This window comes from Micrococcus sp. KRD012, from assembly GCF_017168555.1.
Taxonomy (GTDB): Bacteria; Actinomycetota; Actinomycetes; order Actinomycetales; family Micrococcaceae; genus Micrococcus; species Micrococcus luteus.
The window spans coordinates 57248-113563 of the sequence record NZ_JABFBB010000007.1; the positions used below are offsets into that span (position 1 = coordinate 57248).

A 56316-nucleotide genomic window follows, 5' to 3' on the forward strand; every position below is an offset into this window, starting at 1 on the left:
CACCCGCACGCGCGAGATCCACCTCGCCTCCCGCCCCCACGGCGCCCCGACGCCGGAGAACTTCCGTCTCACGGAGGTCGAGCTCCCCGAGCTCGCCGAGGGCCAGGTCCTCGTGCGCAACACCGTGATGTCCGTGGACCCGTACATGCGCGGCCGCATGAACGACGTCGAGTCCTACGTGCCTCCGTTCCAACTCGACGCCCCCCTCGACGGCGGCGCGGTGGGCACCGTGATCGCCTCGCGCCACGCGGACGTGCCGGAGGGCACGTCCGTGCTCCACGGCCGCGGCTGGCGCGAGCACGCCGTCCTCGACGGCGACACCGTCCAGGTCGTGGACACCTCCCAGTTCTCGGACAGCACCTACCTGGGCGTGCTGGGCATGACGGGTCTGACCGCCTACACCGGCCTCGTGCACGTGGCCGAGATGCAGGAGGGCGACGCCGTCTTCATCTCGGGCGCCGCGGGGGCCGTCGGCTCGGTCGCCGGCCAGATCGCCCGCCTGCTGGGCGCCTCGCGCGTGGTCGGCTCGGCGGGCACGCCCGAGAAGGTGGCGCGGGTGAAGGAGCTGGGCTTCGACGCCGCGTTCGACTACCACGACGGCTCGCCCACCGATCTGCTGGCCGAGGCGGCGCCGGAGGGCATCGACGTCTACTTCGACAACGTGGGCGGCGACCACCTCGAGGCCGCCATCGCCGCGATGCGGGTCGACGGCCGCGTGGCGATGTGCGGCGCGATCGCCCAGTACAACTCGACGGAGCCGCCGGCCGCCCCGCGCAACCTCGCCCTGGCGATCGGCAAGTGCCTGACCCTGCGCGGCTTCGTCCTGCAGAAGTACGCAGCGCAGGTCCGCCCCGAGTTCCTGGAGCGCGTGGGCCCGTGGGTCGCCGCCGGGAAGATCCAGTGGGACGAGACCGTCCGGGAGGGGCTGGAGAACGCACCCCAGGCGTTCATCGACCTGCTCGAGGGTGCCAACACGGGGAAGATGCTCGTCCGGCTGTGACGGGCGACGGCGCACTCGGGGGCGGCATGGACACCTTCCGGCATCAGGGCCTGACCTTCGACGTCCGCGACGGCGGGCCGGCCGAGGGGGAGGTGGTCCTGCTGCTGCACGGCTTCCCGCAGGACGCCACGTCCTGGAGGCATGTCGAACCGCTGCTGCACGCCGCGGGGCTGCGCACGCTCGCCCCGGATCAGCGCGGCTACTCCCCGGGGGCCGCTCCGCGGGCGACGGCGGCCTATCGCCTCCCGGCGCTCGTGGGGGACGCCGTCGCGCTGGCGGACGCGGCGGGGGCGCGGCGCGTCCACGTCGTCGGCCATGACTGGGGTGGCGCCGTCGCCTGGGCGCTGGCCACCGCCCACCCCGAGCGCGTCGCGTCCCTGACGGTCCTGTCCACGCCGCACCCGGCCGCCCTGGCCCGCGCCCTGCGCGGCCCGGACCAGCTGCGCCGCAGCTGGTACATCGCCGCCTTCCAGGCGCCGGCCCTCCCCGAACGAATCCTCGCCCGACGGCTGGGCTCCCTGCTGCAACGGGGGCAGGTCCCCGGGGCGGAGCACTACGCCCGCCGGTTCTCCACCCCGCAGAGCCTGCGCGGCCCGGTGAACTGGTATCGGGCGAACCCGGATCTGGTGACCACCACGAGCAGCGCGCCCGTGACGGTCCCCACCACGTATGTGTGGGGCACCCGGGACGCGGCCCTGGGGCCGCGGGCCGCCGAGCTCACGGCCGGGCAGGTGGCGGGGGAGTACCGGTTCGTGAAGCTCGACGCGGACCACTGGCTGCCCGAGCGCGAGGCGGACGCCGTCGCCCGGGCGATCCTGGACCGGGTGCGCTGACCCGCGCTCCGCGCGGGCCGCTCCCGCCGTTTCAGCGCGGCCCGGCGGCCTCGGTGATCCGGTTCAGCAGGTCCATGAGGACCTGGCGCTCGGTGGTGTCGAGGGGGATCCGGGTGAGGGCGTCCACCGGGACCGTCCGGGCGGACGCCCGCAGCGCTCGTCCCTCGTCCGTCAGCCGGACCAGCACGCGTCGCTCGTCGTGGACGTCGCGCTCCCGCGTGACGAGCCCCATGCCGGCCAGGCGCCGCACCAGGGGTGTGATCGTCCCGTTGTCCATGCCGAGCCGGTCCCGCAGCGCGCCGACCCCCAGCGCGCCGGCGGCGTCCGACGTCGACGCCTCCGTCTCGGCCGAGGCGTCACCCTCCGCCTGCCACAGGGTGAGCATCACGAGGTACTGCGGGTAGGTGACGCCGAGGCGGGAGAGCAGGGGGCCGTAGCCGCGCGTGACGGCGCGCGCCGCCCGGTGCAGGGCGAAGCAGAGCTGGTCCTCGAGGGCGAGGCTGGGGGTCGGCGCGGCATCCATGGGAGCGATTCTAGTGGTCGCTGGGGAGCGACTTGGTTGCGCGCGACCTAACCGGGTGGGAGGCTGGAGCCGACTCGTCCCGCACGGGGCGGGCGGATGAAAGGACCTCTCATGGAGACCATCTACACCGCCGAGGCGCTCAGCACCGGCGCCGGCCGCGACGGCCATGTCCGCACCACCGACGGGCGGGTCGACCTCGACCTCGCCGTGCCCACCGAGATGGGCGGCTCCGGCCAGGGCACCAACCCCGAACAGCTGTTCGCCGCCGGCTACGCCGCGTGCTTCCACTCGGCCCTGCAGATGGTCGCCCGTGCCTCCCGTGCCGACATCACCGACTCCTCCGTCGGCGCGCGCGTGGGCATCGGCCGCCAGGGTGAGGGCTTCGGCCTGGAGGTCACCCTCGAGGTCGTGCTCCCCAATGTCCCCGCGGATCAGGCCCGCGCCCTCATGGAGCAGGCGCATCAGGTGTGCCCCTATTCGAACGCCACCCGGGGCAACATCGACGTCGTCCTCGAGCTCGGGGAGGCGTGATGACGAAGCACCGGCAGCCCGTCCCCCTCTCCCAGACCGCCGCCCGCCTCGGCCTCGGCGGGTTCATGACCGCCGCGGGGCTGTCCCACCTCACCGTGGCACGCCGTGAGTTCCGTGCCCAGGTGCCCTCGTGGGTCCCGCTCCCGGCGGACCTCGTGGTGCTCGGATCCGGCGTGGCCGAGATCGGCCTCGGGGCCGCTCTGCTGGCGCTCCCCGGGCAGCGCCGCCTGACCGGCACCGCCCTGGCGGCCTTCTACACCGCGATCTACCCCGGGAACATCGGGCAGTACGCCGAGCGCAAGGACGGCTTCGGGCTGGACACCGATGGCCGCCGCCTGGCGCGGCTGTTCGGCCAGCCCGCCCTCATCGCGGCCGCTTTGTGGGCCGCGGGAATCCCCGAGCGGGAGCAGGGCGGGCGCCGCTGACGCCGTCGCCGGTCCTGCGGTCCTGGGCCGGCTCCGGGCACGTGCCCGGAGCCGGCGTGACCTCACCCCGCCGCGAGGCGCGGCCCGTTCCGCAGGTGTCCGGCCCGGCGGGCCGTCAGCCGTGACGCATCGTCCCGGTCTCGAGGAAGCGCTGGTGCCAGGACAGGGCCTCGCCCAACAGGTGCGGGGTGTGCAGGCCGTCCGACTCGCGCATCGCGCGGTCGAAGTAGTCCCGCAGCTGCTCCCTGTAGTCCGGGTGCGCGCACGTGTCGATGATCGTGCGGGCGCGCTGCTTGGGGGAGAGGCCGCGCAGGTCGGCCAGCCCCTGCTCGGTGACCACCACGTGCACGTCGTGCTCGGTGTGGTCCACGTGCGAGACCATCGGCACGATGCAGGAGATGTCCCCGCCCTTGGCCGTGGAGGGGGTGAGGAAGAACGAGGTGAACGCGTTGCGGGCGAAGTCGCCGGAGCCGCCGAGACCGTTCATCATCTTCGTGCCCATCAGGTGCGTGGAGTTCACGTTGCCGTACAGGTCGGCCTCGAGCATGCCGTTCATGGCGAGGATGCCGAGGCGGCGCACGAGCTCGGGGTGGTTGGAGATCTCCTGGGTGCGCAGGATCAGCTTGTCCCGATACTTCGCGGCGTTGTCGTTGAACCGTTCGGCGGCCTCGGTGGACAGGGAGAACGCGGTCGCGGACGCGGTCGCCAGGGTGCCGGAGTCCAGGGCGTCGAGCATGCCGTCCTGCACCACCTCGGTGAACGCGGACAGGCCCGTGAACCGGGACTTCACCAGCTCGGACATCACCGCGTTCGCGATGTTGCCCACGCCCGACTGCAGCGGCAGCAGTCGCTCGTCGTACCGGCCCTGGGCCACCTCGTGCTCGAAGAACTCCACGAGGTGCTGGGCGATCGCGATCGAGTCCGCGTCGGCGGGCTTGAAGGCAGAGTTGCGGTCCGGGGCGTGGGTCTCGACGACGGCCACCACCTTGGCCGGATCGCACCGCAGGTACGTCTCACCGATGCGGTCCGCGGGGTGGGTGAGCATGATCGGCGTGCGGTGCGGGGGCAGCGCGGTGCCGTAGTAGACGTCATGCAGACCCTCGAGGTCCTCGCTCTGCCACGAGTTGACCTCGAGGATCACCTGATCCGCCAGGTCGATCCAGGACTTGTTGTTGCCCACGGAGGAGCTGGGGACGAGACGGCCGTCCTCGCGGATCCCGGACACCTCGATCACCGCGGTGGTCATGGGCCCGTAGAAGCCGTTCCACACGGTCTGCGCCAGGTGGGACAGGTGTGTGTCGATGTACTCGATCGCGCCCGCGTTGATCTTGGCGCGCATCGTCGGGTCCGACTGGAACGGGGTGCGCAGCGCGACGGCGTCCGCCTCGGCCAGCGCACCGTCCATCTCCGCGGAGGTGGACGCCCCCGTGTGGAGGTTGATGCGGAACTCCTCGCCGCGCGCGTGCAGCTCCTTGGCCCGCTCGGCCAGCGCCATCGGCACGGCCTTCGGGTAGCCGGACCCCGTGAACCCGCTCATGCCCACGGTGGTGCCGTGCTGGATGAACGCCGCCGCCTCCGCGGCGGACATCACCTTCGACCGGAGGCCGGGGTGGTGGATGCGGGACGACATGGGTGAGGCCTCCGTGCGGGTGAGACGAGTCGAGCGAGAGCGCTGTGACGTGGAACAGCGATCAGCGTACCCGCGTCACGGGTGGCCGTGGGGATGATCACGCCGGAGGTCGCCGAGCCCGACCTGCGTGATCGACGACGGCGAACAGGGCTCGGCACTCCGGGGCGGCGCGCCTAGGCTCGGCGTCATGCGAGCACTCGTCCTCCAGTCCTACGGCGGCCGTGAGGCCATGGCCCTCACCGACGTCCCCGCCCCCACGGTCGGCGCCGGCGAGGTGCTGATCCGCACCCGCGCGGTCGGCCTCAACCCCGTCGACGCGATGCATCGCGAAGGCGACTTCAAGGCCATCGCCCCCGACGACTTCCCCACGGTCGCCGGCAACGAGCTCAGCGGCATCGTCGAGACCGTGGGCGCCGGGGTGACCGCGTTCGCCCCGGGTGACGCGGTGATCACCCGCGTGGACCCCTCCGGCCACGGGGCGTTCGCCGAGCTGGCCGCGGTGCGCGCGGACTGGGTGGCCGCCGCGCCCGCCCGCATGCCCCTGACGGACGCGGCCGGCCTGCCGCTCGCCGGCCTGACCGCCCAGCAGGCACTCGGCCCGGAGCACCTGGACCTGCAGCCCGGGGAGCGGTTGCTGATCACCGGGGCCGCCGGCGGCGTCGGGCTGATCGCCACGCGCTTGGCACACCTGCGCGGCGCGCACGTGACCGTGACCGCCTCCGCGGCGGGTGAGCCGTACGTCCGCGAGGCCGGCGCCGACGCGGTGATCGACTATCGCGCCCGCACCGTCGCAGAGGGGGGCGAACGCTTCGACAAGGTGTTCGACCTCATCGGCGGTGATCAGATGGCCGAGCTGCTCGGCTCGATCGAGCCCGGCGGCCGGCTGGTGACCATCGCGGGCCCGCCGAGCCCCGGCAGCCTTCGTGAGACCGCGCGCCCGTCGCGTCGGCCGCTGGCCGCCGTCGTCTCCCGGGTGGCCAGTGCGAAGGTGCGCCGGGCCGCGAAGAAGGCCGGGGTGACCTACGAGTTCTTCCTCATGCATCCGGACGGGGCGGGCCTGGCCGAGCTCGTTCGGCTCGTGGACGCCGGCGAGCTGGCCGTGACCGTGGACAGCCGCTACCCCCTGGCCGACTGGGAGCAGGCGTTCGAGCGTCTCGAATCCCACCATGCCAAGGGCAAGGTGCTGCTCGAGTTCTGACCGGCGGGCGCGTCGGCGCCGGCCTGCCCGGGCCGGCACCGCCTCGTATCCTGGCCTCGTGCACCCGTCTGTGAGCGAGCCCCTCACCCGACTGCCGGACGGCACCGTCAAGCAGCGCAACCCCTTCACCGGTACCGAGGTCTGGACCGTGCCCGGCCGCGGCCACCGCCCGCTCGGCCTCGTCCGGCCCGCCCCGCAGCCGCTCGACCCCGCCCAGCACGGCCGGCACTGCGCCTTCTGCGAGCACCGGATGCTGGAGACGCCGCCGGAGAAGTCACGCATCGTCTCCATGAGGGCCGACGACGGCGCCCCGGCCTGGCAGATCCTGCGGCACCCGGCCGCGGAGCGGCTCGAGGAGACGACCCCGGCCTTTCGCCGGGTCCCCAACCTCTTCGAGATCCTCAGCTACGACTACTGGCGTCTCAACCACGGCTATGAACTTCCCCCGGACGCGCGCCGCCGCCGTGACGAATACCTGGCCACCGAGGCCGGCCGCGCCCACGTGCGCGCCGTCGTCGCCGCGAAGCTGCGCGCCTCCGGCCGCTCCACCGAGGAGGCTGCAGCGATGTCCGAGGCGGAGCTGATCGCGGCGTCGGCCGCATTCTTCGGCGGCACGCACGACGTGGTGATCGCCCGGCGGCACTTCGTCGACGACGCCGTGGACGACCACCAGCTCGCCTCCTCGGGCACCCTCACCCCGGACGAGCACCACGCCTTCCTGGCCCTCACCGCCGACGCGATGCGGGACCTCTACGCGACCACGCCCGCCGTGCGGTACGTCTCCGTGTTCCAGAACTGGCTCAAGCCCGCCGGTGCCTCCTTCGACCACCTGCACAAGCAGCTCGTGGCCATCGACGAGGTCGGCGCGCAGAACGCCGCCGTCCTGGACCGGCTGCGCGAGGACCCGCAGGTGTTCAACCACGCCGCGCTGGACGTGGCTGTGGCGCACGACCTCGTGATCGCCGCCAACGAGCACGCCGTGATGTTCGCCGGCTTCGGCCACCGGTACCCGACGGTCGAGGTCTACTCCACGAGCCCGGTGGGGCAGCCGTGGCGGCAGTCCGCGGCCGAGCTGCGCGCCGTCTCCGACCTGCTGCATGCCGCCCACGCGGCCACCGGCCCGGACGTCCCCTCCAACGAGGAGTGGCACACCCGCCCGCCCGGCGTCGCGGACCCGATGCCGTGGCGTGTGATGCTCAAGTGGCGCGTCTCCACGCTCGCCGGCTTCGAGGGCGCCACCAAGATCAACGTCAACACCCTCAGCCCGTGGGACGTGCGGGACCGGGTGCTGGCGAGGCTGCGGGAGCTGCGGGCGGCGGGCGCGCTCGCGGACGGGATGCGGATCGGGGCCGACGCGCGGGTCCGGCCGGGCATGCTCCGGTACGCGGACTGAGCGGCGGGGCCCGTCCCTCCGCGCGGTCGGTAGCGTGGGCGTCATGGCCCTCCACCTGCAGCGCTACCGCGAGATCGCCCACGTCATGGCCCGCAACGGCCTCATGGCCACGGCCGTGCAGGCCGGGCTCTCCCGGTGGCTGCCCCTCGAGGAGGGGGAGCCGCACCTGGGCATCGACGCCGAGGCCCGCCCCGAGCTGTTCGTGCGCACGTTCGAGGAGCTGGGCGTCACCTTCGTGAAGCTCGGGCAGCTGATCTCGGCGCGCCCGGACGTGTTCCCCGAGGCCTACTGCGCGGCGTTCGCCCGCCTCACGGACAGCACGTCGGCGGTGCCCTTCGAGGCCGTCGCCCGGACGGTCGAGGAGGACCTCGGCGCCGACGTCGACACCCTGTTCGCCTGGTTCGACCGGGCGCCCCTGGCCACCGCCTCCATCGGCCAGGCCCACCGCGCGCGCCTGCACGACGGGCGCGCCGTCGTCGTGAAGGTCCGCAAGCCCGGCGTGGTGGAGCAGGTCCAGGCGGACCTGGAGATCCTGCGGACGCTGGCGGCCACGTGGTCGCGGGCCTCACGGACCGTCGCCGACCTGGACGTGCCGGCCATGGTGGACGAGTTCGACCGCTCGCTGCGCGCCGAGCTCGACTACGTGGTGGAGGCGCGGGCCTGCGAGGAGATCGCCGCCGGCTTCCGGGACACCCCGGGCGTGCGGTTCCCGTGGATCGAGTGGGACCTGACCACCTCGCGCGTGCTGACCATGCAGGAGCTCTCCGGGCTGCGCGTGGACGACCTGGCCGGACTCGACGCCGCCGGCATCGACCGGGAGGAGCTGGCGTACCGGGCCGCCGACGTGCTGCTGGCCATGGTGTTCGAGCACGGCGTGTTCCACGCGGACCCGCACGCGGGCAACCTGTTCATCGAGCCGGACGGGACCGTCGGGTTCATCGACTTCGGCTCCGTCGGGCGGATCTCCCCGTCCCTCCGGCGCCGGTTCGCGGGCCTGGCCATGGCGCTGGCCCGGCAGGACACCGACGGACTGGTGCGGGCCCTGCTGGACATCGCCCCGCCGCGCGGCCCGGTGGACCGCCGTCGGCTCCGGCTGGAGGTGGCCCGGATCATCGGCCGCCTCGAGGGGCGCGAGCTCGAGGACATCCGCGTGGCGCAGCTGGTCTCGGAGATCTTCGCCCTGGTGCGGCGCCACCGGCTGTCCCTGCCGCCCGAGCTCGTGCAGCTGCTGCGGATGCTGATCATCGTGGACGGCATCGGCCGCCGCCTGCACCCCGGCTTCGACTACACCCGCGTGCTCGACCCCTTCGCCCTGCGCCTCGTGGGGGAGCACCTCGACCCTCGGCGGGTGGCGGGTCGGATCGGCCGGGCCACGATCGCGGCGGCCGAGCTCGGCATCGACCTGCCGGAGTACGCCCGCAAGGTGATGGAACGCATCGACGACGGCGGGATCGACGTCACCGTCCGCGCGAGCGAGCTCGAGCCGCTCGTGACGCGTCTCGAGCGGACGGGCGACCGGGTGGTGGCCGCCATGGTGGTGGCCGCGATGATCACCGGCGGCACGAACGTGCTCGTGGCGTACAAGGACCGGCTGGGCCGCTTCGCCGGGCCGGTGGTGGCCGCCGGCGGCGCCGCCCTGACCGGGGGCAGCGCCTATCTGGCCTGGATCAGCCGCCCCCGGCGTCGCCCCCGCTGAGGGCCGCGGGCGGGTTCGGTCGTCGGGATCATGCCCGCACCAGACCGGCCGCGGCGCAGGCCGTCTCGAAGTCGTCGAGGCCGAACGCCTGGATCGGGCTGACGACGCCGGCCTCGCGGGCCCGGCCTGCGGCGAGCTGCCGGGCGCCCCAGGCCATGAGGTCTCCGGTCAACGTGTAGGCGTTGGGGCCGCGCAGGTGCACGTCCGCCACGACGCGGCCGGCTGCGTCGCGCGCGATCGCCCCGACCCGGGAGCCCGTGCGGGCCCGGTCTGCCGCGTCGGGGCCACCCGGGTCGCCGGCCAGGGGCCGCAGCAGGGCCTGCACGCCGCGGGCGACGCCGGGGAGCCACCCCACCGCACCGAGGGCGGCGGCGCCGATCTGCGTGGGCCGGGCCGGGAACCAGCCGTTGAAGACCTCGACCTCATCCAGGCCGGGCTGCATCCGCGGCAGGAACAGGGACTCCGTGCCGCCGAACAGCACGCCACGGCGGTCCTGCCCGTCGACCCGGAAGACGGCCGATCGACTGGCCAGGCCCGTCGTCGCCAGTCGCCCGCCACGCCACGTGATGGCTCGCCCGGTGAGGGCGTCCACCATCGTCTGGCGCGTCCCGTGGCTGAGGTCGACGCGGGGGTCCAGCTCGCCGTCGGCGAAGTAGCCGATCTGCAGGGACCGTGCCCGTCCATCGGCCTCCGCCAGCGCGAGCCCGCCCGCGAGCATGCCCGGCGCGTAGTCGAAGCCGAGGGCGGGCAGCAGGGTGGCGCCCGAGCGTCGGGCGGTGGCGTCCAGGTCCGCCTTGAGGTCCTTCACGAAGCCGACCTCACCGGTCGAGTCCACGTAGTGCGCGCCCCGTTCCGCGGCGGCGCGGGCGACCGGCCGGCCGTAGCGTTCGAAGGGGCCGACCGTGGAGACCAGCACATCGCCCTCCGTGACCAGGGCCCTCAGCGAGGCGGGGTCCCCGGCGTCGGCGACGGCGACCTCCAGCCCGTCGTGCCGCTTCGCCGCGTGCTGGAGCGAGTCCCGGTTCCGGCCCGCCAGCACGGGCCGTGCACCCTGGGCCAGGAGGGCGTCCACGACGAGGGATCCGGCGTAGCCCGTCGCGCCGAGCACGATGATGCGGGGGGCGTCGGGGCGGTCGAGGTGCAGGGGAGAATCCGTCATGGGCCCCACGCTAGGCCGCGCACGCGGAGACCTCACGGGCTCGGCGGCGCCGATCCGCGTGGACCCCATCTCGCGCTCCTGGACCGGCGGAACCGGACACGGCGAGCCTGGTCCGGGACCCGCCTGCAGGAGCAGACTCGGAGGATGACCCGCACTCCGCCCGCCGTCGCCCCGCCCGCTCATTCCGCCTCGCCCGCCGACGAGTCCGGCGGCGAGAGCCTGCTGACCGTCCTGATCGCGCTCGGCGTGAACGCGGTGATCGCCGTCGTGAAGTCGATCGTGGGCGCGGTCACCGGCTCAGCCGCGATGGTGGCCGAGGCCGCACACTCCTGGGCCGACGCCGGCAATGAGGTCTTCCTGCTGCTGGCGGAGCGTCGGGCCGGCCGAGCCTCCGACGCGCGGCACCCGCTGGGCTACGGGCGGGCGGCCTACGTGTGGTCGATGGTCGCGGCCTTCGGCCTGTTCGCGGTGGGCTCGGCGGTCTCGGTCTGGCACGGGATCACGGCCTGGTCCGCCCCCGAGGAGGAGGCGGAGTACACGATCGCGTACATCGTGCTCGCCGTCGCGTTCGTGCTCGAGTGCGTCTCCTTCCTGAACGCGCATCGGCGCGTCCGCCGCGACGCGGAGCGGCGGCACATCAGCGATGCCATGTTCCTGCGCCAGACCTCGGACCCCACCCTGCGCGCCGTGTGGGTGGAGGACGCCTCGGCCCTGATCGGCCTGGTCATCGCGGCGGCCGCCCTCGCCCTGCACCAGCTCACCGGGGACCCCCGGTGGGACGCCGCCGGCTCGATCCTCGTGGGCGTGCTGCTCGGGGTCGTCGCGATCTTCCTGCTCTCGCGGAACATGGCGTTCCTCGTCGGCGAGGTCGCCGACCCGGTGGTCCGGACCCGGGTGCTGCGCTGGCTGCTGGAGCGGCCCGAGGTGCTCTCCGTGAGCTACCTGCACCTCGAGTACGTCGGTCCGGAGAAGCTCTTCGTCGTCGGGGCCGTGGACCTGGCCGGGGACGAGCGGGAGAGCGAGGCCGCGGTCCTGCTCCAGCGCGTGGAGGACGCCCTCCTCGAGCACCCGCGCGTGGCCGCCGTCGTGCTCTCCCTGTCCAACCCCGCCCACGCGCCCCTGGACCCGGAATCGCAGAACGCCCGCGCCTGAGCCCGCGCGGCCGGCATCGTACAGTGGCCTCTCGTGACCCAGACCACCCCGCCCGCTCCGTCCCTCGACCGCCTCCGGGAGGCGGCCCCGTACCTGTCCCGGTGGCTGGCCACCCAGGTGGAGACGCGGCACGTGCCCGGCGCCCAGGTGGCCGTGCGGCTCGGCGACGAGCTGGTGCTCTCCGCCGCGTTCGGGGTGGCCGACGAGGCCACCGGGGCGGAGCTGACCACCGGCCACCTGTTCCGCGTGGCCAGCCATTCCAAGACCTTCACGGCCGTCGCCGTGCTGCGCCTGGTCGCCGCCGGTCGTCTGCGCCTGGACGACACCGTGGCCGAACGACTGCCCGACTGTGCCGACACCCCGCTGGCCCGGGTCACCGTCCGCGAGCTGCTCTCGCACACCTCCGGCGCCATCCGCGACGGGGTGGACGCGGACCACTGGCAGCTCGACGGCCCCTTCCCGGACGCCGACGCCCTGCGCGCGATCGTCCGGGACCACGGCGCCACCTACGCCCCGCAGGAGCGCTTCAAGTATTCGAACATCGGGTACGGCCTGCTCGGGGCGATCATCGAGGCAGTCACGGGCCGCGGCTACGCCGAGCACGTCACGGAGGACATCCTCGTCCCGCTCGGCCTCACCGACACCCGCCCCGAGATCGACGACGACGCGGCGGGCCGGGCCGTCGTCGGCCACACCCGGGCCCACGGCCGTGGGCGTCGGGTGACCGTGGCACCGACCGCCACCGGCGCGCTGGCCGCGGCCACCGGCTTCGTCTCCACGGCGGAGGAGCTCAGCCGCTTCTTCTCCGCTCTCGCCCTGGACCGGCGCGAGCTGCTGGACGAGCACGCGCTGCGCCTGATGCACCGGGCCGAGGCCTCCTTCCCGCGGGGGGCCGGGACCGGCACCTACGGGCTCGGCCTGATCGGGATCAGCGTGGGCGGACGACGGCTCGTGGGCCACTCCGGCGGCTTCCCCGGGCAGATCACCCGGACCCTGATGGACCCGGCGACCGGTCTGACCGTCAGCGTGCTCACCAACGCCGTGGACGGTCCGGCGGACGCGCTCGCGGTGGGCCTCGTCGAGCTCATCGACCTGCTCGCCCAGGACGCCGCCGACGGGCAGGCGCTGCCCGCCGGTGTCACGACCGACGACCTCGACCGGCTGACCGGCCGCTACGTCTCCCTGTGGGGCGAGACGGACGTGGTTCGCGCCGGTGAGCGCCTCGTGCTGATCGACCCCGGCACGCCCGGCCCCCGCGACAGGATGCACGAGCTTCGAGCGCTGGACGCCACCACGTTCCTGCCCGAGGACGAGGACGGCTTCGGCGCGTCGGGGGAGCGCATCCCGTTCGACCTCGGCGACGACGGCCGGGTGGTGAGGATGCGCGTGTCCGGGGTGAGCAGCTGGCCCGAAGAGGACTACCTCGCCCGGCGTGGCGACGCGTGGGGTCACCGCTCGGCCGCCGGCCGTGGGGTGACCGGGCGGGACTGAGCCGCCGCCTGCGGGCGGGCGGCCTCAGTCGAGACCGGGGCGGCGGCGCGTGCGCTTCACCTCGGAGCGACGGTGTTTGGCCTCCAGGCGGCGCCGCCGAGAGCCGCGCGTCGGCTTGGTAGCCCGCCGCGGCGTCGGCGGGGCCAGGGCCTCGCGCAGCAGCGCCGCGAGCCGCTCGCGGGCGGCCACCCGGTTGCGCCGCTGGGCCCGGTGCTCCGCCACGCTGACGGTGAGCACCGTGCCGGCCAGCCGGGGCGCCAGCCGTGCGAGGACGCGGGCGCGCTGGACGTCGTCGAGGGCGGAGGTGGCCGCCAGGTCCAGACTGAGCTGGACCCGCGAGTCCGCCGTGTTCACGCCTTGACCGCCCGGGCCGGAGGCGTGGGAGAAGCGCTCGACGAGTTCGCCCGCGGGGATGACCAGCCCGCGGGGTGCGCCGGGGCCGGGGGTGACGCGCACGTCGCCGGGGCGGGGCTCAGCCACGGGGCGCCGCCGTCCGTGGTCCGCGCAGGTCCGCGAGTGCGACGAGGAGCGCGAGCGCCATGCACCCCGCCACCAGGGTGAAGGCGGCCATGAACGCCCCGTCCCAGTCGGCACCGGAGGCGACGCCCAGGAACACCCCCACGATCACGGCGGTGCCGACGGCCGTGCCGACGCGCTGGCCGGTCTGCAGGACGCCGCCGGCCGTGCCGGAGTGCCGCGGCGGGACCTCGGCCAGGCTGAGGGTCTGGTTGGGGGAGACCACCAGCCCCTGCCCGGCACCCAAGATGGCGAGGGTGAGCAGCAGCCACCATGGACTCAGGCCGAACTCCCGGTTGGCCCACGCCACCCCGATGGAGCCCACGACGGCGAGCAGCGCCAGCGCGATGCCGAGGACGACGATCTTCCGGCCCGTGCGCAGCACCACGCGACCGGCCACGGTGGACATCACGCTCGACATGACCGCCGAGGGAAGGCCGATGAGTGCGGCGTGCAGCGCCGGGTAGCCCAGCCCGTTCTGCATGAACATGGCGATCACCACGAACATGCTGGTCGAGCCGGTGAAGTAGATGGCGATCAGCAGGGCGCCGCACGCGAAGCTGCGGGTCTGGAACAGGCGCAGGTCCACCATCGGGGCGCGGCCCCGTCGGGCGTAGCGGGCCTCCCAGCGTGTCCAGAGGGCGGCCAGGCCGATGCCGACGGGCACGAGCACGAACCGCCACGGCCCGAGCTCACGGTCCAGGAACGGGAGCATGACGGCCACGAGGGCGCCGGCCAGCAGGACGACGCCGACCGGGTCCAGGTCCGGGCGCCGCGCCCGCTCGGGGGCGGTGCGCGGCAGCCACTGGCGGGCCACGACGAGGGCGCCGAGGGCGATCGGCACGTTCACCAGGAAGGTCGCGCGCCAGCCGAGGTCGCCGCCGAGCCACGCGATGAGCCCGCCGCTGAGCAGCGGCCCCACCGCCACGGACACCCCGACGACGGCGCCGAGCGCCCCGAACGCCCGGGCGCGGGAGGCGCCGGAGAACTCGCCCTGGATGAAGCCGGTGACCTGCGGATTGAGCAGGCCCGCGCCCACGCCCATGACCAGGCGCGCGAGCACGAGCAGGACGCCCGTGGGCGCCAGGCCGGACAGGAGCGCACCGAGCGCGAACACGCCGAGGCCCACCATGAACAGCCGGCGTCGTCCGAAGAGGTCACCCGCCCGGCCCGCCGGCACGAGCACCATGCCGAACACGAGGGTGTAGCCGGAGATGGCCCACTGCAGCTCCGCGTCACTGGCGTCCAGGCCCCGCTGCAGGGCGGGCAGGGCCACGTTGATGCTGGACACGGCCAGCAGGGACATGAAGATCGGGATGAGGAGCACCGCGAGGATGCGCTGCTGGTGCGGGGTGAAGACCGAGGACGCGGCGTCGTCGGACGGACGCGGGGCGACGGGCATGCGGTCTCCTTCTCGGGGGTGTCTCGGGCGCTCTCCAGGATCGGCCCTCGTCCCGCATCGTGCCAGGTCCCAGGGTCCTCGGCCCGGTGCGGCGCACGGAGGCCATGACCGCGGTCGACGCGCTGCCGCCCCTCACTTCGCGTCCGCGTATGACCCCACGCTGGAGACGGTGAGCGGGAAGTCCACGGGGGCGGGACCGAACAGCAGGCGGCCGGCGGCGCTCGCGGACTCCGCCACGACCGTCCGCACGGCCTCGGCCTCCGCGGCCGGGCCGTGCAGGACGACCTCGTCGTGGACGAAGAACACGAGTTCCGTGCGCATGCCGGCCGACCGCAGTCGACGGCGGATCTCGCCCATCCAGCACAGCGCCCACTCGGCCGCGGTGCCCTGCACCACGAAGTTCCGGGTGAAGCGGCCCTGGGAGCGCCGCCGTCGCCGGGCCGCGGACTCGGCGGCCTGGGTGCCGACGTCGGACACGGACTCCTGCCACTTCCGCCCCGGTGCGGGGGACCAGCGGCCCAGCCACGTGGACACCTGGCCGCCGCCCTCGCCGACGGTGGCCGCCCGCTCGAGCAGGCCGATCGCTCGGGGGTAGAGCCGGCGCAGGTGCGGCATGAGCGCCGCGGAGTCGCCCGTCGTCGAGCCGTACATCGCACCCAGCAGGGCGATCTTCGCGCGCCCGCGGTCGGCCAGCGCGGTGCCGGCCGCCCGGCCCTGCTCCGCCACCTCCCGGTACAGGTCGGGCGTGGTCCCGGCACGGGCCAGCGCCTCGTCGGCGGCCATCGCGGCGAGGATGCGCGGCTCCACCTGGGAGGCGTCGGCCACGGTCAGCGTCCACTCCTGGTCTGCGCGGACGGCGTCGCGCACCCCGGCCGGGACCTGCATGGCCCCGCCGCCGTGGGCGGCCCACCGCCCGGTCACCACGCCGCCGACCAGGTAGGCGGCGTGGAACCGGCCGTCGTCGCCGATCCACTGGTCCAGCCAGTGCCAGCCGTTGGCCGTCCACAGCCGGGCCAGGGCCTTGTACTCCAGCAGCGGCGCGAGCAGCGCGGCCCGCGCCTCGCGTTCCGCGCCGCCGGCGTCGATCCAGTGCTTCAGGTCCCACTGCCGCGTGGACTCCACGGCCACGCCCGCCGTCTGTAGCGCCCGCAGCAGGCTCGGCTGCGAGTCGGGGCTCAGCCCGGGGGAGCCCAGGACGTCGGCGATGCGTTCGGCCAGGGTCTGCAGGCGGGCGGGACGCTCGCCCGGTGCAGGCCGGGGGCCGAGCTGCTCGGCGAGGAGCGCCTCGTGCACGCCCCGGTCCCACGGCAGACCCGCCGCCCGGATCTCCGCGGCCACGAGTGCGCCCTGCGACTCCGCCGCCGCGAGCAGCCGCAGCCGGTGCGGGTGGGCCGAGCCCTCGACGGCCGCCCGCTGCGCGGCCAGCTCCGCCGCGAGCACGGTGACGTCCGGAGCGGGGCCGGCCTCGTCCGGCAGGTCGAAGAAGGACTCCTGACCGGCGGGCACCCGCGCCGGGCGCTCGGGCTCCGTCGGGTCGGCGACCTCGAGCTGCGCCACGGGCGTGTAACGCACCCCGCTGCCCGGCGCCGTCGCCGCGTGCCGCAGCATCCGCTGGACGAGGGCCAGGTCCCAGCACCGATCCACCCGCACCCCCGCCGCCAGCCAGGCGGCGTACTCCGTCCCGACGTCGGCGAGCACCCAGCGGACCGTGCTCGGGTCCACGCCCAGGCGGGCGGGCAGACCGGCCACGAGCCCGGCCACGGACCCGGCGGCGCAGGATCCCAGGGGAGAGGCGTCGTCCCCGTCCACGGCCCACCAGGCGCCGGGGCTGCCGACGGAGGCGGGGGCGGGGCCCAGGACGACGAACATGGCCCTCATTCTGCCCCGCCGCCTCCTCTGCGCGGGGCGAGGGGCTGTGCGACTTGCACGCTCGCTGAGCGGAGAACACACTGTGCGGACGCACCGGCGCGCAGCGGGGCCGTCGGGCGCGACCCAGAGAGGACCCACCATGACAGCGACCCGGTCCGGCGGCGCCGCGACGTCGCGCCTCAACGCCAAGGTGGTCGGCATCTCGGTCGCCGCCGCGCTCGGCGGCTTCCTGTTCGGCTTCGACACCTCCGTCATCAACGGCGCCGTGGACGCGCTCGCCGGGGAGTTCGGCCTCGGCGCCGGTCTCACGGGCTTCGCCGTCTCCTCGGCGCTGATCGGCTGCGCACTCGGCGCCTGGTTCGCCGGGCCGATCGCCAACCGCCGCGGCCGCGTGCCCGTGATGGTGATCGCCGCGATCCTGTTCCTGGTCTCCGCCATCGGCTCGGGCCTGGCGTTCGGCGTGGTCGACCTGATCGTCTGGCGCATGGTCGGCGGCCTGGGCGTGGGCGCCGCGTCCGTGATCGCCCCGGCGTACATCGCGGAGGTCAGCCCGGCCCATGTGCGCGGTCGCCTCGGCTCGCTCCAACAGCTGGCGATCGTCCTGGGCATCTTCGTCGCGCTCCTCACGGACGCGCTCTTCGCGACGATGGCCGGGGGAGCGGCGCAGCCGTTCTGGCTCGGCGTCGACGCCTGGCGCTGGATGTTCCTGGCCGAGGCCGTCCCGGCGGTGCTGTACGGCCTGTTCGCCCTGAAGCTGCCGGAGTCCCCGCGCTACCTGGTCGCCCGCGGCCGCACGGACGAGGCGGCCGAGGTCCTGCACGAGTTCACCGGCGTGGACCGGGTGAACCTGATGATCGAGGACATCCGGCGCTCGCTGGACTCGGAGCGCCGCGAGTCGCTGGCGGACCTGCGTGGACCGGCGGCGGGCCTGCAGCCGATCGTGTGGATCGGCATCCTGCTCTCCGTCTTCCAGCAGGCCGTGGGCATCAACGTGATCTTCTACTACTCCACCACCCTGTGGCGCTCGGTGGGCTTCGGGGAGTCGGACGCCCTCACGGTCACCGTGATCACCTCGGTCACGAACATCGCCGTCACCCTCATCGCGATCGCCCTGGTGGACCGCGTCGGCCGTCGCCCCATGCTGATCGCCGGCTCCGCCGGCATGACGGTCAGCCTCGGCCTGATGGCACTGGCCTTCTCCTTCGCGGAGACCGGCGGCGCCGAGTCCGTGTCCCTGCCGCAGCCGTGGTCCACCGTGGCGCTGGTGGCCGCGAACGCCTTCGTGGTGTTCTTCGGCGCCACCTGGGGTCCGCTGGTCTGGGTGCTGCTGGGCGAGATGTTCCCGAACCGCATCCGCGCCGGCGCGCTCGCCGTGGCCGCCGCCGCGCAGTGGGCGGCGAACTTCACCGTCTCCACCACGTTCCCGTGGTTGGCGGACATCGGCCTGACCCTCGCCTACGGCCTGTACGCGATCATGGCGGCGCTGTCCCTGGCCTTCGTGGCGGCCTTCGTCCCCGAGACCAAGGGCAAGACGCTCGAGGAGATGAGCGACGTCGTCGTGCGCTCCCCGGGGCAGCGGCGCGCGGTGCGCGCCGAGGCGGAGCGGGACCTGCGCGGCTGACACCGCCCGTCCCGACGACGGCCCCCTCCCTGAGCTGCGGACAGGGAGGGGCCGTGGTGTGTGCGGGGCGGGTCAGCCGGCGTCGGCGCCGGTGGCGACCTCCTCGTCGTCGCGGCGCTCCAGGCCCTCGTCCGCGGAGTCCTCGATGAGACGGTCTCCGGCGATCTTGTCGACGATCATCGCGATGGCGGCGTCGCCGGTCACGTTGGTGGCGGTGCCGAAGGAGTCGATGGCGATGTACGTGGCGACCATGAGCGCGACCTGCGGCTCGGTGAAGCCGAGCATCGAGGACAGCAGGCCCGAGGCCGCCACGATCGCGCCGCCGGGCACGCCGGGCGCCGCGACCATGGTGACGCCCAGCATGAAGATGAAGCCCACGAACACCGGGATGTCGATCGCCTGGCCCGAGAGGAACAGCACTGCGATGGAGAACGAGACGATCTTCACCGTGGAGCCGGCCAGGTGGATCGTCGCGCACAGCGGCACGACGAACGAGGCGATCGGCCGGCGCACGCCGAGCCGCAGGGTCTGGCGCAGGGTCACCGGGATGGTCGCCGCCGAGGACGAGGTGCCCAGGGCCGTCGCGTAGGCCGGCAGCATCGTCTTCAGGGCCGTGAACGGGTTGCGGCCCGCGATCGCGCCCGCGACGACGTACTGGACGAGCAGCAGCACCACGGTGAGGCCGAAGACCAGCAGGATCACACCGAGGAACGTGGTGATGACCTTGAAGACCTCACCGGCGGCGGTCATGTTCAGGAACACGCCGAAGATGTAGACGGGCAGCAGCGGCACGATCAGGCCCATGACGACCCGCTCGATGATGGATCGCAGCTGGTCGAAGCCCTCGTGCAGGGCGCCGCGCGGCAGCGTCGTCAGGCCGATGCCGAGCACGAACGCGAGCAGCAGGGCCGTCATCACGCCGAAGGGCGGGTCCATCTGCACCTCGAACAGCGGGCCGAGCAGCGCGTCCTCGGGGTTGGCCATCGCCTCGAAGGACCCGGGCGTGAGGATCAGCGGGAAGACGAGCAGGCAGACCAGCAGGGCGCCGAAGCCGCCGAACAGGGTGGAGCCGTAGGCGATGCCGCCGGTCAGGGCCAGCAGCTTCCCCGCGCCCCGGCCGATGTCGCCGATCGCGGGGGCGACGAGCGCCAGGATCAGCACCGGGACGATGAAGCCCAGGAAGTTCGAGAACAGCCCGTTGAAGGTGGCGAAGGCCTGCACGAGCCAGGTCGGCGCGACCAGGCCGACGAGGACGCCGGCCACGATCGCGAGGAGGATGCGGGGCAGCAGGCCGACGCGGCGGCGGGGCGCGGCGACGGCGCCCCCGGAGTCGGGGCCGGACGCGTCGAGGGCGTCGGAGTGGGAGCGAGACATGGCCGACACGCTAGCGCAGGCCGTCCTGCCCGTCGCCTGGTCGTCGGGCCGTCCGCGGCGGTGCCGGTGACCCCCGTCGTGGTGCAGAACACAGGGAGTGCCACCGTCTCGGGTAGCGTGCAAGAGCACGCCCGCCCCACCCGGACCGAAGGAGACGACGATGACGGTCCTGCCCCGCCCCGCAGACGCCCGGGCCGCCCAGGGGCGCGCTGCCGGCGTGGAGGCCGCATGAGCGAGTTCCTCGCCTCACGCTGGCCGGACATCCTCTTCCGGGCCTGGCAGCACGGGTGGCTCGTGCTGCAGGCGCTGGCCATCGCCACCGTGCTCGCCATCGCGCTGGCCGTGATCGCCACGCGGATCAAGGCCCTGACCCCGATCGCGAACGCCTTCACGGCCGTCGGGCTGACCCTGCCCTCCTTCGCGCTCATCGGCGTCCTGATCCCCCTGGTGGGCATCGGGACCGTCCCCGCCGTCGTGGTGGTGGTCTTCTACGCCCTGCTGCCCATCCTCCGCAACGCGCTCGTGGGTCTGCGCGGCGTGGACCCGGAGGTGCTGGAGGCCGCCCGGGGGATGGGCATGGGGCCCGTGGCGCTGTTCACCCGGGTGCGTCTCCCGCTGGCCTGGCCCGTGATCCTCACCGGCATCCGGGTCGCGGGCCAGCTCGGCATGGGCGTCGCCGCGGTCGCGGCCTACGTCCTGGGGCCCGGACTGGGCTCGTACATCTTCACGGGGCTGGTCTCCCTGGGCGGCGCCAACGCGTTGAACTACGCCCTCGTGGGCACCCTCGGCATCGTCGTCGTCGCCCTCGTCCTGGACGGGCTGCTCGTGCTGCTCGGCCGGCTCACCATCTCGAAGGGACTGCGCGCATGAGCACCGACCGTGACGCCGGGGCCGAGATCCGTCTCGAGTCCCTGACGAAGCTCTATCCGGGGCAGGACCGTCCCGCCGTGGACGCCCTGGACCTCATCATCCCCGCGGGGGAGACCGTGGTGTTCGTCGGCCCGTCCGGCTGTGGCAAGACCACCTCGCTGAAGATGATCAACCGCCTCATCGAGCCCACCTCCGGGCGGATCCTGATCGGTGGGGAGGACATCACACGCCGTGACCCCACCCGGCTGCGCCGTCAGATCGGCTACGTCGTGCAGGGCGGCGGCATGATGCCCCACCTGTCCGTCGCCGAGAACGTCGGCCTGGTGCCGCGCCTGCTCAAGTGGGACCGCCGGCGCATCGCCGACCGTGTGGACGAGCTGCTCGACCTCGTCGGCCTGGACCCGGCGATCTATCGAGACCGTTTCCCGCGCGAGCTGTCCGGCGGACAGCAGCAGCGCGTCGGCGTGGCCCGGGGCCTCGCGGCGGATCCTCCCGTGCTGCTCATGGACGAGCCCTTCGGCGCCGTGGACCCCCTCACCCGCCAGCGCCTGCAGCAGGAGATGCTCGACATCCAGGCCAGGGTGGGCAAGACCATCGTGATGGTCACCCACGACGTGGATGAGGCCGTGCTCCTGGGCGACCGGATCCTGGTGCTCGAACCCGGCGCGCACGTGGCCCAGTACGCCACCCCCGAAGAGGTCCTGGCGCGGCCGGCCACCGAGTTCGTGGCCGACTTCGTGGGGTCGGGGGCGGGGCTCAAGCGGCTGGGGCTGCGGTCGGTCGACTCGCTGCCGCTGCGCCCGATCGCACAGCACCCGACGGGCACGCTGCCGGGCGGGCCCGTGCTCGACGCGGCCACCCCGATCAGCGAGGCCCTCGCCGTGCTGGTCACGGCCCCGGCGGAGGAGATCGCCGTGGTCCGTGGTGGCACGGTCATCGGTCTGCTCGACTATGCGACACTGCGCGCGCACGCCCGCGCCGGCGACGAGCAGGCTCGGCCATGATCGCCCGGCTGCGTGCGGCCTCCGCCGAGGACCGCCTGCTCCTGATCGGCCTGCCGCTGCTGGTGGCCGCCCTGCTGATCGGGTGGACCGTCTGGGTGCGCGGAGCCGCCCTCGACGACGTCGAGGCCCGGCTGCTGACCTGGCCCACCGTCCTGCGCCTCACCGCCGAGCACCTGGCCCTCGTCGGCGTGTCCACCGTTCTGGTCGTGGCGACGGCCATCCCGCTCGGCGTGCTGCTGAGCCGCCCCGCCGCCCGGCGGTTCACCCCCGTCGCCATGGGGCTGGCCAACGCCGGCCAGGCCGCTCCCGTGATCGGTGTGATCGTCCTGCTCGCCATGGCGTGGGGGTTCGGCTTCCGGGTCGCCGTCCTGGCCCTGTCCCTCTACGCGTTCCTGCCCGTGCTGGCCAACACGCTGGCCGGGCTGCGGGGCGTCGACCCCACCGTCGTCGAGGCGGCCCGCGGCATGGGCATGTCGCCGCTGCAGACCCTGTTCCGGGTGGAGCTGCCCTTGGCCCTGCCCGTGATCATGGCGGGTCTGCGGACCGCCCTGGTGCTGCTGGTGGGCACCGGGGCGTTCGCGACGTTCATCGACGCCGGCGGCCTCGGCCTGCTCATCCAGACCGGGATCGTCCTGTTCCGCTTCCCGCTGCTCGTCTCGGGGGCGATCCTCGTGGCCGCCCTCGCCCTGATGATCGAGTGGATCGGCCGCCTCGTCGAGACGCTGGCCACGCCGAGGGGGCTCGCATGACCACCCCGCGCGCGACCCTCCCGTCCCGCCGCCGCGGCCGGACCCCCGCTCGTGCCGCGCTCGCCGCGCTCGGCCTGGCGGCCTCCCTGGTCCTGTCCGGGTGCGGGCTGAGCACCGCCGGCGGCTACCTGCCCTCGGGCACGCCCGCCGGCGACGTCGCCGGGATCGACCTCGAGGGCGCCCACGTGGCGGTGGGCTCCAAGAACTTCAACGAGGGCGTCGTGCTCGGCAAGATCACCGCGATCCTGCTGCGCTCCGCGGGGGCCGACGTCGAGGATCTGACCAACATGCCGGGTTCGCTCAGTGCGCGCCAGGCCCAGGTCGCAGGCGTCGTGGACGTCGAGTGGGACTACACGGGGACGGCCTGGATCACGTACCTGGGCCACACCGATCCGATCCCGGACGCCCAGGCGCAGTGGGCCGCGGTCCGGGACGAGGACGCGCAGCAGGGCCTGGTGTGGCTGCCGCCGGCCGAACTCGACAACACCTACACCTTCTCCGTGCGCCAGGACCGGGCGGAGGAGCTCGGCCTGGAGACCCTCGCGGACATCAAGGACCTCCCCACGGAGGACCAGTCCTTCTGCGTGAGCGCCGAGTTCGCCGCCCGCAACGACGGGTTCCTGCCCATGCTCGAGGCCTACGGGATCGAACGGCCCACCGGATCCCGGCTGCGCCAGATGGACATCGGGGCGGTGTTCGCCGCGGTGGCGGACGGGTCGTGCACCTTCGGGGAGGCGTACGCCACGGACGGGCGGATCGCCGCGCTGGACCTGACGACCCTGCAGGACCCGCTGGGCTTCTTCCCGAAGTACAACGCAGCCCCCATCGTGCGCGAAGAGGTCCTGGCCGAGCACCCCGAGATCGCCGACCTGCTGGCGCCCGTGACCGCGCGCCTGGACAACGCGACGGCCGCGCGCCTGAACGCCCGGGTGGACGTCGACGGCGAGGAGCCCACCCAGGTCGCGTGGGACTGGCTCCGCGAGGAGGGCCTGATCACCGACTGACGGTCCGCCGACGCCGCCGGCACGGCGGATCAGGCAGCCGTCAGCGTGCGCGAGTAGACCGTCCGGCCGACGGCGTTGATCAGACGCACCCGGAACTCGCGGCCGTCCTCGGGGATCTCGACGTGGCCGAAGTACTGGTGCTCGCCGGAGCGCGGCGAGCCCATGACCGGCCCGTGCGCCTCGAAGTCCAGGCGCGGGCCGAAGGTGCCGTCCAGCGTGTTCGGGCCGGACGATCCGGCGTTGATGGGGCCGGCCACGAACTCCCAGAACGGCTCGAAGTCGGTGAACGCCGCGCGCAGCCCGCGGATGAGCCACTGCAGCTGTTCCTCGCCCAGGATCGGGGTCTCGTGGGTCTCGAGACGCTGGGTGTTCTCGCCCTTGTGGGTGCGCATGTCCAGGGCGAACACGTCGAGCGTCGCGCCGCGGGGGATCCTGCGGTGGATGCGGGTGGGCGCGAGGCCGGAGCCGCGGTGCAGGGCCGTGGAGTCGGCGATCGGCATGTACTCCTGCCACGCTCGCCGGGCGCCGTCGTGAAGCGGGCCACGGCCGACTCGCCCAGGCGGCCGGCCTCGTCCTCGAACGCGTACGTCACCTCGAAGCGGGCGCCGGAGGGCAGCGTGTCCGCGAGGATCTTCGCGGTGTGGTCGGCGGCCCCGTCGACCCAGCCGGAGCGCAGGGTCAGCCCGCGAGCGAAGCGGCCGCGCAGCACCAGCCCGTCCTCGTCGACCGCGCGCAGCGTGGCGTGCAGGCGCGAACGGCCGGACTCGGCCAGGCCCCCGGGTGTGTGGCCTCGGGCTGACCCCCGGGTGAACGTCCGACGCCGGCCCCCGGCGGCATCGGGGTCGACCGGCCCGGGGCCGCTCAGCGCAGGGCGGTGACCGTCCGGACGGCGTCGACGATCGCGTCCGCCGCGGCGTCGAGCAGCGGGGCGTCGGCGTCCGGGCCGAACGTGCAGCGCAGGGCCGTGCGGGCCTCGTCCTCGCTGAGGCCCAGCGCGAGCAGGGCCGGGGACGGCTCGGCGTCGTGGGCCGAGCACGCGGACCCCGCCGAGGCCAGCACGCCCCGGCGGGCCGCCTCCTCCAGCACCGACTCGCCGTTCACGCCGGGCAGCACGAACGAGGCGTGACGCGGCAGCCGCCGCGCGGGATGGCCGGTCAGCCGCGCGTCGGGCACGAGCGCCCGGACGCCGTCGAGCACGCGCGCCGCGAACCGGTCCCGCAGCCCGGACCACGCGTCCGCGGCCGCGGTGCGCTCCGCCTCGGCCTCCTCGAAGGCCGCCGCGAACCCGGCGGCACCGGCCACGTTCTGCGTCCCGGACCGCCGGCCCCGCTCCTGGCCGCCGCCGGGCACGAGCGGTTCCAGGGCGTGACCCGGGCGCACCCACAGCGCGCCGACCCCCTTGGGCCCGCCGACCTTGTGCCCGGACAGCGCCACCAGATCCGCCCCGAGGGCGCGCACGTCCACCGGGATCTGCCCCGCGGCCTGCACCGCGTCCACGTGCAGCGGCACGCCCGCCTCCCGGGCGACGGCGGCCAGCTCGGCCACCGGCTGCACCGTGCCCACCTCGTTGTGGGCCAGGTGCACGCTGACCAGCGCAGTGTCCGGGCGCAGGCGGGCGGCGAGGTCGTCCGCGGAGGTCAGGCCGTCACGGTCCAGCGCGAGGTGCTCGACCTCGACGCCGTGCAGCCGGGCCAGCTGGTCACAGGACTGCCGCACCGCGCTGTGCTCGATCCCCGTGGTCAGCACGTGGCCCGCCGGGCGGCCGGCGAGGATCCGGGCGCGCACCGTGCCGAGCACGGCGAGCGCGTCGGCCTCCGTGCCGCCCGAGGTGAACACGACCTGCCCGGCCCGGGCGCCGATCGCGCAGGCCACCCGCGCGCGGGCGTCCTCGAGCAGGGCCGCCGCCGCCCGGCCGGCCTCGTGCGCCGAGGACGGGTTGCCGTAGACGCCGGTGAGTGCGGGCCACATCGCCTCCAGTGCGCTGCGCCGGACGGGCGCGGTGGCCGCGTGGTCCAGGTCGAGGGCGGTGCTCATCGGCGCGCCGAGACCTCCTCGACCACGGCGTCCAGGCCCAGGTCCAGGGACCGGACGGTATGGGTCAGCGCCCCCACCGAGATCACGTCCACGCCCGTGGCCGCGATCGCCCCGATCGTCTCGAGGCTCACCCCGCCGGAGGCCTCGACGACGGCGCGGCCCGCCACGAGCTCGACGCCGGCCCGCAGCTCGGCCGGCGAGAAGTTGTCCAGCATGATCGTGTCGACCCCGGCGGCGAGCACCGCCGGGATCTGCTCGAGCCGGTCGACCTCCACCTCCACGTGGGTGGTGTGCGGCAGGCGGGCCATCCCGGCGCGCAGGGCCGCGGTGAGGGCCTCGCCCGGGTCGCCGGCACCGCCGAACCCCAGCGCGGCCAGGTGGTTGTCCTTGAGCATCACGGCATCCGAGAGGCTGAAGCGGTGGTTGTGCCCGCCTCCGTCCCGCACCGCCTGCCGTTCGAGCACGCGCAGACCCGGGGTGGTCTTGCGGGTGTCCACCACCCGCGCGTGCCCGCCGCCGGCGCGCACGGCGGCCACGTGGGCGGCCGTCGTCGTGGCGATCCCGGACAGGCGCTGGACGAGGTTCAGCGCCACGCGCTCGGCGCGCAGCACCGAGCGGGCGGGGCCCGCGACCTCGGCGACGACGGCGCCGGGGGACAGGTCGGCGCCGTCGGCCAGGTGCAGGGTGACGGACACGGCCGGGTCGACGAGCCGGAAGGCGGCCTCGAGGGCGTTCGTGCCGGAGAGCACCCCGGCCTCGCGGGCCACCACGCGCGCGGTGATCCGGGCCTGCTCCGGGACGAAGGCCTCCGAGGAGACGTCACCCCAGGGCGCGTCCTCGGCGAGCGCTGCGGCCACGATCCGCTCCACGTCCGGCCGCGGGGCCGGTGTCGTCGGGGCGCGGTCGGCCGGGGTCACGTCCCAGCCCCGGCGGACTGCGCGGCCGACTGCTTCGGCGCGACGGCCAGCATCCGCTCGAGCGCGGTGCGGGCCGGGTCGGCCACGGACGCGGGCACGGTGATCCGGTTGACCACGCGGCCGGCCACGAGCTCCTCGAGCACCCACGCGAGGTAACCGGGGTGGATGCGGTACATCGTGGAGCACGGGCAGATCACGGGGTCGAGGCAGAAGATCGTGTGCTCGGGGTGCTGGGCGGCCAGGCGCTGCACGAGGTTGATCTCGGTGCCGATCGCGAAGGTCGAGCCGGCCGGCGCCGCCTGGATGGCCTTGACGATGAAGTCCGTGGACCCGGAGGAGTCCGCGGCCTCCACCACGGGCAGGGGGCACTCGGGGTGCACGAGCACCTGGACGTCCGGGTGCTCGGCGCGGGCCTGTTCGATCTGCGCCACGGTGAAGCGGCGGTGCACCGAGCAGAAGCCGTGCCACAGCAGGACCTTCGCGTCCCGCAGGGCGTCCTCGGAGTTCCCGCCCAGCGGCAGGCGGGGGTTCCACGTCGGCATCTGCTCGAGTGGGATCCCCCTGGCGCGGCCCGTGTTCCGGCCCAGGTGCTGGTCCGGGAAGAACAGGACGCGCTGGGCACGCTCGAACGCCCAGTCCAGCACGGCCGAGGCGTTGGAGGACGTGCACACGATGCCGCCGCGCTCGCCGACGAAGCCCTTGAGGGCCGCGGAGGAGTTCATGTAGGTCACGGGCAGCAGGGGCACGCGCCCGTCGTCGTCCGGCTCGGTGCCGTAGACCGCCTCGAGCTGCTCCCACGCATCCTCGACCGAGTCCAGGTCGGCCATGTCCGCCATGGAGCAGCCGGCGGCGAGGTTGGGCAGGATGACGGCCTGGTCCGGGGTGGAGAGAAGGTCCGCGGTCTCCGCCATGAAGTGCACGCCGCAGAACACGATCGCCTCCGCCTCGGGCCGGCCCTGGGAGGCCCGCGCGAGCTGGAAGGAGTCGCCCACGAAGTCGGCGTGCTGGACGACCTCGTCGCGCTGGTAGAAGTGGCCCAGCACGACGACGCGGTCGCCGAGTGTCTGCCGCGCGGCGCTGATCCGGGCGTGGAGCTCCTCGTCGGAGGCCCGCTGGTACTCCTCGGGGATGCGGCCCTGCACGGGGGCGTCGGCCGGGACGGCGTCGTCCTGCGATGCGCCGGGGCCGTAGGCGGGCAGGCCGGCGTCGAACGCCCAGGGGCCGCGGGTCAGGTCGGGGGAGCACGAGGAGCCGCGCGCGGCGTCCTTGTCGATCAGGGTCAGGGTGCGGGCCACCGAGGCGGTGGTCCCGGTCGGGGTGGTCATGGGTGACTCCTGGGTCGGGGCTGGTGGGTCAGCGGCGGGCGTCCGGCCCGGCGGGATCGGGGTCGGTCCCGGGCCCGGCGGGCCGGTAGCGGTAGAGCTTGGGCGGGCGGTGCGGGGTGCCGCCGCGGACCTCGCCGGTCTCCTCGAGGGCCCCGGCGGCGAGGGTGGCGCGGCGGAAGTTGGCGGCGTCGAGGCCGCGGCCGAGGACGGCCTCGTGCACGGCGCGCAGCTCGGCGAGGGTGAAGGAGGGCCCCAGCAGCGCGTGCCCGACGCCGGCTCGCGGCAGGTCCGCGCGCAGGCGCGCCACGGCCGCCGCCAGGATCTGCGCGTGGTCGAACGCCAGCGCGGGCGGCGCGTCGGCCCGGTGCCAGCGCACATGGACCCCGATGGGCAGCCCGGCCACGTCCGGGTCCGGGCTGGACGCCGGGGCGGCGCCGTCGTCGTCCAGGGCGGGGCTGAGCGCCCAGTGGGCCACCGTGAGGACGCGTCCGGTGGGGGAACGGTCCACGGCGCCGAACGCCGCCAGCTGCTCGAGGCGACGGACGGGACCGGGCACGCACTCGGCGGCCACGCGTGCGGCGACGTCGGCCAGCTCCTCGTCCGCGCCGAGCCACGCGCCCGGCAGCGCCCACCGGTCCAGGAACGGCTCGCGCATCCGCGGGACGAGGGCGACACAGAGGCGGGGCACGCCGTGCGGGTCCGGGCGCACGCCGAAGACGGCCGTGGACACGGCCACGCTGACGCGGGCCTCAGCGACCGGCATGGGACCTCCCGGGGCGGACTGGCGGGGCTGTTCTGGTCAGTATGACACTGTTCGCGCCCATCTCAGAGGGTCGAGATGACTGTAAGGCGGGGGAGGCGCCGGCGCGGTCCCGCGCTAGCCTGAGTCGGGTGAACACGACCGCCGCCGCCTCCGACCCGTCCGACGCCCCCCTGGCCTCCACCCGCATCGGGGAGGGCCCGCGCCGCGTCGCGTTCCTGCACGGCCTCATGGGCCGGGGCCGGAACTTCACCGGCCCGGCCAAGGAGCTGGGCGACGACTTCACGGTGGAGCTGATCGATCTGCCGGACCACGGCGCCTCGCCCTGGACGGGCCGGGTGGACTACCGCGAGATCGCGGACCGGGTGGCCGCCCACCTGCGCGCCGGCCTCGCCGCCGACGGGCCGGTCCACCTGCTGGGCCACTCGATGGGCGGCAAGGTCGCGATGGTGCTCGCCCTGCGGCACCCGGAGCTCGTGGACCGGCTGATCGTGGAGGACATCTCCCCGCGGCTCTCACCGCAGGCCACGGACGAGTTCGTGCACCTGCTGGGCACCATGCTGCGCATGGACCTGGACGCGTACGACTCGCGGGCCGAGGCCGACGCGGCCATGGCCGAGCACGTCCACGACGCGCGGGTGCGCGGCTTCCTGCTGCAGAACCTGCGGCGCACGGCCGGCCACTTCGCATGGCAGCCCAACGTGGCCATGCTCTTCGAGCACCTGCGGGAGATCGGCTCGTTCCCGGACCCGGTGGTCCCCGAGGATCCGGAGCGCGTGTTCGACCATCCGGTCCTGTGGCTGGCCGGCGCCGAGTCGGACTACGTCCAGGACGAGGACGTGCCGCGGATGAAGGAGCTGTTCCCGCGCGTCGTGCGCGTGACCGTCCGTGACGCCGGCCACTGGCTGCACGCCGACCAGCCCGAGGCCTTCGTCTCCGCGGTGCGCACCTTCCTCACCGCCGACTGACGGGGCCCGTCGGAAGACGGAGCCAGCGTTGAGGCCCGCAGACGCGCCGCTACATTCCGTGCGTAGCGGCGCGTCTGCGGGCCTCAGCGTCGGGCGCGGGTGGTGGCGGACCCGTCAGCCGCCGCATCAGTGGGCGGGCGCGGCCTTCTTTCCGCGCAGGCGTCCGACGAGCAGGACCACCCCGAGCGCGACCGAGCCCCAGAGCAGGCCCCACACAGCCGATGTCGCGGTGTCCGTGAGCCAGCCGAGGAACGCGCCGGCGGCGTGCGTGACGGGCTCGACGATCCCGTGCTGCACCGCGTAGGGCCACGGCACGCCCAGCGCGTCCAGCTCCACGAGCGCGATGTGGCCGCCCACCCAGAGCATCGCCACGGTGCCGATGACGGTCACCACGCGCAGCACGTGCGGCATGGCCTTGACCAGCCCGGCGCCGAACGAGCGGCCGCCGGAGGTCGAGGCGTTCTGGTGCAGGTGCAGGCCGACGTCGTCCATCTTCACGATCAGCCCCACGGCCCCATACACGCCCACGGTGATGAGGACGGCCACCACCGCCAGGACCGCCGCCTGCATCCAGAAGCCCAGGTCGGCCACCTCGTTCATGGAGATGACCATGATCTCCAGGGACAGGATGAAGTCCGTGGTGATGGCCCCGCGCACCACGGTGTCCTCGGCCTCCGGGCCCCGCTCGACGGCGGGCTCCTCGTCGTCGGCATGCCCGTGGCCGGTGAGCTTGCCCCACACCTTGTGCGCGCCCTCGTAGGACAGGTAGGTGCCGCCGGCCAGCAGCAGCCACGGCAGGATCCAGGGGGCGAGCCAGTCGAGCAGCAGCAGCGCGGGCAGGATGAACACGAGCTTGTTGCGCAGGGAGCCCTTGGTGATCCGCCAGATCATCGGCAGCTCGCGGGCCGCGGCCGCGCCGGCCATGTACTGCGGGGTCACCGCGGCGTCGTCGACCACCACTCCCGCCGCCTTGGCCGCGGCGCGTCCCGCTCCGGCGGCCACGTCGTCCACGCTCGCGGCGGCGAGGCGGGCGAGGGCGGCGACGTCGTCGAGCAGGGCTACGAGTCCGACCATGGTTCCTCCTGGGGTGGGGCCGGCGGGCGCGTCGGTGCGCGGGCAGGGCGCAGGTCGAGCATAGCGGCGAGGACGGACACGCACCGGCCCGGCCCCGTGGGGACCGGGCCGGTGCGTGCGCGACCGACGAGGCCGCCGGTGGGCTCAGGCGTCGTTCTCGGTGGTCTCCACGGGACGGGAGCCCAGGCGGCCGTCGATGCGGAGCAGGCCCGAGCCGTCGTCGCCGACGAGCTCGAGCTGGCCCACGATCTCGGAGACGGTGGCCTCCTCCTCGATCTGCTCGTCGAGGAACCAGTTCAGCAGCGGGCGCGAGTTGAGGTCGCCCGCGGACTCGGTGGCCCGGTACAGCTCGCGGATCGCCTCGGAGACCTTCTGCTCGTGCGCGAGCGCGGCCCGGAAGATCTCCAGGGCCGACAGGCCGGCCTGCACGGGCGGGGCCGGGATGGCGCCGATCGTCGGGACGCTGTCCCGGTCGGCGACGTGGTCGATGAACTTGTTCGCGTGGACGATCTCCTCGTCCGCCTGATGCCGCAGCCACGCGGCCATCCCGGACAGGTCCAGGTCGTCGGCGGCGATCGCGAGCTGGCGGTAGACCATGGACGCCTCGAACTCGAGGGTGATCTGGTCGTTGAACTTCTGCAGCAGGTCATCGGTGAGCTTCATGCCTCGAACTCTAGGCAGGCGGCCGGGGCGCGGTGAAGGCGCGCCCGCCCCTCATCGAGGAGCGACGACGGCGGGCGCCCGGTCCTGCTGGATTCGGCGGCCCGCGACCCCGGCCCTAGGCTGGGCGCCGTGTCCGAGACCCACCACGCCCGCCCGGGCGTCGACCCCGCGTCGACGCCGCCCTCCGACGTGCCGCGGGGCCCGGGAGGCCGGGACGCGCTCGTGCGCCGCCGCGTGTTCCGGACGCCCCTGCTGCGCCGCGTGGTCTACGCGGTGGTCTTCGAGCTGCTCGCCATCCTCTTCACCACCGTGATCCTGGCGGCGCTCGGCAACGGCGGTGGGCCCTCGCTCGCCGTGGCGGTCGTGTCCTCGACCGTGGCCCTGCTGTGGAACATCGTGTTCAACTCGGTGTTCGAGACCTTCGAACGCCGCCTCGGGATCACGGGCCGGCCCTGGTGGGTGCGCGTGGCCCACGCCGTCGGCTTCGAGGGCGGGCTGATCGTGTTCCTCGTGCCCGCGGTGGCGCTGATCCTCGGCATCGGGCTGGGGGAGGCGTTCCTCATCGAGGCAGGCCTGCTCGTGTTCTTCCTCGTCTACGCCGCGGTGTACGCCTATGCGTTCGACTCGGTGTTCGGCCTGCCGGACTCGGCCGCCCGCGCCGATCCCTGACCCGCCGATCGGATCAGGCGCGGCTCAACGGGACGCCGGCAGCCCCAGGAACGCGCGGATCGCGGGCATCTCGCGGCGCACCTGGTCCAGGCCGAGCTCGTGGGCGGCGGCCAGCTTGGCCACGGACCGCTCGCCGTTGGCGATGGGCATGGTCTCGGGCGCGAACAGATAGGCCCGTCCCTGCCGCTCCATCTCGAACAGGCGCTCGCGGGTCGCGTTGTACCGGCGCCAGCGCGTGAGCAGGGCGTCCGCGACGGCGGGGTAGCGCCGGAAGGTGCGCTGGTAGAACGAGGGGAACCGTTCGGGCCGTTTCACGTACCCGCGCTCCCGCGTCAGGACCACGAGGACCTTCTCGAACCCCGCGTCCTCCGCCGCGGTCAGGGGGATCCCGCCGTCCACGCCGAGGGCGCCGTCCACGAACACGGTGCCCTCGGCATGCACCGGGGGCATGAGGACCGGCATCGTGGACGACGCGCGGACGCGGACCATCAGGTCGGTCAGGGTGGTCATGTCGGAGCGGTCCCACCAGCGGGTCTCGCCGCTCGCGGCGTCGAACCCGCCCAGGACGAGCCGGGCGGGGTTCGCGCGGAACGCGGCGAAGTCGTAGGGCAGGTCCGCCTCGGGCAGGCCGGCGTGCTCGTAGATGTACTCGGCGTTGAAGAGGCCCTTGCCGCGCAGGAAGCTCAGCCAGTTGCCGAACCGAGGATCGTCGGCGAAGTCCACGAACGAGCGCCGCGCACGGGCCGGGTCGCGGGACAGGTAGTTCACGGCGTTGGACGAGCCCGCCGAGATGCCGGCCACGAAGTCCACGTGGATCCGCTCGCGCAGCAGCTCCGCCACCACGGCCGAGGTGAGCGCGGCGCGCATCCCCCCGCCCTCGAACAGCAGCGCCGTGTCGGTGACGTTGGACGTCATGGGCTCGGTCATGGTCGGTCCCTCCGTGTTCGCCGTCCGCCGAGCAGGGCGCGGGGCGCTCCCGTCCGGCCGCGCCCATCCTAGGCTGTCCCCATGGCGACGACCCACATGAAGAGCACCCCCGTCCACACCGTCGGTGGGCTGCCCCAGGTGGGTGCCCCCGCCCCCGACTTCACCCTCACCGGGGCGGACCTGTCCCCGGTGACCCTGCGGGAGCTGCGCGGCCGTCGCGGGATCCTGAACATCTTCCCGTCCCTGGACACCGGCGTGTGCGCCGCCTCCGTCCGCGAGTTCGACTCCCGCGTCGCGGACCTCGGGGACACCACCGTCGTGGCCGTGTCCGCGGACCTGCCGTTCGCCGCCGCGCGCTTCTGCTCGGTCGAGGGCATCGACCACGTCCGCAGCGGCTCTGTGTTCCGCTCGTCGTTCGGCGACGACTACGGCGTGCGCATGACCGACGGTCCGCTCGAGGGCCTGCTGGCCCGCGCCGTCGTCGTGGTCGATGCCGACGGCGTGGTCCGTCATGCCCAGCTCGTCCCCGAGATCTCCGAGGAGCCGGACTACGAGGCCGCCCTGGCGGCCGCCCGGGGCTGAGCGTGACGCCGCCGGGCTGGCCGCCGCGCGCACGACGCTCGCCCCTGGCGTTCGTCATCGCGCTGTTCGGCGTGCTCGGCGCGCTGGTCCTGGCCGGGGGCCTCACCGCGCTCCTCGCCGGCCGGATGGTCGACGTCGCCGCGGACTCCACCCCGACCGTGCCCGCCGCCGAGGCCCCCGCCCGGGAGGCGGGCGAGCTCGCGGCGGGCCTGACCCACATCCACGACGGCGTGACGGTGGACTGGTCCGCATCGGCCCACGACGGCTCGTCCCTGGACCCGGGCCAGCCGGTCGCGGACGCCCCGGGCATCCTCCTCGTGGAGACCGCCCTCGGCGCCCGCACCGGCACGGGGACGGGCATGGTGCTCTCCCCGGACGGGCTGGCGGTGACCAACTACCACGTGGTCGAGGACTCCTCGGAGGTGCACGTGGTGGTCGCGGACACCGGCGCGCGGCACACGGCCACGGTGCTCGGGCGCGATGCCGAGCACGACATCGCGGTGCTCGACGTCGAGGGCGTCTCAGACCTGCCGGTGGCCAGCGTCTCGCTGGACCCGATGCGGCGCGGGGACCAGGTGGCCGCCGTCGGCAACGGCGGGGGCCAGGGCTATCTGACGGCCGTGCGCGGCACCGTGCTCGGCACGGACCGCTCGATCATGGCCGCGGCCGAGGGCACCGATCAGTACGCGCGCCTGTCCGGCCTGATGCAGACGGACGCGGACGTCGTGCCCGGCTACTCCGGCGGCCCGGTGGTGGACGACGCCGGCCAGGTGGTCGGCGTGACCGTGGCGGCCAGCGACGGGACCACCGCAGACGAGGTGGACGGCTTCGCGATCCCGCTGGAGGTGGCCTTCGACGTGGTGGACCAGGTCCTCTCGGGCGAGGAGACGGACACCGTGAGCATCGGCGCGGACGGCGCCCTGGGCATCATGGTCGGCGCGGATCCCGACGTCGGCGTCGTGGTCATGCAGGTGGACGCGGGCTCGGCGGCCGAGCAGATCGGCCTGGTCGAGGGCGATGTCATCCTCGAGATCGAGGGGCGGACCGTCGGCGACGACGCCTCCCGGATGTCCCGCCTGGTCAACGACCACAACGTGGGGGACCGGATCACCGTCCAGTGGCGCACCGCCGACGGCGAGGTGCGCGAGGCCGAGGCGGTCCTGCAGCCGGCCCTCGTGAACTGACCGGCCCCCCGGCTCTCAGGAGAGCAGGTCCAGTGAGAGGGCCATCGCGGCCACGCCCAGCAGCACGCCGCCCAGCGCCGCGGCGCGGCCCCCGGCCGCCCGGGCGGCGGGCAGCAGCGCGTCGAGGCTCACGGTCACCATCACGCCCGCCACGGCCGCGAAGACGGCGGCCACGAGCGCGGGTGTGAGGAACGGGGCCAGCAGCAGCCAGCCGATCAGCGCGCCCAGCGGCTCCGCGATCCCCGTGAACGCGGCCCACGCGAAGGCCTTGCGCCGCGATCCGGTGGCCTGCCGCACGGGCACGGCCACGGCCACGCCCTCGGGAACGTTGTGCACGGCCATCGCGACGGCCAGCGCGAGGCCCACCGACGGATCCTGCAGGGTGCCGGCGAAGGTGACGAAGCCCTCCGGCAGATTGTGCAGGCCGATCGCCAGGGCCGTCACCGTGCCCAGGCGCAGCATCCGCCGCCGGTCCAGGCCGGCCGGGTCGTCGACGTCGCCCGGCATCTCCGAGACGGGGTCGGGGACGGCGCGCTCGAGCAGCACGTAGGCGCCTGCGCCGAGGATCAGGGCGGCCACCGCGACGGCGGTCGCCGCGGGGCCGACCGCCCCGCCCAGCCCCTCGACGGCGGCCGGCAGCATCTCCAGGAAGGAGACCGCGAGCATGACGCCCGCGGCGAGGCCGAGGGCGGCCCCCAGCCCGCGGCCCGAGGGCTCGCGTCCGACGATCGCCAGGACGCCGCCCAGCACCGTGGCCAGCCCGGCGAACGTCGTGAGAGCGAGCGCGGTCCAGAACGGGTCCACGGGGGAGGGCCTCCTGACGGGCGGCGGGTGGGGTGCGACCATCCTAGGGACCACAGGAGGAGACCATGACCGAAACCGCCACCGGCCCCGGATTCGCCCTGCCCCGGGGCGTCGAGCCGGGCCGCGCCGTCATCGTGGGCGCCGGACCCAACGGCCTGACCGCCGCCGCCCTGCTGGCCCGCGAGGGCTGGGAGGTGGACGTGTTCGAGCGGGCCCCGGTGCCCGGCGGTGCGTGCGCGTCCGCGCCGGTGCTGGGGGAGGGGACCGTGGTGGACCTCGGGGCGGCGGGCCATCCGTTCGGCGTCGCCAGCCCCGTGTTCCGGGAGCTGGGGCTGACGGACCACGGGCTCGCCTGGCTGCACCCGGCCGTGCCGATGGGACATCCGCTGCCGGACGGGCCGGCCGCCCTCCTGCACCGGGACCTCGAGGCCACCGCCGCGGGTCTCGGCGTCGACGCGCGGGCCTGGCGGGCCGTGCACGGGGCCCTGGTCGACCACGTCGACGAGATCCTGGCGGGCGCGCTCGGCCCGGTGCTGCGACCCCCGCCCCATCCGGTGGCGATGGCCCGCTTCGGCCTGCGCGCCCCGTGGCCGGCCGATCTGCTGGGCCGGGCGATGTTCCGCACGGAGGCCGCCCGCGCCCTGTTCACGGGCTCGGCGGCCCACGCGATCCTGCCCTCGAGCCGGCCCCTGACGGCGGCGTTCGGTGCGCTTTTCGGCGCGCTCGGGATGAGCTCGGGCTGGCCGGTGGCGCGCGGCGGGTCGGGGGCGATCGTCGACGCGCTCGTGGCGGTGCTGCGGGCGCACGGCGGGCGCCTGCACCTGGGTCACGAGGTCACGGACCTGCGCGCGCTGCCCGCCGCGGACGCCGTCGTGCTGGACCTGACCCCGCGCCAGGTGCTGCGCGTCGCCGGCACGGGCCTGCCGCCGCGCTACGCCGCGGCCCTGCGCCGGTGGCGCCCCGGGCCGTCCGTGTCCAAGGTCGACTTCCTGCTCGACGGGCCGATCCCGTGGCGCGACGCCCGGCTCGCGGGCGCGGGGACGGTGCACCTGGGCGGGACCGCCGCCGAGATCCGGCGGGCCGAGGACGACGTCGCGGCCGGCCGGATGCCGGCGCGGCCCTTCGTCATGCTCTGTCAGCAGCAGGCGGCGGACCCCACACGGGCCACCGGGCCCGCCCGGGGGCACACGGTCGTCTGGTCCTACGCCCATGTGCCCCACGGCCACCCCGGCGACGTCCGTCCGCTGATCGAGGCGGAGGTGGAGCGGCACGCACCCGGCTTCCGGGACCGGATCCAGGCCGCGGTCGCGATGCGCCCGGCCGATCTGGAGGCGTGGAACCCGAACCTCGTGGGCGGCGACATCGCGGGGGGATCGCTCGCGGGAGCGCGTGCGCTCCTGCGCCCCACTGCGTCGCCCCGGCCGCACCGGGCGGGTCGGACCGGGCTGTATCTGGCCTCCGCCTCCACCCCGCCGGGCGCCGGCGTCCACGGCATGGGCGGGGCGTGGGCCGTGCGGACTCTGCTGGCGGACCGTCGTCGCTGACCGCGCCGCCGCCCGGGCGGAGCGGCGCCGTGCCGGGGTCTGCCGGGGTGTCGGCGACCGCTGTGCGACACGGCTGAGACGGATCCGGATCCGGACTTTCGCGAATCGGAATGTGCCCGCTACAGTGTGGTCCATCTCACGGAACGTCCCGTCTCGGCGGAACGGCCCGGGGGTCGTCTCGCACCATCGGATCCCCACAGGGATGCGGGCGCGCGACGTCCTTGCACCTCTCATGAACGGAAGCACCTTCCATGAAGTACACGAAGCTCTCCGCTGCCGCGGCCCTGGCCGCCGGCTCGGCCCTCATCCTCTCCGCGTGCGCCCCGGGCGGCGGCAACGCAGGCGAATCCAGCAACGGCTCCGGCGCCAGCCAGGGCGGCGACTCGGGCGCCGGCAACGTCATCGAAGGGGACAAGGGCCAGAAGCTCACCGCCGAGGCCTCCGGGCCGGAGATGGCCGACCTGGGCGACGTCAAGACCCAGGACGGCTCCATCGCCTACTCGGTGGGCGCCGACGACTTCCTGTCCTACAACGGCCTGCAGTCGAACACGTACACCACGTACAACTCGGCCGTCGCGGACCGCATGTTCTCGTCCTTCTGGTACTTCGGCACCGACGGCTCGATCATCCCGAACGAGGACTTCGGCACGTACGAGAAGACCTCGGACGACCCGCTGACCGTGAAGTACACCATCAGCGACGACGCCAAGTGGTCCGACGGCACCCCCGTCACCGCCGGCGACTTCATCGTGCACTGGGCCGCGAACAACGACACGGTCAAGGCCGAGGGTTCCGAGACCCCGCTGTTCGACTCGATCTCCTTCGAGCAGGGCAAGTACATCCCGGAGGCGCCCGAGGGTGAGGCCGACGGCAAGGAGTTCACCGTCACCTACGCGGAGCCCTACGCGGACTGGGAGATCCTCATCAGCACCGCGCTGCCGGCGCACGTCATCGCCGAGGAGGCGGGCATGAGCTTCGAGGAGCTCGTCACCGCCGCGAAGGAGAAGGACGTCGAGGCGCTCACCCCGGCGGCCGAGTTCTGGAACGACGGCTGGGACTTCAGCCCAGGCGAGCTGCCGGACGCCTCGCTGGTGCCCTCCATGGGCCCCTACAAGTTCAAGGACGGTGGCTGGCAGGCCGGCCAGTCCATCACCCTCGAGGCCAACCCCGAGTACTGGGGCACCCCGGCGGCCACCAAGGAGCTCGTCCTCCGCTTCGCCGACCCGAAGACCCACGTGCAGGCCCTGCAGAACGGCGACCTCGACGTCATCGAGCCGCAGGCCACCGTGGACACCCTCCAGCAGCTCGAGGGCCTCGGCGACGACGTCAACGTCCAGACCGGTGACCAGCTGACCTGGGAGCACGTGGACTACAACCGCGGCGAGGGCTCGGTCTTCGCCGACTCCCCGGAGCTGCGCGAGGCCTTCGCCCTCTGCCTGCCCCGCCAGCAGATCGTGGACAACCTGATCAAGCCGATCTATGCGGACGCCCAGGTCATGAACCTGCGCGAGGTCTTCCCCTTCCAGGACAAGTACCAGGAGGTCGTGGACGAGGCCTACCCGAAGGAGATGGACGAGCCGAACATCGAGAAGGCGAAGGAGCTCGTCGAGAAGTCGGGCGTCTCCACGCCCACGGTCCGCCTCGGCTACCAGGCCGGCAACCAGCGTCGTACCGAGACCGTCGCGCTCATCAAGAGCTCCTGCGACCAGGCCGGCTTCGACGTGCAGGACGCCAACTCGCCGGTGTTCTTCAAGGAGGTCATGCCGGCCGGTGACTACGACGCCGCCCTCTACGCCTGGGCCGGCTCGGGCCAGAAGGCCTCCGGCGCGAACATCTACCAGTCGGACGGCGCTCAGAACCAGCAGAGCTACAACAACCCCGAGGTGGACGCGGCCTGGGACAAGCTCGCCACCTCGCTGGACGAGAACGAGCAGCTGGAGCAGGTCAAGACCATCGAGAAGCTGCTCTGGGAGGACTTCCAGGCCATCCCGCTGTACGCTCACCCGGGTCTGGTCGGCCACAAGGCCGACGTCGCCAACGTGCGCGACACCGCCGCCCAGTCGGGTGCGCTGTGGAACGTGGAGCAGTGGGTCCGCGTCCAGGAGTGACGCCCCGCTGACCTCTGACCCGGCGGTCCGCCTCCCGCGGACCGCCGGCGTCGGGATCGAGGACAGAGCCCGGCCGGGCACCGGCCGGGCTCTGGCCGTGAACCGCGGCAAACCCGCACCCCTCCCTTTCCCTTGCACTCGCACGGAAGGTCACCCCCTGTTGTGCTGAAATTCATCCTCAAGCGCCTCGGCAGCTCCCTCCTGGTGCTGTTCGGCGCGTCGATCCTGCTCTTCTTCCTCGTGGCCCACTCGGGTGACCCCCTCCAGGACCTGCGAGAGTCACAGAACCCCAACCGCGAGACCCTCATCGCCGCCCGCACCGAATTCATGGGGCTGGACCAGCCCTGGTACGCCCGGTACTGGGACTGGCTCCAGGGCATCGGCGGCTGCGTCACCGGTCAGTGCGACCTCGGCCTCAGCCGGAACGGTCAGTCCGTCGGTGACCTGCTGAGCAACGCCGCGGCCTCCACGCTGCGCCTCGTGGTGCTCGCGACCGTCCTGGCGATCATCATCGGCATCGCGATCGGCATCGTCACCGCGATCCGCCAGTACTCCGGCCTCGACTACGTGGTCACGTTCCTGATCTTCCTCTTCTTCTCGCTGCCCGTGTTCTGGGCGGCCGTGCTCCTGAAGGAGTACATGGGGATCCGGTTCAACGACTGGATCCGCAGCCCCGAGCTGAACTGGCCCCTCCTCATCGGGGTCGCCGTCCTCGCGGGCCTGGTCCTGCAGGCCGTCATGGCGGGCGACCTCAGGCGGCGCGCCTTCACGTTCGGCGCCACCGCCGCGTTCATCCTGCTCGCCGGCTGGGTGCTGTTCGCCGTCGACTTCTGGCGGCATCCGCAGATGGGCCCGGTCGTGCAGCTGGTCATCGGCCTGGCCGCCGCCGTCGGCGCCACCGCGGTGATCTCCGGTCTGCGCAACCGATCGGTCCTCAAGGCCGCCCTGGTCACGGCCGCGATCGGCCTCGTCGCCTACTACGCCACCTACGGCCTGCTGTGGCGGACGCCGTCCGCACTGCTGCTGGCCGGCCTCGGCGTCATCCTCGTGCTGGTGGCCATCCTGGTGGGCCGCCTGCTCGGCGGCTTCTCCAAGGGCTCGGCCGTGTCCGCCTCGCTGGTGACCGCCCTGATCATGGGCGTGGCGATCGTGGCGGAACACCTGATGAACTACTGGCCGACCTTCCTGAAGGTCAAGCCGCGCCCGATCTCCACGATCGGCTCGGGCACCCCGAACCTGGACGCCCACTTCTGGGTGGTGTTCCTGGACCGCGGTGCGCAGCTTCTGCTGCCCACCATCCTGCTGACCATCATCTCGGTGGCCACGTACTCGCGGTACACGCGCTCCTCCATGCTCGAGGTCTCGCGCCAGGACTACATCCGCACCGCGCGCGCCAAGGGCCTGCCGGAGCGCCAGGTGATCCTGAAGCACGCGTTCCGCAACTCCCTGATCCCCATCACCACGATCATGGCCTTCGACTTCGCCGGCCTGATCGGCGGCGCCGTGATCACGGAGCAGGTGTTCGGCTGGAAGGGGATGGGCGAGCTGTTCGCCACCGGCCTGCACGACGTGGACCCCATGCCCGTGATGGCGTTCTTCCTCGTGACGGGCACCGCCGCCGTGCTGATGAACCTCGTGGCGGACGTGCTCTACGCCGTCCTCGACCCCCGGATTCGAGTGTGAGCCAGATGACCACCAACAACTCCTCGACGACGGGCGCGCAGCTCGACGAGAAGCAGATCTTCGACCTCGCGGAGGCGGAGGACGCCAAGCTCCGCGCCAAGGCCGGGAAGTCCTACTCCCAGGGCGCCCTGGTCCGCAAGCGGTTCTTCCGCCACAAGGCGGCGATGATCTCCCTGATCGTGCTGGTCTTCATCACGCTGATGGCGTTCTCCTCCATCGGCTTCGCCGGCATCCCCGGCTGGTGGGACAAGTCCTACACGGCCGCGGCCTCCGTGGTGAACGGCGGTCGCCCGACGCTGTCGGTCGTGCCGCAGGCCTTCGGGGGCGAGGGCCTCCGCTGGGGCGAGCACCCCTTCGGCCAGGACACCACGGGCAAGGACTACTTCGCCCTCGTGATGCGCGGGACCCAGCAGTCCATGATCATCGCGGCCATCGTGGGCCTGCTCTCCACCGTGATCGGCGCGATCGTCGGCGCCGTGTCCGGGTACTTCGGCGGCTGGGTCGACTCCGTCCTGATGCGCCTGACCGACCTGATCATCGTCATCCCGCTGCTCGTGCTCGCCGCGGTGCTCGGCCAGATGGCCAGCGGCATGAAGATGGGCATCCTCCCGCTCGCGGTGGTGCTCGGCCTCGTGTCCTGGACGTCCCTGGCCCGCCTCGTGCGCGGCGAGGTCCTGTCCCTGCGCGAGAAGGAGTTCGTGGCGGCCGCCGTCGCCATGGGCGCCAAGCCGGGCCGCCTGATCTTCAAGCACCTGCTGCCCAACACGATCGGCGTGATCGTCGTGAACGCGACGTTCGCGATCGCGGGCGCGGTGCTGCTGGAGACCTCGCTGTCCTTCCTCGGCTTCGGCGTGAAGGCGCCGGACTCGTCCCTGGGCCTGCTCATCTCCGACTACCAGAACGCGTTCACCACCCGTCCGTGGCTGTTCTGGTGGCCCGGCATGATCATCCTCGCGATCGCCCTGTCCGTGAACTTCCTCGGCGACGGCCTGCGCGACGCCTTCGACCCGCGCCAGGGCGCGGGCGCCCACCGCAGGCCCCGCTTCTTCGGCCGCCGCGCGGCCGCCACCGAGGCCGGTGCGACGACGGCGGGCGGTCTGGCCGCGGCCCCGACGGCCGGTCGGATCGAGGCCCCCGTGGAGGAGGCCGGCGGGTCCGCACGGATCTCCGACGCGGACGAGGACGGTCAGCGATGAGCGCGAACGACAAGAAAGGCCGATCCATGTTCGGCAAGAAGAACGAGAACGACGTGACCGCCGGCGGGCAGGGCTCGCACGCGGCGTCGTCGGCCGACCTCGAGGCGCGCGGCGCCGCCGTGCCCGGCTCCTCCGGCGACGGCGGCGTGCCTCCGGGCCCCGCGACGAGCGCGATGGGCGTCGTGGCCCGCCACGACGACCTGGGCGGCGAGCCGGTGCTCGCCTTCCGCGACGTGGACGTGAAGTTCGCGACCGAGTTCGGCGAGGTGCACGCGGTCAAGGGCGTGACGTTCGACGTCAAGCCCGGCGAGGTCGTCGCCCTCGTGGGCGAGTCCGGGTCCGGCAAGTCTGTCACGAGCGCCACCGCCATGGGCCTGCTCCCGGGCAATGCGGACATCACCGGCTCCGTGCAGCTGGCCGGCCGCGACGTGCTCACCATGACCCCGGGGCAGCTGCGCGACATCCGCGGCGACGAGGTGGCGATGGTGTTCCAGGAGCCCATGACGGCCCTGAACCCCGTCCTCACCGTGGGCGACCAGCTCACGGAGGCCCTCGAGCTGCACGGCATCGCCTACGGCACCGAGGCGGACAAGCGCGCCGTCGAGCTGCTCACCATGGTGGGCATCCCCGACGCCGCCACCCGGCTCAAGCAGTACCCCCACCAGTTCTCGGGCGGCCAGCGCCAGCGCATCGTCATCGCGATGGCGATCAGCTGCTCGCCGAAGGTGATCATCGCGGACGAGCCCACCACGGCGCTCGACGTGACGGTCCAGGCCGAGATCCTGGAGCTGCTGCGCTCCCTGAAGAACAAGATGAACACCGGCATCCTGCTCATCACGCACAACATGGGCGTGGTGGCGGACATGGCGGACCGGGTGTGCGTGATGCTCCACGGCGAGCTCGTGGAGCAGGGCTCGGTGCACCAGGTGCTCCAGCACGCCCGGCACCCGTACACCCAGAAGCTGCTCTCGGCGGTGCCGCGCCTCGGCGAGCCCCTCGAGGTGACAGAGCCGGAGCCGGTCACGGCCACGCAGACGCAGGCCCGGTACGCGATCGAGGCGGAGAACCTCCACCTCGAGTACGACCACCGCGGCAAGAAGAACCGCGTGGTCCACGACGTCAGCTTCCAGGTGGCCCCGGGCGAGATCCTGGGCCTGGTGGGCGAGTCCGGCTCGGGCAAGTCCACCATCGCCAAGTCGGTCCTCGGCCTGCTCACCATCGCGGAGGGCTCGCTGCGCATCCAGGGCCACGACCTGGCGACGATGCCCAAGGCCGAGCAGCGCGCCCTGCGCAAGAACATCGGCGTGGTCTTCCAGGACCCGGCGGCCTCGCTGGACCCGCGGTTCCCGATCGGCGACATCATCACCGAGCCGATGGTCGTGCACAAGGTGGGGGACCGGCGCTCGCGCCTCGCCCGCGCCGAGGAGCTGCTGGACGCGGTGCGTCTGCCGCGCTCCGTGGTGAACCGGTACCCGCACGAGCTCTCCGGCGGTCAGCGCCAGCGCATCTCGATCGCCCGCGCCCTGACCCTGGACCCCCAGGTGCTCATCGCGGACGAGCCGACCTCGGCCCTCGACGTGTCCGTCCAGGCCGCCGTGCTGGACATGTTCGCGGAGCTGCAGCAGCGCTACGAGTTCGCGTGCCTGTTCGTGTCCCACGACCTCGCGGTGGTGGACATGCTGGCCCACAAGGTGCTCGTCCTCAAGGACGGCCGCCAGGTGGAGCAGGGCCCCACGGAGGAGGTGCTCCACCGTCCGAAGGAGGAGTACACCCGTCGCCTCCTGGCGGCGGCGCCCGTGCCGGACCCGGACCAGCAGGCGGAGCGTCGCCAGGAGCGCCGCGAGTTCCTCGCCTCCCTCGGCGAGGGCGTCTACTGACCGCGCGGGTCGGCGGCGGGCGCGTCCCGCCGCCGGCCCCGGGCCCACCGGCCCGCCTGTCCACGGCGGCCCCTGCGCGTACAATCGCACGGGGGCCGCCGTCGTCGTGCGCCTCCACCCCTTTGATGTCGAACCGGACAGGACGCCCATGACCTCGACCGAAACCCGCCGCTCCGATCTGCGCAACGTGGCCATCGTGGCCCACGTGGACCATGGCAAGACCACGATGGTGGACGCCATGCTGCGCCAGACCGGTGCCTTCAACACGCACGGCGACGTCGCCGAGCGGGTCATGGACTCCGGGGACCTGGAGAAGGAGAAGGGGATCACGATCCTCGCCAAGAACACCACGGTGTTCTACTCCGGCCCGTCCGCCCCCGAGGGCGAGACCGTCACCATCAACGTGATCGACACCCCCGGCCACGCCGACTTCGGCGGCGAGGTGGAGCGCGGCCTGTCCATGGTGGACGGCGTCGTGCTGCTCGTGGACTCCTCCGAGGGCCCGCTGCCCCAGACCCGCTTCGTGCTCCGCAAGGCCCTCGCGGCCAAGCTGCCCGTGATCCTCGTGGTCAACAAGACGGACCGCCCGGACGCGCGCATCGACGGGGTCGTCTCCGACTCCATGGACCTGCTGCTCGGCCTGGCCTCGGACCTGGCCGAGGAGGACCCGGACCTGGACCTCGACTCGGTGTTGGACGTCCCCGTCGTCTACGCCTCGGGCAAGGCCGGCCGCGCCTCCCTGACCCAGCCCGCCGACGGCGCCCTGCCGGAGGCCGAGGACCTCGAGGCCCTCTTCAACGTGATCATGGAGCACATCCCGGCCCCGTCCTACACCGAGGGCGAGGTCCTCCAGGCGCACGTCACCAACCTGGACGCCTCCCCGTTCCTCGGCCGCCTCGCGCTGCTGCGCATCTTCAACGGCACCCTCCGCAAGGGCCAGCAGGTCGCGTGGGCCCGCCAGGACGGCGCCCTGAAGACCGTGAAGATCACCGAGCTGCTGGCCACCAAGGGCCTCGAGCGCGTGCCCGCGGAGGAGGCCGGCCCGGGCGAGATCGTCGCCGTCGCCGGCATCGAGGACATCATGATCGGCGAGACCCTCACCGACGCGGAGAACCCGAAGCCGCTGCCGCTGATCACGGTGGACGACCCGGCCATCTCCATGACCGTGGGCATCAACACCTCCCCGCTGGCCGGCCGCGTCAAGGGCGCCAAGGTCACGGCCCGCCAGGTGAAGGACCGCCTGGACAAGGAGCTGATCGGCAACGTCTCGCTCAAGGTGCTCCCCACCGAGCGCCCGGATGCGTGGGAGGTGCAGGGCCGCGGCGAGCTCGCCCTGGCCATCCTCGTGGAGCAGATGCGCCGCGAGGGCTTCGAGCTCACCGTGGGCAAGCCGCAGGTGGTCACCCGGACCGTGGACGGCAAGGTCCACGAGCCGATGGAGCGCATGACCATCGACATCCCCGAGGAGTTCATGGGCGCGGTCACGCAGCTCATGGCCGCCCGCAAGGGCCGCATGCAGGAGATGTCCAACCACGGCACGGGCTGGATCCGCATGGAGTTCCTGGTCCCGGCCCGCGGTCTGATCGGCTTCCGCACCCGCTTCCTCACCGAGACCCGCGGCGCGGGCATCGCCTCCTCCTACGCGGCCGGCTACGAGCCGTGGACCGGTGAGATCGAGTACCGCACCAACGGCTCCCTCGTGGCCGACCGGGCGGGCTCCGCCACGCCGTTCGCCATGATCAACCTGCAGGAGCGCGGCACCTTCTTCGTGCAGCCCGGCGCCGAGGTGTACGAGGGCATGATCGTGGGCGAGAACTCGCGCGCTGACGACATGGACGTGAACATCACCAAGGAGAAGAAGCTCACCAACATGCGTGCAGCCTCCTCCGAGTCGTTCGAGGGCCTGACGCCCCCGCGCCGGCTCACCCTCGAGGAGTCCCTCGAGTTCGCCCGCGAGGACGAGTGCGTGGAGATCACCCCCGAGGACATCCGCATCCGCAAGGTCGTCCTGGACGCCAACGAGCGCCTGAAGGCCGCGCGCGCCCGCGCCCGTGCCTGATCGCCCCCGCCGCCGCGCCCGGCCCGCCGACGTGGTGGGCGGGGCGCTGCTCGGCGTCGTCGCCGGCGCGCTCGGCACCGCCGTCCATCTGAACCTGGCCTCCCTGCCGGGCGGCTGGACCCTGCCCTGGGGTGCGGTGCTGGCGCTCGTGCTCGTGGTCTCGACACAGCGCTGGTGGATGGTCCGATGCGCGGGCCGCGGCGGGCGTGCCCTGCCGGCGGGGGCCGCGGTCGTCGTCGGCGCGTTCACCGCCGTCCTGGCCCTGCAGCGCCTGCCGCTGGACGATGCCCTGGGGGTGTCCTGGACGGCCGGCCTGTGGGCGGCGGCGCCGGGCGCCGTCGTCGCCTCCGTGGCCTGGAACGTCGGTCAGCCGGCGCTCGGCCTGGTCCTGCTGGCGGCGGGCCGGCGGCTGGACCGCCGACCCGCAGGGGCCGCCGACGGCGCCACGCGCCCCCGCCGGGCGACTGTGACCGCCCGCGAAACGCGTCCGGGGGAGCGAGTACCCTGGACCGCAGCCCCGCAACCCCGTGCCCAGAGAGAGGTGGACGGTCAGCCATGACCTACGTGATCGCGTTGCCGTGTGTGGACGTCAAGGACAAGGCGTGCATCGACGAATGCCCCGTGGACTGCATCTACGAGGGTGAGCGCATGCTCTACATCCACCCGGACGAGTGCGTCGACTGCGGTGCGTGCGAGCCGGTGTGCCCCGTCGAGGCCATCTACTACGAGGACGACACCCCGGACGAGTGGGCCGAGTACTACAAGGCCAACGTCGAGTTCTTCGACGACCTGGGCTCCCCGGGCGGGGCCGCCAAGCTGGGCATGATCGCCAAGGACCACCCGATCATCTCCGCCCTGCCCCTGCAGAACGCCGACGCCTGAGCCCCATGCTGACGCTGCCGGACTACCCGTGGGACACGCTCACCCCCTACCGTGAGCGTGCCGCCGCCCACCCGGACGGTGTCGCGGACCTGTCCATCGGAACGCCGGTGGATCCGACGCCGGCGCTGATCCGCCGGGCCCTGACCGAGGCCGCCGACGCGCACGGCTACCCGACGACGCACGGCACGGACGCCCTGCGTCGCGCGGTCGTCGACTGGTACGCCCGGCGCCGCGGGGTGTCCGGGCTGGACCCGGCGGCCGTGGTGCCCACGGTCGGGTCGAAGGAGTTCATCGCGTGGCTGCCCACGCTGCTCGGGCTGGGTGCAGGCGACGTCGTCGTCCACCCCGAGGCCGCCTACCCCACCTATGCGGTGGGCGCGCTGCTGGCCGGGGCGGAGGCCGTGGCCGCGGACGACCTCGACGCGCTGGCGCCCGAGGTGCGTGAGCGGGTGCGCCTCGTGTGGACCAACTCGCCGGCCAACCCCACCGGCGCCGTGCTGGACGCGGCGGCGCTGCGCCGCACGGTCGACGCCGCCCGTGGCGTGGGCGCCGTGGTGTGCGGGGACGAGTGCTACGCCGAGCTCGGCTGGGACGCGTGGGACGGGGCCGTCGTGCCCTGCATCCTGTCCGACGAGGTCTCCGGCGGCGACCTGACGGGCCTGCTGAGCGTCTACTCGCTGTCCAAGCAGTCCAACCTCGCCGGCTACCGCGCCGCGTTCGCCGCGGGGGATCCGCAGCTCGTGGCGACCCTGGTCAACACCCGCAAGCACGCGGGCATGATCGTGCCCGCCCCGGTGCAGCACGCGATGGCCGTGGCCCTGGCCGACGACGCGCACGTCGCGGAGCAGAAGGACCGCTACCGCCGCCGTCGGAACGCGCTGCGCACCGCGCTGGAGGCCTCCGGCCACACGGTGGACCACTCCGAGGCGGGGCTGTACCTGTGGACCCGGCGGGCGGACCTGGACCCGGCCGACGCCACGGCGCAGGACTCGTGGGACCTGCTGGGCGAACTGGCGGACCTGGGCATCATCGCCGGGCCCGGCGTGTTCTACGGTGCCGGCGGCGACGGCTACGTCCGCGTGGCGATCACCGCCACGGACGAGGCGGTCGCCCGGGCCGCGGCGAGACTCACCGCCCGCGGGCCGCGGACCGGCTGAGCCGGGGTCGGGGGCCGTCGTCGGGGGAAGCGACCGCGCGTCCCGGGCCGGTCCTTGATAGTTTGGAGCAGAGTCGTCCCCGTGTGGGCGCGCCCACATGGGCGTGCGAACCCGGGCCATCGAGAAGACAAGACGAGGGAGCACACCCGTGACCCATCACGAGTCCGTCCGGCTGACCGTCGGCGAGCAGAGCCTGGACCTGGGCGTCGAGCACGCCACAGAGGGCAACAACGGCATCAACATCGCCCCGCTCCTGAAGGAGACCGGCGACGTCACCTACGACCCGGGCTTCATGAACACGGCGAACGCCAAGTCGGCCGTCACGTACATCGACGGCGACCAGGGCATCCTGCGCTACCGCGGCTACGCCATCGAGGACCTCGCCGAGCACTCCTCCTTCATGGAGGTGGCCTACCTGCTGATCTACGGCGAGCTGCCCGAGTCCAAGGAGACCCTGGAGGCCTGGGAGACCAACATCCTGCGCCACAACATGGTGCACGAGGACCTCAAGCTGTTCTTCAACGGCTTCCCGCGGGACGCGCACCCCATGCCGGTGCTGTCCTCGTCCGTGTCCGCGCTGTCCACGTTCTACCCGGACTCCCTGGACCCGCACGACCCGGAGCAGGTCCACATCTCCACCGTGCGCCTGCTCGGCAAGCTGCCGGTGCTGGCCTCCTACGCGTTCAAGAAGTCGCTGGGCCAGCCGTTCATGTACCCGCACAACTCACTGAACTACGTGGAGAACTTCCTCCGCCTGTGCTTCGGCGTGCCGGCCGAGGAATACGACATCGACCCGGACGTGGTCAAGGCCCTCGACCTGCTGCTCATGCTGCACGCCGACCACGAGCAGAACGCCTCCACCTCCACGGTGCGCCTGGTCGGCTCCACCCAGGCCAACCTGTTCGCCTCGGTGTCCGCCGGCATCAACGCCCTCTACGGCCCGCTGCACGGCGGCGCCAACGAGGCCGTGCTGAACATGCTCCGGAAGATCAAGTCGGAGGGCATCACGCCCGAGGACTTCATGGAGAAGGTGAAGAACAAGGAGGACGGCGTCCGCCTGATGGGCTTCGGCCACCGCGTGTACAAGAACTACGACCCGCGGGCCAAGATCATCAAGAAGACCGCCGAGGACATCCTGGGCAAGATGGGCGGCAACGACGAGCTGCTGGAGATTGCCCAGCGTCTCGAGGAGAAGGCCCTCGCCGACGACTACTTCGTGGAGCGCAAGCTCTACCCGAACGTCGACTTCTACACCGGCGTGATCTACAAGGCCATGGGCTTCCCGGAGAAGATGTTCACCGTCCTCTTCGCCCTCGGCCGCCTGCCCGGCTGGATCGCCCAGTGGCGCGAGCTCATGGAGGACCCGGCCACCAAGATCGGCCGTCCGCGCCAGATCTACGTGGGCGAGCAGCTGCGCCAGTACCCGCAGCGCTGACCCGGGGGCGCTGACCCTGCGTTGGGGGGCGGTTTCGGGTGGTATTCCGATGGAATACCACCCGAAACCGCCCCCAATGCGTTCGCCGGAGCGTCTTCATGTCGAGGCGGAGGGGCCGAGGCGGCGTCGGACCACCGCGACGACGCCACGGAAGTCCTCGCGCCCGTCCGCCCAGGTGGCGCGGAGCGTCGTCCAGCCGCGTGCCTGGCCGTAGCGGTCCCGGCGGGCGTCGCGCGCCTGCTGCTCCCGCGTGCGGTGCCCCGCACCGTCGTACTGCAGGGCCAGGTGCACGTGACGGTAGGCCAGGTCGGCCACGGGGGAGAAGGGGTCCCCGGGCTCGAGCTCGGCCTGCAGCTCCGGCTCCGGCAGCCCGCCGGCCACGAGGGCGAGGCGCAGGCGGGTCTCGGGCGGCGAGTCCGCCCCGACGCGAACGGAATCCAGCGCCTCCCGGGCGGCCGGGCGGCCATGGAAGCGTCCGGACGCGCGCAGCGCGGACCGCAGCGCGGCGATCGTGGTGGCCGGATCCGTCCGGCCCGCGGGCGTCCACGGGTGCCTGACGGCGTGGTCGCCGGCGGCCACGAGGTCCTCGAACGTCCACGGGGGAGTCAGGGAGCACAGGTCCAGCCAGGTGCGATCGACGGTGGTGACGCGCAGGCCGTGCACGTGCGTGACGAACTCGGGCGCCAGCGGCCTGCGGTGGTCCATCAGTCCGGCCCGCCGGACGCGTCGCGTCCCCCGGGCCACGGTGAGGTGCACCGGCGGGTCGGCCTCGAGTTCGCCGGTGGCCGGGTCGCGCCGCCGCCAAGCTCGCGTGGGCATCGGCAGGCCGTGCAGGTGGGCCGCGGTCTCGTGGGAGAGGACGGCATCCGGGCGCCGGCGCAGGAGCGCGGCGAGGTGATCGGGGGAGAAGCCGTGCCCGGGCTCGGGCAGGCCCAGGTCGGCCCAGCCCGTGCCAGGGCGTGCCCGCTGCCGGTGGATGCCCTGCCCGACCCGCTCCAGGTCCGACCGGCGGGCGCGGTCGGGCGGCAGCCCCAGTCGGGCCAGGTCCATGGCCGACAGGACGGCGGGCTGGTCGGGCGGCAGAGGAGTCACGACGCGCGGCATGCACCCATCGGACGACGCCGGCGGGGCGCCTGGGGCGCACTGGCCGCGGCCGGGGGACGACGCGCGGGGCGGGCGCTGCTGTGCAGGAGCCGACGGCCCGCGCCGCGTGCCGCCGTCGTCGCCCCGCCCCCGGACCGCCGTGGAGCTCCGGGGGCGATAGTGGGCGTTATCCCGGCGGGATACCACCGGAAATCGCCCCCCCAACGCGGCGGGGAGCGGGGAGGGGAGGGAAGAGCCGCGGGGCGAGTGCGCCGGGTCAGTTCGCGTGCAGCGCCGCGTTCAGTTCGACGGTCCGGCCGGCGCGGGGGAGGGCCTCGACCCCGCCCGTGGTGGAGTTGCGGCGGAACAGCAGGTTCGGCACGCCGGAGAGGTCGACGGCCTTCACGGTCCGCGCCGCCTCGCCGTCCTGCAGCACGCTCACGCGCGTGCCCGCGGTGACGTACAGACCGGCCTCGACCACGCAGTCGTCGCCGACGGAGATGCCCACGCCGGAGTTCGCGCCGAGCAGCACGTGCTCGCCGATCACGATCCGCTGGGTGCCGCCGCCGGAGAGCGTGCCCATGATGGACGCGCCGCCTCCGACGTCGGACCCGTCGCCCACCACGACGCCGGCCGAGATCCGGCCCTCCACCATCGAGTGCCCCAGGGTGCCCGCGTTGAAGTTCACGAAGCCCTCGTGCATCACGGTCGTCCCCTCGGCAAGGTGGGCGCCCAGGCGCACCCGGTCCGCGTCGCCGATGCGCACCCCGGAGGGCACGACGTAGTCCGTCATGCGCGGGAACTTGTCCACGCCGTACACCTGCACGGCGCCGCGGGCACGCAGCCTCGCCCGCGTCAGCTCGAAGTCGGCGACCGCGCAGGGTCCGTGGTTCGTCCACACCACGTTGGTGAGCAGCCCGAAGACGCCGTTGAGGTTGAGCTCGTTCGGCCGCGTCAGGCGGTGCGAGAGGGCGTGCAGGCGCAGCCACGCGTCCGCGGTGGAGGCCGGGGCGGCGTCCAGGTCGACCTCCAGCTCGACGACGGCCTGCGTGGTCCCGCGGTCCGCGTCGTCCGCGGCGAGGGCGCGCAGGGTGTCGCGCAGCGAGGCGTCCGCAGCGGAGAGCGGGCCGGCCACGGGGGCGGGGAACCACACGTCCAGGACGGCGCCGTCGGCGGCCGTGGTGGCCAGGCCGTGGCCGGAGACGAGACGGGAGGAGGGCTGCTGTGCGGCGGTCTGGGTCATGCGCCTCAGCCTACTGAGTGGCGGTGGCACGCTGCGGGGCGACGGGAGGCGCGTCCGTAGACTGGACACATGAGTCTCACCCCCGTGTCCCTGCCCGACCTCGCCGATCCGGACCTCGACGTCGCGGCGCTCACCGCCACCCTGCTGGACGTGCGCTCCGTCTCGGGGGAGGAGGGGCCGCTGGCCGACGCCGTCGAGCAGGCCCTGCGCGCCCTCGGCGGCCTCGAGGTGCGGCGGTTCGGCGACGCCGTCGTCGCCCGCACCGCTCTGGGGCGGTCGACCCGCGTGATCCTGGCCGGGCACCTGGACACGGTGCCCCTGCCCACCGTGCCGGGCTCGCGCGGGACCGTGCCCTCGGCGTGGGACGGGGACGTGCTGTACGGCCGCGGGGCCGTGGACATGAAGTCCGGCGTCGCCGTGCAGCTGGCCCTGGCCGGCCGCTTCGGCCGCGCGGACGGCCCGACCCCCGTGCACGACGTCACGTGGGTGTTCTACGACCACGAGGAGGTCTCCTCGGACCTCTCGGGCCTCGCCCGCGTGGCCCGCCAGGCCCCCGAGCTGCTGGAGGGCGACTTCGCGGTGCTGCTCGAGCCGACCGACGGCGTCGTGGAGGGCGGCTGCAACGGCACGTGCCGGTACCGCGTCACCTTCTCCGGTGTCGCGGCGCACTCGGGCCGTGCGTGGCGCGGCGACAACGCGATCCACAAGCTGGCCCCCGTGCTCACCGCCCTGGCGGCGTACGAGCCGGCCACGGTCACGGTGGAGGGCCTGGAGTACCGCGAGGGGCTGCACGCGATCCGCGTGGCCGGCGGCGTCGCGGGCAACGTCATCCCGGACGAGGCGTCCGTGGACCTGAACTACCGGTTCGCTCCGGACAAGACCCTCGACCAGGCCCACGCGCACGTCCGCGCGGTGCTGGAGGGGGCCGGTGTGGACTGGGACGCCCAGGTGCGGATCGACGACGCCTCGCCCGCCGCCCGCCCCGGTCTGGACCGGCCGGCCGCCGCCGCGTTCGTCGCCGCCGTCGGGGGAGAGCCCCAGCCCAAGTACGGGTGGACGGACGTGGCGCGGTTCTCCCAGCTGGGCGTGCCCGCGGTCAACTTCGGCCCCGGCGACGCCCTCCTGGCCCACACGGACGACGAGCACGTGCCCCGCGAGGCGGTCCACGCGTGCCTCGCGGCGCTCGCGGCCTGGCTGGCCGGCTGACCCAACGACGTCGGCCGCCGCCACCCGCCGGACCCGCGGGCCTGCCGCGGCTCCGCCGGGTCAGGCCGCCGTGGCCGTGGACGCCCCGACGAGCGGGGTCGTGGGGGTGCTGGCGTCGCCGGCCGTCCGCGACGACAGCCGGCGCGAGAGCCGGGTGGCCGCCCAGGTGAGGAGGAAGTTGATGACGATGAAGATCACCGCGGCCACCACGAGGGACTGCAGGATGTTGCCGTTGCCGGAGCCGAGCTGGCGGGCGTACTGCAGGAGTTCGAAGAAGCCGATGAGGTAGCCCAGCGCCGAGTCCTTGAGGATCACCACGAACTGGCTCAGCAGCGAGGGCAGCATGGCGATGAGGGCCTGGGGCACCTCCACGAGCCGCAGGGACTGCATGCTCGTCATGCCCACCGCCGCGGCCGCCTCGCGCTGGCCGCGCGGCAGCGAGCGCACCCCGGAGCGCACCAGCTCCGCGATCACGGACCCGTTGTACAGGGTCAGTGCCGCGATCACCGCGTAGTACGGGCCGTCCTGGGGCTGGATCGCCCCGGTGCGCGCGACCTGTGCGAACAGCTGGTAGAAGAACACCATCATCACGAGCACCGGCACGGCCCGGAAGAACTCCACGACGACGGCGGCCAGCCAGCGCACCGGGCCGAACGGGGCCAGACGCAGGAAGCCGAACACCAGGCCGAACACCACGGAGGTGACCACGGCGATGCCCGCGGACTGCAGGGTGAACTGCAGGCCCGGCAGGTAGTAGTTCCGCCACGCGTCGCCGTCGACGGCGGCCAGCCAGCGGCGGCCGGAGAGCTGGCCGGTGGCGTTCATCTGGATCAGGACGAGCACCGCCACGGCCAGCACCGCGGCGAGGGCGACGAGGTTGGCGAGGAGGATCCGCCGGCGGGCGATCGGACCCGGGGCGTCGAAGAGGACGGAGGCCTGGGCGCTCATCGGGCCACCGCCCATTTCTTCGAGGCCCACGTGGTCAGCAGGCCGATGGGGATGACGATCAGGCAGAAGCCGATCGCGAAGGTCAGGAAGATCGCCACCATCACGTCCGGGCTGAACTCGATCATGCGCTTCATCAGGCCCGAGGCCTCCGCCACCGACGCCGCGGCGGCGACGGTGGTGTTCTTGGTCAGCGCGATCACGGTGTTGCCCAGCGGGGTGATGGCCCCGCGCAGCGCCTGGGGCAGGATCACGTGGCGGGCCGCGGGCAGGAAGCCCAGGCCGATGGAGCGGGCGGCCTCGGCCTGCCCGAGCGGGACGGTGTTGACGCCGGAGCGGATCGCCTCGCACATGAACGCCGCGTGGTAGAGCGAGAGCGCGATCACGGCGTAGATGAAGAAGTTCAGCGTGAAGTCGGACGAGAAGCTGACCTTCAGCTGCCCCCAGACGGCGAGCACGCCGAGCAGCATGATGATCGTCAGCGGGGTGTTGCGGACCACGTTGACGTAGCCGGTGCCGAGGGCGCGCAGCGAGGGGACGGGCGAGATGCGGAACAGGGCGAGCACCACGCCGAGGGCGAACGAGCCGAGGGTCGCGAGGAACGCGAGCCTGATGTTCGTCCAGAACGCGAGCGGGATGTCCGCGCCGTAGTCCGCGAGGAGCGAGGAGATCGATTCCATGTCTTCTCCGAGGGTCGGGACAGGGCTGACGGGCAGGGGAGCCGCCGGGCGGGCCGAGGGTGACGGTTCAGGTCACGTCCTCGGCCCACCCGGCGCAGGAGGCCGTCAGGCGCAGGGCTCGAACTCGGCGTCCTCGCCGGAGTTCAGCGTCTCGTCGTAGGCGTAGCCCGTGCCCTCGGTGTTGGACTCGAGGGCCTTCTTCCACTCGCCGGAGTCCTTCATCTCCTTGATGGCCTCGTTGATGTCCTCGCAGCGCTCCGAGTCCTTCGGCAGGCCGACGCCGTAGCGCTCCGTGGTGAAGGTGTTGCCGACGACCTTGAACTTGCCCTTGTTGGCGTCGGCGGCGGCCAGGCCCGCGAGGATGATGTCGTCCGTGGTCACGGCGTCCACCTGGCCGGACTCGAGGTAGGTCACGCATTCGGCGTAGCCGCCCTGCTCCACCAGGTTCACGCCGGAGGCGAACTGGTCCTTGATCTTCTGGGCCGAGGTGGAGCCGGTGACGGAGCAGAGGTTCTTCCCGTCGAGGGACTCGGGGCCGGTGATCGCGGTGTCGTCCGCGCGGACCAGCAGGTCCTGGCCGGCCACGAAGTACGGGCCCGCGAAGGCGACGCGCTCCTTGCGGGCGTCCGTGATGGAGTACGTCGCGAAGATCATGTCGACCTCGCCGTTCTCCAGGGCGTTCTCCCGGTTCGCGGACGGGGTCTGGACCCACTCGATGTCCTGCTCGGCCACGCCGAGCTTGTCCGCCACGTAGCGGGCCACGTCCGTGTCGAAGCCGGTGGGCTGGGCCGAGCCCTCGCGGTAGCCCAGGCCCGGCTGGTCGAACTTGATGCCGATGCGCAGGCTCTCGCCGGAGCCGGACGACGTCGACTCGCCGGCCGAGGACGAGCCGGCGGCGTCGCCACCGCCGCCCTGCGAGGACGACGGCGCGCAGGCGGTGAGGGACAGCGCGGCCGCGGCGGTGACGGCGGACAGGGTCAGGAGCTTCGTGCGGAGCATGGTGCTCTCCTCTGGTTCGGTGCGGTGGGGTGCGATGGGGGACGGGGTCAGTGCGCGAGGATCTTGCCCAGGAAGTCCTGGGCGCGCTCGTGTCGGGGGTTCGTGAAGAAGGTGTCGGGGTCGGTGTCCTCGAGGATGGCGCCGTCGGCCATGAAGACCACGCGGTCCCCGGCCTTGCGGGCGAAGCCCATCTCATGGGTGACCACGACCATGGTCATGCCGCCCTCGGCGAGCTGGACCATGACGTCGAGGACCTCCTGCACCATCTCGGGGTCGAGGGCGGAGGTCGGCTCGTCGAAGAGCAGGGCCTTCGGCTCCATCGCCAGGGCACGGGCGATGGCCACGCGCTGCTGCTGCCCGCCGGAGAGCTGGGCCGGCATCTTCCTCGCCTGCTGGGCCACGCCCACGCGCTCGAGCAGCTCCATGGCGTGCCGCTCGGCCTCCGCCCGGCGCTTGCCCTTCACCTTGATGGGCCCGAGGGTCACGTTCTCCAGGATCGACTTGTGCGCGAAGAGGTTGAAGGACTGGAAGACCATGCCGATCTCGGCGCGCAGCTGGGCGAGCTGTCTGCCCTCGGTGGGGAGCGGCCGCCCGTCGACCAGGATGCGGCCGCCGTCGTCGTCGATGGTCTCGAGCCGGTTGATCGTGCGGCACAGCGTCGACTTGCCGGAGCCGGACGGGCCGAGGACGATCGCCACCTGGCCGCGCGGGATCCGCAGGTCGATCTGTCGGAGGGCGTGGAAGTCGCCGAAGTGCTTGTTGACGCCCTCGAGGACGATCAGGTCATCGCCCGCGGCACCGCGACGGCGCCGCACACCGGCCTCGTCGGGGAGGTGGGCGCCGTGGGGCTGCTCAGGCGTGATCTGCGTCAT

General features: G+C 73.4%; 51 protein-coding genes. 29 read left to right on the forward strand and 22 right to left on the reverse strand.

The genetic code is table 11. From position 1 onward, the window contains the following. A partial coding sequence (locus J1M37_RS03665; protein ID WP_206452123.1) for an NADP-dependent oxidoreductase occupies positions 1-1000 on the forward strand: 1000 nt, incomplete at its 5' end. 26 nt (positions 1001-1026) lie between these two features. Then, the gene (locus J1M37_RS03670; protein WP_241250820.1) at positions 1027-1833 is read left to right on the forward strand and encodes an alpha/beta fold hydrolase; all 807 of its coding nucleotides are present in this window, start codon (positions 1027-1029) and stop codon (positions 1831-1833) included. Between the two features lie 31 nt (positions 1834-1864). On the opposite strand, the gene J1M37_RS03675 is transcribed toward J1M37_RS03670, so the two are convergent. Then, entirely contained in the window at positions 1865-2356 is a 492-nt protein-coding gene (locus tag J1M37_RS03675; RefSeq protein ID WP_206452125.1) for a MarR family winged helix-turn-helix transcriptional regulator, read from the reverse strand. A gap of 111 nt (positions 2357-2467) precedes the next feature. On the opposite strand from J1M37_RS03675, the gene J1M37_RS03680 reads away from it, so the two are divergent. Both J1M37_RS03680 and J1M37_RS03685 read left to right on the forward strand, forming a co-directional pair. Next, positions 2468-2887, forward strand: coding sequence for an organic hydroperoxide resistance protein (locus tag J1M37_RS03680; RefSeq protein WP_002855232.1), 420 nt, complete (start codon positions 2468-2470; stop codon positions 2885-2887). Further along, positions 2887-3312, forward strand: coding sequence for a DoxX family protein (locus J1M37_RS03685; RefSeq protein WP_036382887.1), 426 nt, complete (start codon positions 2887-2889; stop codon positions 3310-3312). Before J1M37_RS03680 ends, J1M37_RS03685 begins: the two co-directional genes overlap by 1 nt. A gap of 115 nt (positions 3313-3427) precedes the next feature. On the opposite strand, the gene J1M37_RS03690 is transcribed toward J1M37_RS03685, so the two are convergent. Further along, positions 3428-4942 (reverse strand): acetyl-CoA hydrolase/transferase family protein, encoded by a 1515-nt coding sequence (locus J1M37_RS03690; RefSeq protein WP_002855229.1) that lies wholly within the window; start codon positions 4940-4942, stop codon positions 3428-3430. 187 nt (positions 4943-5129) lie between these two features. Between J1M37_RS03690 and J1M37_RS03695 the strand changes: the two genes are divergently transcribed. The 3 genes from J1M37_RS03695 (at position 5130) to J1M37_RS03705 (ending at position 9229) form a co-directional block, all read left to right on the forward strand. Next, entirely contained in the window at positions 5130-6140 is a 1011-nt protein-coding gene (locus J1M37_RS03695) for an NADP-dependent oxidoreductase (RefSeq protein ID WP_036316411.1), read from the forward strand. Positions 6141-6210: 70 nt separating this feature from the next. Then, the gene (locus tag J1M37_RS03700; RefSeq protein WP_206452126.1) at positions 6211-7533 is read left to right on the forward strand and encodes a DUF4921 family protein; all 1323 of its coding nucleotides are present in this window, start codon (positions 6211-6213) and stop codon (positions 7531-7533) included. A 43-nt stretch (positions 7534-7576) separates the two neighbouring features. After that, positions 7577-9229 carry an ABC1 kinase family protein gene (locus tag J1M37_RS03705; RefSeq protein WP_206452127.1) on the forward strand — a complete coding sequence of 551 codons (1653 nt, stop codon included), beginning with the start codon at positions 7577-7579 and terminating at the stop codon, positions 9227-9229. 28 nt (positions 9230-9257) lie between these two features. Here the strand turns inward: J1M37_RS03705 and J1M37_RS03710 are convergent, their stop codons facing one another. Then, a complete protein-coding gene (locus J1M37_RS03710) occupies positions 9258-10388 on the reverse strand; it encodes a saccharopine dehydrogenase family protein (RefSeq protein ID WP_144818654.1) in 1131 nt (376 codons plus the stop codon). Between the two features lie 144 nt (positions 10389-10532). Here J1M37_RS03710 and J1M37_RS03715 point away from each other — a divergent pair, with 144 nt between their 5' ends. Further along, positions 10533-11540, forward strand: coding sequence for a cation diffusion facilitator family transporter (locus J1M37_RS03715; protein ID WP_144818656.1), 1008 nt, complete (start codon positions 10533-10535; stop codon positions 11538-11540). Positions 11541-11573: 33 nt separating this feature from the next. Continuing rightward, complete coding sequence (locus J1M37_RS03720; RefSeq protein ID WP_206452128.1) at positions 11574-13031, forward strand: serine hydrolase; 1458 nt, start codon at positions 11574-11576, stop codon at positions 13029-13031. A gap of 24 nt (positions 13032-13055) precedes the next feature. Here J1M37_RS03720 and arfB read toward each other — a convergent pair whose 3' ends face one another. The 3 genes from arfB to J1M37_RS03735 all read right to left on the reverse strand — a co-directional run bounded on the left by arfB (position 13056) and on the right by J1M37_RS03735 (position 16818). Beyond that, on the reverse strand, positions 13056-13511 hold the full coding sequence (gene arfB, locus J1M37_RS03725; protein WP_036338705.1) for an alternative ribosome rescue aminoacyl-tRNA hydrolase ArfB: 456 nt from the start codon (positions 13509-13511) through the stop codon (positions 13056-13058). Then, positions 13504-14949: an MFS transporter gene (locus J1M37_RS03730; protein WP_144818660.1), complete on the reverse strand. Its 1446-nt coding sequence runs from the start codon at positions 14947-14949 to the stop codon at positions 13504-13506. The genes arfB and J1M37_RS03730 overlap by 8 nt, the downstream gene beginning before the upstream one ends. Positions 14950-15081: 132 nt before the next feature. Further along, a complete protein-coding gene (locus tag J1M37_RS03735; protein WP_206452129.1) occupies positions 15082-16818 on the reverse strand; it encodes a bifunctional 3'-5' exonuclease/DNA polymerase in 1737 nt (578 codons plus the stop codon). A gap of 139 nt (positions 16819-16957) precedes the next feature. On the opposite strand from J1M37_RS03735, the gene J1M37_RS03740 reads away from it, so the two are divergent. Further along, complete coding sequence (locus J1M37_RS03740; RefSeq protein WP_206452130.1) at positions 16958-18439, forward strand: sugar porter family MFS transporter; 1482 nt, start codon at positions 16958-16960, stop codon at positions 18437-18439. Positions 18440-18511: 72 nt separating this feature from the next. Here the strand turns inward: J1M37_RS03740 and J1M37_RS03745 are convergent, their stop codons facing one another. After that, the gene (locus tag J1M37_RS03745; protein WP_206452131.1) at positions 18512-19813 is read right to left on the reverse strand and encodes a dicarboxylate/amino acid:cation symporter; all 1302 of its coding nucleotides are present in this window, start codon (positions 19811-19813) and stop codon (positions 18512-18514) included. Positions 19814-20041: 228 nt separating this feature from the next. On the opposite strand from J1M37_RS03745, the gene J1M37_RS03750 reads away from it, so the two are divergent. Genes J1M37_RS03750 through J1M37_RS03765 form a run of 4 tightly spaced genes read left to right on the forward strand, consistent with a single transcriptional unit; the run spans position 20042 to position 23440 of the window. Next, on the forward strand, positions 20042-20683 hold the full coding sequence (locus tag J1M37_RS03750; RefSeq protein ID WP_002855197.1) for an ABC transporter permease: 642 nt from the start codon (positions 20042-20044) through the stop codon (positions 20681-20683). Next, positions 20680-21687: an ABC transporter ATP-binding protein gene (locus tag J1M37_RS03755; RefSeq protein ID WP_166437530.1), complete on the forward strand. Its 1008-nt coding sequence runs from the start codon at positions 20680-20682 to the stop codon at positions 21685-21687. The genes J1M37_RS03750 and J1M37_RS03755 overlap by 4 nt, the downstream gene beginning before the upstream one ends. Then, on the forward strand, positions 21684-22436 hold the full coding sequence (locus tag J1M37_RS03760; protein WP_206452132.1) for an ABC transporter permease: 753 nt from the start codon (positions 21684-21686) through the stop codon (positions 22434-22436). Before J1M37_RS03755 ends, J1M37_RS03760 begins: the two co-directional genes overlap by 4 nt. Next, positions 22433-23440 carry a glycine betaine ABC transporter substrate-binding protein gene (locus tag J1M37_RS03765; RefSeq protein WP_206452133.1) on the forward strand — a complete coding sequence of 336 codons (1008 nt, stop codon included), beginning with the start codon at positions 22433-22435 and terminating at the stop codon, positions 23438-23440. Before J1M37_RS03760 ends, J1M37_RS03765 begins: the two co-directional genes overlap by 4 nt. A gap of 29 nt (positions 23441-23469) precedes the next feature. On the opposite strand, the gene J1M37_RS11415 is transcribed toward J1M37_RS03765, so the two are convergent. The 5 genes from J1M37_RS11415 to J1M37_RS03790 form a co-directional block, all read right to left on the reverse strand. After that, positions 23470-23940: an alkaline phosphatase D family protein gene (locus J1M37_RS11415; RefSeq protein ID WP_060973549.1), complete on the reverse strand. Its 471-nt coding sequence runs from the start codon at positions 23938-23940 to the stop codon at positions 23470-23472. 361 nt (positions 23941-24301) lie between these two features. Next, positions 24302-25474: a cysteine desulfurase family protein gene (locus J1M37_RS03775; RefSeq protein ID WP_206452134.1), complete on the reverse strand. Its 1173-nt coding sequence runs from the start codon at positions 25472-25474 to the stop codon at positions 24302-24304. Beyond that, on the reverse strand, positions 25471-26391 hold the full coding sequence (gene nadC / locus J1M37_RS03780; protein ID WP_206452135.1) for a carboxylating nicotinate-nucleotide diphosphorylase: 921 nt from the start codon (positions 26389-26391) through the stop codon (positions 25471-25473). The genes J1M37_RS03775 and nadC overlap by 4 nt, the downstream gene beginning before the upstream one ends. Further along, positions 26388-27716: a quinolinate synthase NadA gene (nadA, locus tag J1M37_RS03785; protein ID WP_206452136.1), complete on the reverse strand. Its 1329-nt coding sequence runs from the start codon at positions 27714-27716 to the stop codon at positions 26388-26390. Before nadA ends, nadC begins: the two co-directional genes overlap by 4 nt. 28 nt (positions 27717-27744) lie before the next feature. Then, entirely contained in the window at positions 27745-28479 is a 735-nt protein-coding gene (locus J1M37_RS03790; RefSeq protein WP_036316445.1) for an NUDIX hydrolase, read from the reverse strand. Positions 28480-28607: 128 nt separating this feature from the next. Here J1M37_RS03790 and J1M37_RS03795 point away from each other — a divergent pair, with 128 nt between their 5' ends. Continuing rightward, on the forward strand, positions 28608-29444 hold the full coding sequence (locus J1M37_RS03795) for an alpha/beta fold hydrolase (protein WP_206452137.1): 837 nt from the start codon (positions 28608-28610) through the stop codon (positions 29442-29444). A 126-nt stretch (positions 29445-29570) separates the two neighbouring features. On the opposite strand, the gene J1M37_RS03800 is transcribed toward J1M37_RS03795, so the two are convergent. Next, complete coding sequence (locus J1M37_RS03800; protein WP_101965971.1) at positions 29571-30518, reverse strand: DUF808 domain-containing protein; 948 nt, start codon at positions 30516-30518, stop codon at positions 29571-29573. Between the two features lie 144 nt (positions 30519-30662). Beyond that, positions 30663-31181, reverse strand: coding sequence for a ferritin (locus tag J1M37_RS03805; RefSeq protein ID WP_200969197.1), 519 nt, complete (start codon positions 31179-31181; stop codon positions 30663-30665). A gap of 129 nt (positions 31182-31310) precedes the next feature. On the opposite strand from J1M37_RS03805, the gene J1M37_RS03810 reads away from it, so the two are divergent. Further along, the gene (locus J1M37_RS03810) at positions 31311-31850 is read left to right on the forward strand and encodes a PACE efflux transporter (protein ID WP_342345110.1); all 540 of its coding nucleotides are present in this window, start codon (positions 31311-31313) and stop codon (positions 31848-31850) included. Between the two features lie 24 nt (positions 31851-31874). Here J1M37_RS03810 and J1M37_RS03815 read toward each other — a convergent pair whose 3' ends face one another. Then, on the reverse strand, positions 31875-32777 hold the full coding sequence (locus tag J1M37_RS03815; RefSeq protein ID WP_115166044.1) for a patatin-like phospholipase family protein: 903 nt from the start codon (positions 32775-32777) through the stop codon (positions 31875-31877). An 81-nt stretch (positions 32778-32858) separates the two neighbouring features. Between J1M37_RS03815 and tpx the strand changes: the two genes are divergently transcribed. Next, a complete protein-coding gene (gene tpx / locus J1M37_RS03820) occupies positions 32859-33359 on the forward strand; it encodes a thiol peroxidase (protein ID WP_206452138.1) in 501 nt (166 codons plus the stop codon). Positions 33360-33361: 2 nt separating this feature from the next. Further along, positions 33362-34543, forward strand: coding sequence for a trypsin-like peptidase domain-containing protein (locus J1M37_RS03825; RefSeq protein ID WP_206452139.1), 1182 nt, complete (start codon positions 33362-33364; stop codon positions 34541-34543). Positions 34544-34558: 15 nt separating this feature from the next. Here the strand turns inward: J1M37_RS03825 and zupT are convergent, their stop codons facing one another. Then, entirely contained in the window at positions 34559-35347 is a 789-nt protein-coding gene (zupT, locus tag J1M37_RS03830) for a zinc transporter ZupT (protein ID WP_206452140.1), read from the reverse strand. Positions 35348-35412: 65 nt separating this feature from the next. On the opposite strand from zupT, the gene J1M37_RS03835 reads away from it, so the two are divergent. The 10 genes from J1M37_RS03835 to J1M37_RS03880 all read left to right on the forward strand — a co-directional run bounded on the left by J1M37_RS03835 (position 35413) and on the right by J1M37_RS03880 (position 49288). Further along, entirely contained in the window at positions 35413-36891 is a 1479-nt protein-coding gene (locus J1M37_RS03835) for a phytoene desaturase family protein (RefSeq protein ID WP_206452141.1), read from the forward strand. A 251-nt stretch (positions 36892-37142) separates the two neighbouring features. Next, on the forward strand, positions 37143-38999 hold the full coding sequence (locus tag J1M37_RS03840; RefSeq protein WP_206452142.1) for an ABC transporter family substrate-binding protein: 1857 nt from the start codon (positions 37143-37145) through the stop codon (positions 38997-38999). A gap of 162 nt (positions 39000-39161) precedes the next feature. Beyond that, positions 39162-40682, forward strand: a complete 1521-nt coding sequence (locus tag J1M37_RS03845) for an ABC transporter permease (protein ID WP_073117066.1) — start codon at positions 39162-39164, stop codon at positions 40680-40682. Positions 40683-40687: 5 nt separating this feature from the next. Beyond that, a complete protein-coding gene (locus J1M37_RS03850; RefSeq protein WP_049147579.1) occupies positions 40688-41878 on the forward strand; it encodes an ABC transporter permease in 1191 nt (396 codons plus the stop codon). Continuing rightward, the gene (locus J1M37_RS03855) at positions 41875-43755 is read left to right on the forward strand and encodes an ABC transporter ATP-binding protein (protein ID WP_206452143.1); all 1881 of its coding nucleotides are present in this window, start codon (positions 41875-41877) and stop codon (positions 43753-43755) included. The genes J1M37_RS03850 and J1M37_RS03855 overlap by 4 nt, the downstream gene beginning before the upstream one ends. Before the next feature lie 148 nt (positions 43756-43903). Continuing rightward, the gene (gene typA, locus J1M37_RS03860) at positions 43904-45814 is read left to right on the forward strand and encodes a translational GTPase TypA (RefSeq protein WP_002855163.1); all 1911 of its coding nucleotides are present in this window, start codon (positions 43904-43906) and stop codon (positions 45812-45814) included. Continuing rightward, positions 45807-46373 carry a hypothetical protein gene (locus tag J1M37_RS03865; protein ID WP_206452144.1) on the forward strand — a complete coding sequence of 189 codons (567 nt, stop codon included), beginning with the start codon at positions 45807-45809 and terminating at the stop codon, positions 46371-46373. Before typA ends, J1M37_RS03865 begins: the two co-directional genes overlap by 8 nt. Continuing rightward, the gene (gene fdxA / locus J1M37_RS03870) at positions 46370-46696 is read left to right on the forward strand and encodes a ferredoxin (protein ID WP_002855160.1); all 327 of its coding nucleotides are present in this window, start codon (positions 46370-46372) and stop codon (positions 46694-46696) included. The genes J1M37_RS03865 and fdxA overlap by 4 nt, the downstream gene beginning before the upstream one ends. A 5-nt stretch (positions 46697-46701) precedes the next feature. Further along, positions 46702-47853, forward strand: coding sequence for a succinyldiaminopimelate transaminase (gene dapC / locus J1M37_RS03875; protein ID WP_206452145.1), 1152 nt, complete (start codon positions 46702-46704; stop codon positions 47851-47853). Positions 47854-48001: 148 nt separating this feature from the next. Further along, complete coding sequence (locus J1M37_RS03880) at positions 48002-49288, forward strand: citrate synthase (RefSeq protein WP_081339279.1); 1287 nt, start codon at positions 48002-48004, stop codon at positions 49286-49288. A gap of 96 nt (positions 49289-49384) precedes the next feature. Here the strand turns inward: J1M37_RS03880 and J1M37_RS03885 are convergent, their stop codons facing one another. Both J1M37_RS03885 and dapD read right to left on the reverse strand, forming a co-directional pair. After that, on the reverse strand, positions 49385-50380 hold the full coding sequence (locus J1M37_RS03885) for a hypothetical protein (protein WP_342345111.1): 996 nt from the start codon (positions 50378-50380) through the stop codon (positions 49385-49387). A gap of 268 nt (positions 50381-50648) precedes the next feature. Next, a complete protein-coding gene (gene dapD / locus J1M37_RS03890) occupies positions 50649-51614 on the reverse strand; it encodes a 2,3,4,5-tetrahydropyridine-2,6-dicarboxylate N-succinyltransferase (RefSeq protein WP_206452147.1) in 966 nt (321 codons plus the stop codon). Positions 51615-51683: 69 nt separating this feature from the next. Here dapD and dapE point away from each other — a divergent pair, with 69 nt between their 5' ends. Next, complete coding sequence (dapE, locus tag J1M37_RS03895; RefSeq protein WP_206452148.1) at positions 51684-52820, forward strand: succinyl-diaminopimelate desuccinylase; 1137 nt, start codon at positions 51684-51686, stop codon at positions 52818-52820. Positions 52821-52880: 60 nt separating this feature from the next. Here the strand turns inward: dapE and J1M37_RS03900 are convergent, their stop codons facing one another. The 4 genes from J1M37_RS03900 to J1M37_RS03915 all read right to left on the reverse strand — a co-directional run bounded on the left by J1M37_RS03900 (position 52881) and on the right by J1M37_RS03915 (position 56226). Then, on the reverse strand, positions 52881-53768 hold the full coding sequence (locus J1M37_RS03900; protein WP_206452149.1) for an amino acid ABC transporter permease: 888 nt from the start codon (positions 53766-53768) through the stop codon (positions 52881-52883). After that, positions 53765-54445, reverse strand: a complete 681-nt coding sequence (locus tag J1M37_RS03905) for an amino acid ABC transporter permease (RefSeq protein ID WP_206452150.1) — start codon at positions 54443-54445, stop codon at positions 53765-53767. The genes J1M37_RS03900 and J1M37_RS03905 overlap by 4 nt, the downstream gene beginning before the upstream one ends. A 105-nt stretch (positions 54446-54550) precedes the next feature. Further along, positions 54551-55444, reverse strand: coding sequence for a glutamate ABC transporter substrate-binding protein (locus J1M37_RS03910; protein WP_206452151.1), 894 nt, complete (start codon positions 55442-55444; stop codon positions 54551-54553). A gap of 47 nt (positions 55445-55491) precedes the next feature. Next, entirely contained in the window at positions 55492-56226 is a 735-nt protein-coding gene (locus J1M37_RS03915) for an amino acid ABC transporter ATP-binding protein (protein WP_206452235.1), read from the reverse strand. Positions 56227-56316: the final 90 nt, after the last annotated feature.

Coding starts and splice junctions, on each gene's coding strand:
- J1M37_RS03730 (WP_144818660.1), bottom strand. CDS start 14,949: ATGCCCGTCGCCCCGCGTCCGTCCGACGACGCCGCGTCCTCGGTCTTC.
- J1M37_RS03750 (WP_002855197.1), top strand. CDS start 20,042: ATGAGCGAGTTCCTCGCCTCACGCTGGCCGGACATCCTCTTCCGGGCC.
- J1M37_RS03800 (WP_101965971.1), bottom strand. CDS start 30,518: ATGGTCGGACTCGTAGCCCTGCTCGACGACGTCGCCGCCCTCGCCCGC.
- J1M37_RS03760 (WP_206452132.1), top strand. CDS start 21,684: ATGATCGCCCGGCTGCGTGCGGCCTCCGCCGAGGACCGCCTGCTCCTG.
- dapE (WP_206452148.1), top strand. CDS start 51,684: ATGAGTCTCACCCCCGTGTCCCTGCCCGACCTCGCCGATCCGGACCTC.
- J1M37_RS03685 (WP_036382887.1), top strand. CDS start 2,887: ATGACGAAGCACCGGCAGCCCGTCCCCCTCTCCCAGACCGCCGCCCGC.
- J1M37_RS11415 (WP_060973549.1), bottom strand. CDS start 23,940: ATGCCGATCGCCGACTCCACGGCCCTGCACCGCGGCTCCGGCCTCGCG.
- J1M37_RS03900 (WP_206452149.1), bottom strand. CDS start 53,768: ATGAGCGCCCAGGCCTCCGTCCTCTTCGACGCCCCGGGTCCGATCGCC.
- J1M37_RS03855 (WP_206452143.1), top strand. CDS start 41,875: ATGAGCGCGAACGACAAGAAAGGCCGATCCATGTTCGGCAAGAAGAAC.
- J1M37_RS03705 (WP_206452127.1), top strand. CDS start 7,577: ATGGCCCTCCACCTGCAGCGCTACCGCGAGATCGCCCACGTCATGGCC.
- fdxA (WP_002855160.1), top strand. CDS start 46,370: ATGACCTACGTGATCGCGTTGCCGTGTGTGGACGTCAAGGACAAGGCG.
- J1M37_RS03710 (WP_144818654.1), bottom strand. CDS start 10,388: ATGACGGATTCTCCCCTGCACCTCGACCGCCCCGACGCCCCCCGCATC.
- J1M37_RS03715 (WP_144818656.1), top strand. CDS start 10,533: ATGACCCGCACTCCGCCCGCCGTCGCCCCGCCCGCTCATTCCGCCTCG.
- typA (WP_002855163.1), top strand. CDS start 43,904: ATGACCTCGACCGAAACCCGCCGCTCCGATCTGCGCAACGTGGCCATC.
- dapC (WP_206452145.1), top strand. CDS start 46,702: ATGCTGACGCTGCCGGACTACCCGTGGGACACGCTCACCCCCTACCGT.
- J1M37_RS03905 (WP_206452150.1), bottom strand. CDS start 54,445: ATGGAATCGATCTCCTCGCTCCTCGCGGACTACGGCGCGGACATCCCG.
- J1M37_RS03790 (WP_036316445.1), bottom strand. CDS start 28,479: ATGCCGGTCGCTGAGGCCCGCGTCAGCGTGGCCGTGTCCACGGCCGTC.
- J1M37_RS03815 (WP_115166044.1), bottom strand. CDS start 32,777: ATGACCGAGCCCATGACGTCCAACGTCACCGACACGGCGCTGCTGTTC.
- J1M37_RS03675 (WP_206452125.1), bottom strand. CDS start 2,356: ATGGATGCCGCGCCGACCCCCAGCCTCGCCCTCGAGGACCAGCTCTGC.
- J1M37_RS03805 (WP_200969197.1), bottom strand. CDS start 31,181: ATGAAGCTCACCGATGACCTGCTGCAGAAGTTCAACGACCAGATCACC.
- J1M37_RS03690 (WP_002855229.1), bottom strand. CDS start 4,942: ATGTCGTCCCGCATCCACCACCCCGGCCTCCGGTCGAAGGTGATGTCC.
- J1M37_RS03740 (WP_206452130.1), top strand. CDS start 16,958: ATGACAGCGACCCGGTCCGGCGGCGCCGCGACGTCGCGCCTCAACGCC.
- nadA (WP_206452136.1), bottom strand. CDS start 27,716: ATGACCACCCCGACCGGGACCACCGCCTCGGTGGCCCGCACCCTGACC.
- J1M37_RS03910 (WP_206452151.1), bottom strand. CDS start 55,444: ATGCTCCGCACGAAGCTCCTGACCCTGTCCGCCGTCACCGCCGCGGCC.
- J1M37_RS03850 (WP_049147579.1), top strand. CDS start 40,688: ATGACCACCAACAACTCCTCGACGACGGGCGCGCAGCTCGACGAGAAG.
- J1M37_RS03735 (WP_206452129.1), bottom strand. CDS start 16,818: ATGTTCGTCGTCCTGGGCCCCGCCCCCGCCTCCGTCGGCAGCCCCGGC.
- J1M37_RS03765 (WP_206452133.1), top strand. CDS start 22,433: ATGACCACCCCGCGCGCGACCCTCCCGTCCCGCCGCCGCGGCCGGACC.
- J1M37_RS03840 (WP_206452142.1), top strand. CDS start 37,143: ATGAAGTACACGAAGCTCTCCGCTGCCGCGGCCCTGGCCGCCGGCTCG.
- J1M37_RS03745 (WP_206452131.1), bottom strand. CDS start 19,813: ATGTCTCGCTCCCACTCCGACGCCCTCGACGCGTCCGGCCCCGACTCC.
- J1M37_RS03755 (WP_166437530.1), top strand. CDS start 20,680: ATGAGCACCGACCGTGACGCCGGGGCCGAGATCCGTCTCGAGTCCCTG.
- J1M37_RS03695 (WP_036316411.1), top strand. CDS start 5,130: ATGCGAGCACTCGTCCTCCAGTCCTACGGCGGCCGTGAGGCCATGGCC.
- tpx (WP_206452138.1), top strand. CDS start 32,859: ATGGCGACGACCCACATGAAGAGCACCCCCGTCCACACCGTCGGTGGG.
- J1M37_RS03775 (WP_206452134.1), bottom strand. CDS start 25,474: ATGAGCACCGCCCTCGACCTGGACCACGCGGCCACCGCGCCCGTCCGG.
- J1M37_RS03835 (WP_206452141.1), top strand. CDS start 35,413: ATGACCGAAACCGCCACCGGCCCCGGATTCGCCCTGCCCCGGGGCGTC.
- dapD (WP_206452147.1), bottom strand. CDS start 51,614: ATGACCCAGACCGCCGCACAGCAGCCCTCCTCCCGTCTCGTCTCCGGC.
- J1M37_RS03670 (WP_241250820.1), top strand. CDS start 1,027: ATGGACACCTTCCGGCATCAGGGCCTGACCTTCGACGTCCGCGACGGC.
- J1M37_RS03680 (WP_002855232.1), top strand. CDS start 2,468: ATGGAGACCATCTACACCGCCGAGGCGCTCAGCACCGGCGCCGGCCGC.